The organism is Abiotrophia sp. HMSC24B09, assembly GCF_001815865.1.
Lineage (GTDB): Bacteria > Bacillota > Bacilli > Lactobacillales > Aerococcaceae > Abiotrophia.
On sequence record NZ_KV822195.1, the window covers coordinates 368,996 to 426,666 of the forward strand.

Below are 57,671 nucleotides of genomic sequence, written 5' to 3' on the forward strand. Positions count from 1 at the left end.
CCATTATATCATATATGATATAATGGGAGTGGATGAGCTTATTTTTTGCGTGGTTGGTAGTGATAGTTAGGATCTAGTTGATGATCTAATTTGGCAAATTCTTCAGCCAATTGGGCATCAATTTGAGCTAGCTTGTCCTTGTCGTACTTGACGCCTTCTTGATAAGGAATTGGGGCGCCAAAGGCAATTTTACAGCGACGACGCAAGAAGAATTGCTTGAAGCCGATAGGTGGTTGGATGGCACAAGGCACGATGGCTTGCTTGCTGAGTTTTTGGATGAAGGCTGTCCCGCCCTTAATCTCAGTAGTATGACGAGAGCCTGAAGGGAAGATTCCTAGAATCTTGCCATCTTCATTCATAATCTTAACCGCATGTTTGATAGTGCTGGTTGAGGGTTTGTCGCGATTGACGGGGAAGACGTTGACCTTACGGAAGAGCCAGCCCAGTGGCTTGAACTTGAAGAGACTTTCCTTGGCCATAAAGGCAATCTGATGAGGATAGGTCTCGAAGGCAACAAACAAGGGGTCAGTCAAAGATCGGTGGGTTGCAGCAATAATATAGGGTTGATCTTTAGGAAGATTTTCCAAGCCTTGCACGACTTCACGGCCATTGATTAGGCGGAAAATGAAGCGGATAAAAGTTAATAAGAAATTATATAGCATAAGTGGCTCCTTCACTCAATATATGATACTATCATCATATCAAGTCATGGAGCGAAACTCAAGTGAGGAAGTGAGTGAGATGAAAAAATACCCTCTAGTTTTGGGGCTCTTGGCCCTAATTTCTCTAGGTGCATCTAATCAGCTGGTGCAGGCAGCCCCCCAGGCTGACTATGAAGTACTAGCCCAATATGAGCGAGATGACCGTTGGTTTACACAAGGTTTGGAAGTAAGTCCTGAGGGCCAATTGCTTATGTCGACGGGCCAGTATGGAGATTCCGTTGTAGGTGTCTTGAATTTAGAAACTGGCCAGCTGGAAATTAAGGATCGGCTTGACCGACAAGTCTTTGGTGAGGGGCTGACCCAGACGCCGGATGCGGTCTGGCAGATTAGCTACAAGGAAGGACTAGCCTATAAACGGGACCCTAAGACCCTGGCCATTTTGGAGACCTTCCACTATGAGGGGGAAGGCTGGGGCTTGGCCTATGATGCTAGCCGCGACAGTCTCTGGATGACCAATGGCTCTACTAAGTTACAGGAACGGGATGCTAAAAACTTTGAGCTCAAGCGCGAGGTGACTGTGACGGACCAGGGTAAGCCCATTAAATGGCTCAATGAATTAGAATTCGTCGATGGCAAGCTCTATGGCAATATTTGGCAGAGTCCTTTTATAGTGAAATTGGACCCTGAGACAGGCGTCATTGAGAGCCAGTACGACTTCACCACACTGATTAAGGAACATAAGCTGGAAGCTCAGTTGACACCAGGTGGTAAGCCTGATGTGCTCAATGGGATTGCCCATATTGAAGGGGACCGCTTCTATGTGACCGGCAAGTACTATCCCTATGTTTTTGAAGTGCGCTTAAAATAAGGAGGCCTCCTATGACCAACGTGACAGATTTAAAAACTAGCCTGCGACAAACCACCCTAGCCGCCCTTAAGTCTATGCCTGCTACTAGTCGCCAGCAATTAACGGATGATTTATGGCAACAATTTGTGGCTTTATTGGTGGAAGAAGGCTATCAGCGTATTGGACTTTATTATGGTGTAGGAGAAGAAGTGCCAACGGCCCAGTGGCTAGATTCTTTGGTAGACTTAGGCTATCAAGTTTTCTTGCCGCGCATGATGCCTAAGCGAGGCTTGGATTTCTGTCTATATCATGGGCAAGAGAGCTTGGAAGAAGTTTTCCGTGGCATCTACCAACCCAGTCAGGCGGAGCCAGCAGTGGCTATGGCTAGCTTAGACCTCTTGGTTGTGCCGGGCCTAGCCTTCCGGGAGGATGGCCAGCGTATTGGCTTTGGTGGCGGTTATTATGATCGCCTCTTGGCTCAGATTGAGACGCCAACGTTGAGTCTGGTCTTGCCTTGTCAATATTATGACCAGACGGCTTGGCAGGCGGAGGGTCATGACCAGGCAGTGGGGCGTTTATTGTTAGCGCGCTCATTGAATCAGCTCTAGGCGAAAAGCAAAAAATAAGGTATAATAATTGGGAACGATTTAGAGGACGGAGGGTATTATGGAAATAAAACGAACCTGGCGCCGAATTCAACGCGGTCCCTGGGTGACCTACCTCTTTTTATTGGTGTGTGTCGCCATGTTTATTGGCACCTTTGGGTTAACCCGAACTGGACTGAACTGGTACCAAGCCTTGATTCTACTGGGAGCCAAATATAATGTTAGGATTGTTCTTGGGAATGAATGGTGGCGGCTGATAACGGCTGTTTTCTTGCACGCTGACTTGCAACATATCGCATTGAATAGTGTGTCTTTCTATTTCTTAGGTCAAGAATTAGAGCCTCTGATGGGCAAATGGCGCTTCTTGCTACTAAGTTTAGGGGCGGGGATTGGCGGCAACATCGTCTCCTTTGCCTTTTCTAATAGTGTCTCGATCGGGGCTAGTGGGGCTGTCTTTGGACTCTTTGCTAGTTATCTGGCCTTATCTTATCTCTATCCAGACTCTTACAGTCTGAGTGCAAGAGCCCAGAACTATGCGGCCTTAATCGTGATTAACTTAGTCTTTTCCTTCCTGTCACCAGGCATTGACTTTTTTGGCCACTTGGGTGGCGCCTTCTATGGGGTAGGCTTGACCTATGTCTTGCAGCTGCCACATTCTTTCCGCCGTACTTGGTGGCATCGCCTCTTGGTTCTGCTAGTCATCCTGGCTATCAGCGCCGGCCTGATTTATTTTGGAATTGTTAAATTCAATAATAGCCTTATCTATCGCTAGGAGTGAGATTTATGTCAAAGAAAATTTTAGGTATTGATTTAGGCGGGACTTCCGTCAAGTTTGCGATTATTTCCTCAGAAGGGGAAATTCAGGAAAAATGGACCATTGGAACCAACATCCTAGAGGATGGTAAGCACATCGTGCCTTCTATTATCCAGTCCATTCAAGAACATATGGAACGTTATGGCCTTACCAAAGATGATTTCTTAGGGATTGGCATGGGCTCACCAGGTAAGGTGGATGCGCAAGCGGGGACGGTAATCGGGGCTTTCAACCTTAACTGGCGGACCCTACAACGCCTGAAAGATGCCTTTGAAGCAGCCCTGGATATGCCTTTCTTCCTTGATAATGATGCCAACGTGGCAGCCTTAGGGGAACAATGGAAAGGGGCCGGTAATGGCGAAGCCAATGTGGTTATGTTTACCCTAGGAACAGGTGTTGGGGGCGGTATCGTCTCTGGCGGCCAAATGGTGCGCGGTGCCAACGGAGCAGCTGGGGAAGTCGGCCATATTACGGTCGAAACGACGGACCCAATTCCATGTACCTGCGGTAAGCCAGGTTGCTTGGAGACAGTCGCTTCAGCCACTGGTATTGTCAACCTAGCCCGTAAGTTTGCCGAAGAATACGCCGGTGACTCACCAATTAAGGCAGCCGTTGATAATGGCGACGAGCTCTCTTCTAAATTAATTTTCGACGCAGCCAAGGATGGCGATTTCTTCGCTAACCACATTGTGGATATGTTCGCGCGCTATTTAGGTTTGGCATGTTCTCATGTGGCCAATACCCTTAACCCTTCTAAGATTGTGGTGGGTGGCGGGGTATCCGCAGCCGGGACCTTCCTTTTGGACAAAATTCAAGTATTTTTCAATCAATATGTTTTCCCACCAATTAAAGACACCACTCAGCTTGTCTTGGCAGAGTTAGGGAACGATGCTGGGGTCATCGGGGCAGCCCAATTAGTACGTCTTGCCCTAAATAAGGACTAGGAGTAGAAGCATGCAAATTCTGAATTTTATTACCGTTGTTTTATTAAGTATTATTGTGATTTACACCCTCTATTATGGGATCTTGTGGGGCATGGGCCGTTATGCCGCCAAAGCCATTAAGCAAGAAGACCTGATTGCAGCAGGGCGTAAGGGACAATTAATCGATGTTCGTGAAGCGGCTGAGTTTGAGGCTCGTCATATCTTAGGGGCGCGTAATATCCCAAGTTCTCAATTCAAGATGCGCTTCAAGGAAATCCGTAAGGACCAAGCTATTTACCTAGTAGACGAGGCTTTCGGGACCGCCCAACGTGCGGCTTTCCGTCTCAAACGCAATGGCTATAATGACATTTACATCCTTAAGGGTGGTATGACTGAGTGGACGGGTAAGGTTAAGACTGCCAAAGGAAAGTAGGCGACTAGCATGCGGATTCTTTGTTTTGGTGACAGCAATACCTGGGGCCTCAATCCCCTTAATGCCAGTCGTCATCCCAAGCGCTGGACCCGTGTCTTGGCAGCTTTGCGGCCAGAGGATGAAATTATCGAAGAAGGGCTCAATGGCCGAACGGTCAATAGCCCCGACCATAAGAATCCTGAGCGACACGGCATGACGGCCTTGCCAATGGTCATGCAATCCCATGCTCCGCTGGATCAGGTAGTCATCATGTTGGGGACCAATGAGTTCAAGCGTCATTTTGGCAAATGCGCCAATCAGATTGCCTTAGGTATTGGGGAAATGATTAAATACATTCAGAATCCTGCTAACTGGGCCCATTAGGTTCCACCCCAAATTTTGGTGGTATCGCCTATCGTGGTGGGGCGTGGCCTTATGAATCATCCCGAATTCCTATACCAGGAAATTGATGAGTATGGCATTATGCAATCAGAATACCTAGCCAATATCTTGGAAAGAATTTGTGACCAGTACGGCGTGGCCTTCTTAGATGCTAAAACCGTGGCCCAACCTTCCAATATAGACTTCGTTCACATGGACGAGGCAAATCATCAAGCTTTAGGACAAGCGATTGTAGCCAAATTGGCGACATTATAAAGAAGAGAGAAGCTTCTTCCCTAGATTTAGGGAAGAGGCTTTTTCTATTTCATAGGGTGCAAGTTCATTGACAAAACGAACATACGTTCGTATACTTAAGATGAGGTGAATACAATGGCAATGAATACAAATTATCATGACCGCGGCATGAAGAAGTGGCAGCCGTTTTTCTCCAGCCCTCATTTGAAGGCCAGTGTTCTGGCTAATCGAGAGGAAGTTTTGGCGACTTATCAGGCGCCAGAGGTCATGACCGAGTCCGAAATTGATGCTCAACTCCAGCGGGCTTTCCAAGAAAGACTGAGGGTTAAGGTGACCCTCAATGTCCAGGTAGCAGAGCGCCATGCTTACTATATGGGGCAGGTCATTGGACGGGCGGATCAGTTTGTCCTCATCGACAACTCACCGGTTGAATATGAGACCATCCGCCACGTCCAAGTCTATGAGCCAACCAAGTGGTGGGACCATGCTTGAGCGTGACCCTGACCTCTTCCCCAAACAGGACATTCTCTGCATTGACTGCAAGTCCTTCTTCGCCAGTATTGAATGCGTAGAAAGGGGACTGGACCCGCTGACGGCCAAGCTTTGCGTGGTCTCCAGGCCCCATCTCAAAGGAGGCTTGGTCCTGGCCAGCAGTCCCCGTATGAAGGCAGAATACGGCATCGGCACTGGCAGTCGAGTTTATGATTTACCTAAGCGGGATTCGGATATCGTCTTGGCGCCGGCGCGAATGAATCTTTATGTTCAGCGTAACCATGATATCAACCGAATTTTCCTTCAGTATGTGGCTTGGGAGGATTTGCATGTTTATTCGATTGACGAGGCTTTTCTGGATGTGGGGCGCAGTCACGCGCTCTTTGGCTCTAGCTATCAAATTGCCTGGCAGATTCAGCATGAAATTTACAAGCGCTATGGCCTGCCGACCTGTGTGGGCATAGGGGACAATCTGCTACTGGCCAAGCTTTGTTTGGATAATGTGGCCAAGTACCGGCCGCCTTATCTGGCTTATTGGTCCTACGCTAGGATTCCAGAGACTGTCTGGAAGATTGAAAAGCTGAGTGATTTCTGGGGGATTGGCCGTCGCACCCAGAGGTCATTAGAGGACATGGGGATTTACACCGTAAGGGATTTGGCTCATGCTGATTTGGGCAAACTCAAGGCCCGCTTTGGGGTCAAGGGGGCAGAACTCTATTATCACGCCAATGGTTTAGATGCCAGCGTCATACGTGAGGCTTATAGTCCTCAGAGCCAGGTCTATAGTGCTTCCCAGATTTTGGAAAGGAACTATCTGGACTATAGGCAAATCGCCTTGGTGGTCCGAGAAATGGCTGATAACCTAGCTAGCCGCCTGCGACGAGAGGGGCGGATGACATCTTGTTTAGGCTTGGGTATAGGCTATGGCAAGGACATCGTCCCCAAGCGTTCGGGTGGTCAAATGACCTTTGAATTGACATCTAGTAGCAAGCAACTCATGGCCCACAGCCAGACCTTGCTCAAGCGTCACTATTTCCGCCTACCTGTTAAGAGCCTGCATCTGACCGTCAGCCATCTGCAGGCAGCCGGCCCAACCCAGCTCTCTCTCTTCCAAGATCCAGAGCAGTCTGCCCAAGAAGAAAGGGCAGAACGTGTGGTGGATGCTGTTAGGGAGCGCTATGGCTATGGCAGTTTAGTCCGCGCCAGCAGTCTCTTGCCGGGAGCTACGGCGATCCAAAGATCGGATTTGATTGGGGGCCACTAGTTACCAAAAAGTACCTAATTGTTTTTTCCTGGCAAGCGAGCTAAACTAGGATTATAGCAAGAATGAAATGAGGGATTAACATGACACAACATTATCAAAATATCGTGATTGGCTTTGGTAAAGGGGGCAAAACCCTAGCGAAAACCTTGGCTAGTCGTCAAGAACAAGTGCTCTTAATTGAAGCTTCTCCTAAGATGTACGGGGGGACCTGTATCAACATCGGCTGTATTCCATCTAAGACTTTGATTGAAGCAGCAGGCCAAGGCTTAGACTTCGAAGCAGCGGCTGCTCGTAAAGCTAAGTTAATTGCTGCTTTAAACGACAAAAACTATCACATGATTGCAGATGAAGCAAGTGCCGAAGTTTGGACTGGTTGGGCTCGTTTTACTGGCAACCACAGTCTTGAAGTCACCTTGACTGACGGTCAAACTCGTCAAGTGACAGGGGACCGCATCTTCATTAACACTGGGGCTAAGACCGCCTTACCAGCTATTCCTGGCTTAGAAGGCAATGATTTTGTCTTAACTTCAACAGAAGCCTTGGATTTACAAAAGTTGCCAAAACGTTTAGTTGTGGTAGGGGCAGGGTATATCGGTTTGGAAATGGCTGATATGTTCCGGACCTTCGGTTCTGAAGTGACCGTCTTGGATATTTTTGACCGCTTCATGCCACGTGAAGAACCAGAAATTGCCGCTCAAATTAAGGCAGATATGGAAGCTGCTGGTTTGACCTTCTACTTAGGCATTCAAGATTTGGCCTTTGAGGGTGGGACTGTGACCTATAACTACCAAGGGCAAAGTCAACGCCTAGAAGCTGATGCCATCCTGGTGGCGGCTGGTCGCCGTCCAAATACCGCGCAATTAGGCTTAGAAAATACGGATATTGAATTGGATGCTCAAGGTGCGGTTGTGGTGAATGAACACTTAGAAACAGCAGTTCCTGGCGTTTACGCTTTGGGTGATGTCAAAGGTGGGCCACAATTTACCTATGTATCTCTAGATGATTTCCGCATTGTCAAAGACCAACTCTGGGGCGACAAGTCTCGCAAGGTGTCTGACCGTAATCTCATTCCTTACACCGTCTTCCTCCAAACGCCATTATCACATGTGGGCTTGACGGAAGCGCAAGCGGTGGAAGCAGGTCATGAGGTCTTAGTCTTCGGCTTACCAATGGCGGCTGTGCCTAAAGCCAAAGTCATCGGCAATGACCGCGGTAGCTTCAAGATTATTGTCAACAAGGCAGATCAAACCATTCTGGGTGCCACTCACTATGGGGTTATGTCACCAGAAGTCATTAACTTCTTAGCATTAGCTATCAAGACCAAGGTGCCTTACACTGAAATTCGCGACTTCCTCTTCACCCATCCAACCATTGCGGAAGCCTTGAACGATGTCTTAAAACAACCAAAATAAGTATGAGCGGCGAGGCCTAGGTCTCGCTGCTTTTTGTCTAATCCGACCGCGGCAAAAGTGGTGGTTTTGACAGGCAAAATTTGCTATAATGGGAGAGCACTGAACAGATAAAGGAGTCGATGACATGACCAAACCAGCAGTCTGGTATGAACTCATCAAAGAAGAAAAACATACTGGCGCCCGCCTGGGAATCTTACATACCCCGCATGGATCCTTCCCGACCCCCATGTATATGCCGGTCGGTACCTTGGCAACCATCAAGGGCCTGTCGCCTGAAGAACTCAAGGGGATGGGGGCAGACGTTGTCCTAGCCAACACCTACCACCTCTGGTTACGACCAGGTGAAGACTTGGTAGCGGAAGCCGGTGGCCTACATAAATTTATGAACTGGGACAAGGGGATTCTGACTGACTCGGGCGGTTTCCAAGTCTTCTCCCTCAGCGACATGCGTAAAATCACGGAGGAAGGGGTCCACTTCCGCAACCATATTAATGGAGAGAAACTCTTCCTGTCGCCTGAAAAGGCCATTCACATTGAAAACCAATTAGGTGCCGACATTATCATGAGTTTTGACGAGTGTCCACCATTTGACCAGTCTTATGACTATGTCAAACGCTCAATCGAACGGACGACGCGTTGGGCTGAGCGAGGCTTACGGGCCCACCAACGTCCACAGGATCAAGCCCTCTTTGGTATCTTGCAAGGGGCAGGCTACAAGGATTTACGCCTAGCCCATGCTCAAGATATGATTGCCATGGACTTCCCAGGTTATTCGATTGGAGGCCTGTCAGTTGGGGAATCTAAGGAAGAGATGAATGAAGTCCTGGATTATTTGACGCCTGTCATGCCTAAGCACAAGCCACGTTATCTAATGGGAGTTGGTTCACCTGACTCGCTGATTGATGGCGTCATTCGTGGGGTGGATATGTTTGACTGTGTTTTGGCCACACGGATTGCCCGCAATGGGACCTGTATGACGAGTCAAGGACGTCTGGTCGTTAAGAATGCTCAGTATGCCCGCGACTTCCGTCCAATCGACGAGAAGTGCGATTGCTACACCTGCAAGCACTACAGTCGAGCTTACATTCGCCACTTGATTAAGTGTGACGAAATTTTCGGCCTACGTCTGGCTTCCATTCATAACGTCTACTTCTTGCTCAATCTCATGAAGCAAGTTCGTTACCACATTGAAAATGACTCGCTGCTAGACTTCCGCCAAGCCTTCTTCGAAGAATACGGTTATAGCAAGGCCAATGCGCGTAATTTCTAGAAACTGCTAGCAATTTATAGCAGAGTCTGATAAAGTATAGATTATAGAACACAATAAGGAGTGACAAAATGGATTTACTAGTTAGTGTATTACCCTTTGTCTTAATCATGGGGGTTATGTACTTCTTCATGATTCGCCCACAACAACGCCAAGCTCAAGAAAAGCAACAAATGTTGCAGGCCCTCAAAAAAGGGGATGCCATTGTAACAATCGGTGGCTTACACGGGGTTGTTGAAGAAGTCGACTTGGCTAACCGTCTGGTTGTCTTAGACTGCGAAGGCATTTACTTAACCTACGAATTAAGCGCTGTTGCCACTGTTAAACAAGGCGAACGCGTACGTCCTTCAGTAGCTGACTTAGAACCAAAAGAAGAAGTAAGCAATGAAGAAGCCTAGGTCCTAGGCTCAAGCTGAGACTCTGTCTCAGCTTTTTTTGTGTCGATCATCAGAAAGGTAGGGGAGAAGTGACTAGAATGTTCGTCTTTTTGCTGACTTTATCAACAAGACAAAAAGCCTAGTAGAATAAGGATTTTGCTGCTCTTTTTTGAGCCAAAGCATAACATTCAAATGGAATTTTGATTTTTTAGAGCAAGTGACTAGAGCACAAGGAGCAGATAGGCTATAATATAAGAGATACTAGACCCCTAAGACACCAATCAAGGGGACAAAGGATGTGACCTATGAAAGCCTTTATTCGTTATATGGTCAAGCGCCTAGCCTACATGCTCTTGACGCTTTTTATTATTGTAACTGTCACTTTCTTCTTAATGAAACTCCTGCCAGGGACGCCATTTTCCAATGAAGATCAGTTGACTGCTGCCCAAATTCAAACCCTCAACGCTAAGTATGGCCTGGACCAGCCAATTTGGGTTCAATATGGGCGTTACTTGCTCAATATTCTCAAGGGAGACCTAGGGGTGTCCTTCCAATTTAACAATACGCCAGTTTCACAGCTTATTATTGACCGGGCGGGTCCCTCTATGCAATTGGGCTTGCAGGCCATGTTGCTGGGGACTATACTGGGGACTTTCCTAGGTGTCATTTCGGCAGTCTACCAAAACACCTGGATTGACCGTTTTACTTCGGTCTTTGCCATTGCGGGCCGTTCAGTTCCAAGCTTTGTCTTCGCCGTTGTCTTGCAATTTCTCTTTGCCGTGGTCTTAGCTTGGTTCCCGATTGCCTTCTGGCGTGATGGCTTTGCCTCAACCGTCTTACCAACCATTGCCTTGTCCCTGTCACCGATGGCGGATGCGGCCCGTTTCGTCCGGACGGAAATGATTGAAGTCCTCAATGCGGATTATATTGAACTAGCTCGGGCTAAAGGCTTCAGCCGCTTCTATGTGGTGATGCGCCATGCCTTACGCAATGCTATCATCCCACTCCTATCTATTATTGGGCCTATGACGGCTGGCTTGATGACAGGTTCCCTGGTAGTGGAAAATATCTTCTCCATTCCAGGTATCGGTGAACAATTCACCAAGTCGATTATGGTGAACGACTTCCCAACCATTATGGGGGTTACCATTCTCTATTCCACCTTGTTAGTGGTCATGATTTTAATTTCTGACATAGTCAATGGGTTAATTGATCCACGACTCCGTCTGACCGGAGGTGCCTAAGATGCAACATGAATTAGCTAAGTCTTCCTATAATGAGGCTTTACTAGCTCAAGCAGGGGACCTAACCGCGCAAAAATTGCAACTGGCTAAGCGTGACTGTGGTCGCCAAGATGCCATGAGTGATGTGCCAGCCTTGAGTTTCTGGCAGGATTCCTGGCGCCGTTTGCGACGCAATAAAGCGGCTATGGTTTCCTTGATTATTATTCTGGCCTTTATTATCTTGGCCATTCTGGCGCCTTGGATTGCGCCTTACTCACCAACGGCTCAGAATCCATCCTATGCCAATTTGCCACCTAAGATTCCAGGACTAGAAGGTTTATCCTGGTTTAATGGCTATGGGGCCAACCGGGCGGGCAACTTAGTTGACCGCTATGCTGCTGCCAAAGTACCGGCAGGTACCTACTATTATTTAGGAACTGACGCTCTAGGCCGTGACTTGCTGTCGCGTATCCTCTATGGAACACGCATTTCCCTCTTGATTGCCTTTGTAGCAGCAGCCATTAACCTAGTCTTTGGTGTCATTTATGGCTTGGTTTCTGGGTGGTTTGGGGGTAAAATCGATACCCTCATGCAACGGATTTTAGAAATCCTATCAGGGATTCCTAACCTAGTCATCGTCATCCTCATGCTCTTGGTGCTCCAACCAGGGATTGTGTCTATTATTATCACCATTGCCTTGACCAGCTGGATTTCCATGTCTCGTGTGGTACGGGCTCAAACTATTCGTATCAAGCAGCAAGAATATGTGCTAGCAGCTCGTGTGCTGGGGCAATCAACCCTTAAAATTATGTTCCGTCACATTCTGCCTAATATGCTGGGCCTGATTATTGTCCAAGTCATGTTTGCTTTGCCGGCAGCCATCTTCTTCGAAGCCTTCCTAAGCTTCATTGGGATTGGGATTCCAGCGCCAGCAGCTAGTCTGGGGACCTTAATTAATGATGGTTACAAGACCTTCCGTTTCTTGCCACACTTAATGTGGTATCCAGCGGGTGTCATTTCGATCCTAATGCTAGCCTTTAACCTTCTGGCGGATGGCCTGCGTGACGCCTTCGACCCTAAAATGAAAGAGTAGGTGACTTTATGACAGAACGTGTCTTAAGCATCGAGAATTTACAGGTTCAATTCAAAACCTATGCGGGAACTGTCCAAGCCATTCGAGGTGTGGACTTCCAGCTACACAAAGGTGAAACTTTAGCCATTGTAGGGGAATCAGGTTCTGGTAAAACGGTGACCTCCCGTGCCATTATGCGTCTATTGAGCCAGAGTGCCACCATTAACGAGGGCAAGATTGATTTTATGGGTCAAGACCTCCGCAACTTAAGCGATAAGCAAATGGAAAAAATCCGTGGCTCGCAAATTGCCATGATTTTCCAGGATCCCATGACTTCGCTTAACCCAACCCTAACCATTGGACGTCAATTGGTGGAAGTCATCATCAAACATCGCAAGTTTTCGCGTGCAGAAGCAGTCGCGGAAGCCTGCAACTTACTCAGTCTCTGCGGAATTAAGGATCCTGAGCAACGCCTTAAGGATTACCCAAGTCAATTCTCAGGTGGTCAACGCCAACGGATTGTCATTGCCATCGCCTTGGCAGGGGACCCAGAAATCTTGATTGCCGATGAACCAACGACCGCCTTAGACGTTACAGTTCAAGCACAAATTATTGAGCTCTTGCAAGATATTCAGCGTCAGAAGGGCATGGCCATTATCTTCATTACCCACGATTTAGGCGTGGTAGCCAATATTGCAGACCGCGTGGCGGTGATGTATGCGGGTCGACTAGTCGAAATTGGGCCTGTGGATGAAGTTTACTATAATCCGCAGCATCCTTACACCTGGGGGCTTTTGTCAGCGACACCGACCTTGACCTCGTCAGGTCCACTATATGCCATTCCGGGAACCCCGCCTAACTTGCTCAATCCACCAAAGGGCGATGCCTTTGCCTGCCGTAATGAGTATGCCTTGGATATTGATTTTGAACTGCAGCCTCCAATGTTTGAGGTCAATCCGGGCCACTATGCCGCGACTTGGCTTTTGCATCCAGAGGCTCCTAAAGTGACACCACCGGCTAGCATTCAAGAACGCTATGCCTACTATCAAGCTAAGAAGGAGGCTGAATCGCATGACACAAGCTCTAATTGAAGTGCGCAACCTCAAGCAGTATTATCATCAGGACCATACGGTCGTTAAGGCCGTAGACGATGTTAGCTTCACCGTTCAAGCTGGTGAGACCTTTGGTTTAGTAGGGGAATCGGGTAGTGGTAAATCAACCATTGGCCGTGCCATTGTCAACCTCTATCAGCCAACTGATGGCCAGATTCTTTACCAGGGGAAGGCTTTAAGCGACTTATCAAAGGGAGAGCGACTGGATTATAACAAGGACGTTCAAATGATTTTCCAAGATCCTTATGCTTCCTTAAATCCTCGTATGAAGGTCCAAGATATTGTGGCTGAGGGGATGGAAGTCCATGGTCTGGTAGCCTCCAAATCAGAGCGGGATGCCAAAGTGGCCGAGCTTCTGGCTTCAGTCGGTTTGTCACCTGAACATGCCTTGCGCTATCCGCATGAATTTTCGGGCGGCCAACGCCAACGGATTGGGATTGCGCGTGCCTTGGCGGTTGAACCTAAGTTTATTGTCTGCGATGAACCTATCTCAGCCTTGGATGTCTCCATCCAAGCCCAAATCATTAACCTATTGCAAGGCTTGCAAGAAGAGCGAGGCTTGACCTATCTCTTTATCGCCCATAACTTGGCCATGGTTAAATACTTTAGTGACCGTATTGGCATGATGTATCGAGGTCGCATGGTGGAATTAGCAACTGCTGAAGCGCTCTATGAGCAACCGCTACATCCTTATACGCAGAGCTTGCTATCAGCCATTCCACTGCCAGATCCAGATCAGGACCGTCAGCGTCAACGGATTGTCTATCAGCCAAGTCAAGCTGAACTAGAGGCGCCTCATGATTGGGTGCAAGCGCAAGAACAGCATTGGGTCATGAAAGCCAAAGCCTAATAAACTAAGCATAAACCTTCTTCCTGTATCAGGGAGGAGGTCTTTTTTGTGCTTCAATTAGATTGTGAAGAGCAACCCCAAAAGCGCGTGATTTTAATAAGTCCATGTGAAGTAAAATTCACTAACTGAAATATTAGACTGAAAGACACCAGAAATAACAAGCTGTTTTGTCATTATATGGCGATTTTGAAACAGATATTTAAGTGTAGTATTACAATTCAACCCTTAATGTATCCACTTTCCGGTGAAAAGTAACCGTTTTTCTTGGATAAAAGCCCCTTATATTGTATCATTCACAAAAACGGACGATAGGGGCTAAAGTGACTATTATCAAGCCTTAGCGCTTGCATTTGCTAGCCAAGAGTGGTAAATTTATAAGGTACAGTCTACCAGTAATACAGAAATTAAGTCTGTCTTGCTCGGTAGTAGTTAAATAAAGAGAGGAAAGTGTACAAGTATGGCAAAAAAAGTTAAGATTGAAGACTTATTGCGTCCAGATAACTTTAACTTCGACATGGTCCAAGTCTTGAGCCCAGAAGGTAAAGTTGTCAACAAAGATTTATTACCAGATTTATCTGATGAAGAATTGGTTCAATTGATGGAAGATATGGTATGGTCCCGTATCTTACACGAACGTTCAACTGCTTTGAACCGTCAAGGACGTTTAGGCTTCTACGCTCCAACTTTTGGTCAAGAAGCATCACAATTAGGCTCTGTTGCAGCCCTCAAACCTGAAGACTACATCTTACCTGGTTACCGTGATGTGCCTCAGCTCATCAAACACGGTTTACCACTCCACAAGGCTTTCTTATGGTCCCGTGGTCACGTAGAAGGGAACAACTACCCAGCTGACTTCAATGCTTATCCACCACAAATCATCATCGGGGCACAATACGTGCAAGCCATGGGGGTTGCTTTAGGTCTTAAGAAGAACGGTAAAGACGCAGTTGCTGCGACTTGGACTGGTGACGGTGGTTCTTCACAAGGGGACTTCTACGAAGGGATTAACTTCGCCGGCGCTTACAAAGCACCAGCAATCTTCTTCATCCAAAACAACGGTTGGGCGATTTCTACGCCACGTTCACTCCAATCTGCTGCGCCTACTTTGGCTCAAAAAGCAGTTGCTGCTGGGATCCCAGGGATTCAAGTAGACGGGATGGACATCTTAGCAGTTTATGCTGTAACCAAGGCTGCGCGTGACTACGCTGTAGCAGGCAATGGTCCAGTCCTCATCGAAACAATGTGCTACCGCTTCGGTCCACATACCTTATCAGGTGATGACCCAACCCGTTACCAACCAGACGGTGTTCAAGAAGAATGGCGTGCAAAAGATCCACTTATTCGTTTCCGTACTTACTTAGAATCAAAAGGCCTCTGGTCCCAAGAAAAAGAAGAAGCGGTGATCGAACGTACTAAGGAAGAAGTCAAGGAAGCCATCAAGTTAGCTGACCAAGCACCTAAACAAAAGATTTCTGACTTCTTGAAGAACATGTACGAAACACCAGACTTCATCACAGCAGAACAAATCAAGAAATTCGAAGCAAAGGAGAATAACTAATAATGGCTCAAAAAACGATGATTGAGGCTATCACAGAAGCGTTAGCCATTGAATTACGCAATGACGACCGTACCCTTATTTTTGGGGAAGACGTCGGCTTGAACGGGGGGGTATTCCGTGCCACTCAAGGTTTACAAGCAGAATTTGGTGAAGACCGCGTCTTCAACACTCCTTTAGCAGAATCTGGTATCGGTGGTATGGCCATCGGTTTGGCTTTGGAAGGTTTCCGTCCAATCCCTGAAATCCAATTCTTAGGCTTCGTCTTCGAAGTAATGGACTCTGTTGTTGCTCAAGCAGCACGTACTCGTTACCGTCTTGGCGGTAGCCGTAACATGCCAATCACTTTCCGCGCACCATTCGGTGGTGGGGTTCACACGCCAGAATTGCACGCTGATAACTTGGAAGGTCTATTAGCTCAATCTCCAGGTATCAAGGTAGTTATTCCTTCTGGTCCATACGATGCCAAAGGCTTGCTCTTGTCATCTATCCGTGACAACGATCCAGTTATCTTCTTAGAGCACATGAAACTCTACCGTTCTTTCCGTGAGGAAGTGCCAGAAGCTGAATACACCATTCCTTTAGGCAAAGCTAATGTCGTGAAGGAAGGGAACCACGTTTCCATCATCACTTACGGGGCAATGGTTCGTGAAGCGGTTAAAGCGGCTGAAAAACTTGAAAAAGACGGGATCTCTGTTGAAATCCTTGACTTACGTACTGTGCAACCACTTGACATCGAAGCGATTGTCGCAACCACTGAGAAAACTGGTCGCGTAGTTGTGGTTCAAGAAGCACAACGTCAAGCAGGGGTTGGCGCTCGCGTAATGGCTGAAATCACTGAACGTGCGGTTCTTTCCTTAGAAGCACCAGTTGGTTTCGTTGCAGCACCTGACACCATCTTCCCATTCGGTCAAGCCGAACATGACTGGTTGCCAAACGCAACAGACATCGAAGAAAAAGTACGCGAAGTATACAACTTCTAATATTCAGTTGAGGAAAGGAAGTAAATAACATGGCTTTTAAATTCAGATTGCCTGATATCGGTGAAGGGATTGCCGAAGGCGAAATCGTAAAATGGGACGTCAAAGAAGGCGACACCATTCAAGAAGACGATACATTAGTGGAAATCCAAAACGACAAATCGGTTGAGGAAATTCCATCTCCAGTTACTGGTAAAATTTTAAAAATCTTGGTTCCAGAAGGAACTGTTGCGCGCGTAGGGGACGTTTTAGTTGAAATCGACGCTCCTGGCCACGAAGACGATGGCGATGCAGCACCAGCTTCCGCAGCTGCACCAGAAGCGGCTCCAGCTGCGGAAGCTGCACCTGCAGCACCAGCAGGCCCAGGTGCCCCAACAGGCGCTCCTGCAGGTGAAGGTAAGCGTGTCTTAGCAATGCCATCAGTTCGTAAATTAGCTCGTGACAAGGGTGTTGACATTCGTTTAGTAACGCCTTCTGGTAAGGGTGGTCGCGTTGTGGCGGCTGACGTCTTGGCCTTCAACGGCGAAGCAGCACCAGTTGCGGCGGCAGAAGTAGCAGCACCAGCTGAAGTAGCAAGCCCAGCGGCAGCACCAGCAGCACCAGCACAACCATATGTATCTGGTAAGGGTGAAGCTGAAACTCGTGAACCATTATCTCCAATGCGTAAAGCAATTTCTAAGGCAATGGTTAACTCTAAACACACTGCTCCTCACGTAACCCTCTTCGATGAAGTAGAAGTATCTGCTTTATGGGATCACCGTAAGAAGTTCAAAGACATTGCCGCTAACCGTGGTACTAAGTTAACCTTCTTGCCATACGTGGTAAAAGCTTTAGTAGCAACTGTTAAGAAGTTCCCAGTCCTCAATGCTTCTATTGACGACGCTAGCCAAGAAATTGTCTACAAGAACTACTACAACATCGGTATTGCAACTGACACTGAACGTGGCCTCTTCGTACCAAACGTCAAGGACGCTAACACTAAGTCAGTATTTGACATTGCAGATGAAATCAACGGCAAGGCAGCTTTAGCTCACGAAGGTAAGTTAACTGCTCAAGACATGAGCCAAGGGACTATTACAATCTCTAACATTGGTTCTGCACGTGGTCAATGGTTCACACCAATCATTAACTACCCAGAAGTTGCTATCTTAGGGATGGGGACAATCAACGTTCAACCAGTGGTTAACGCTGAAGGCGAAATCGCTGTTGGCCGTATGTTGAAATTGTCCTTGAGTTTCGACCACCGTATCGTCGATGGTGCCACTGCACAAAATGCAATGAACGAATTGAAACGTTTATTGGCTGACCCAGAATTATTATTGATGGAAGGTTAAGGTGAAATAGATTATGGTAGTAGGAGATTTCGCAATTGAACTCGACACAGTCGTGATTGGTTCTGGCCCTGGTGGGTATGTAGCAGCTATTCGTGCTGCTCAACTCGGCCAAAAAGTTGCCATCATTGAAAAAGACTACATCGGGGGGACCTGCTTGAACGTAGGCTGTATCCCTTCTAAGGCTTTGATCAACGCTGGCCACACCTACCACAATGCTAAACACGGTGACCACTTTGGGGTTATTGCCAAAGATATCACTGTGGACTTCAAACGTACCCAAGAATGGAAAGACAAAGAAGTTGTTGCTAAGTTAACCGGCGGGATTCGCATGTTGCTTAAGAAGAACAAGGTAGAGATTATCGAAGGGGAAGCTTTCTTCGTAGATGACCATACTTTACGTGTTGTCAAAGAAGATTCAGCTCAAACTTACAGCTTCAACAATGCCATCGTGGCAACTGGTAGCCGCCCAATCGAAATCAAAGGCTTCAAGTACAGCGACCGCGTGATTGACTCTACTGGTGCTTTGGCCCTAGACCACATTCCATCTTCTATGGTGGTAATCGGTGGGGGTTACATCGGTTCAGAATTAGCAGGTGCTTTCGCTAACTTCGGGACTAAGATTACAATCTTGGAAGGTTCTAACCAAATCATCCCAACTTTTGAAAAAGACATGGTTAAATTAGTGGAAAATGAATTCGCTAAGAAGGGTGTAGACATCATCACCAACGCTATGGCTTTGAACTCAGAAGTAAAAGACAAGTCTGTTGTAGTTACTTATGAAGTAGGGGGCAAACAACACACCGTTGAAGCTGAATACTGCTTAGTAACAGTTGGTCGCCGTCCTAACACCGATAACTGCGGCTTGGAAGTTGCTGGGGTTATCGTGGGCGAACGTGGTTTGATCAACGTTGACAAACAAGGTCGCACTAACAAACCAAACATCTTCGCCATCGGTGACGCTGTTCCAGGTGCAGCCTTAGCCCACAAAGCAAGCTACGAAGCTAAGGTTGCTGCTGAAGCAATCGCTGGGCAAGCATCTGAAGTTGACTACGTGGCAATGCCAGCAGTCTGCTTCACTGACCCAGAATTATCTTCTGTAGGCTACACTGTAGACCAAGCTAAAGAAGCTGGTTTGAATGCTAAAGCTGTTAAATTCCCATTAGCTGGGAACGGTCGTGCCTTGTCCTTGAATGCAACTGAAGGGTTTGTACGTTTAGTTGTTGATAAGGAAGACAACACCATCTTAGGGGCACAAGTCGCAGGGGTTAACGCTTCTGACATCATTGCTGAATTGACCTTGGCAGTTGAAGGCGGCTTGAACGCTGAAGACATCGCCTTGACAATCCACTCACACCCATCCTTAGCTGAAACAGTTATGGATGCTGCTGAGTTGGCTTTAGGTCACCCAATTCACGTCTAATTAAGTTCCCAATATATCATATATGATATATTGGTCAGAGCCGGGGGAATCCTCGGCTCTTTTCTTAAATGGTTGTGAAAGGGCTTATCTGCTTGGAATAGCGCCTTTTTTATGCAAAAAAGTAGCGGATTCATAGCCTAAAAGCTTGTAATTGATTTGTAATAGATGTATAATGAGTGTAACGAGATTCGAGAATCCACTCAAGGGGGAAACGATGATGAGATCATTCAAAAAAATAATCGCGACCTTACTATTATTTGCGACTATTCTAGTGCCGTCTTTTGCGGCTCACGCAGAGAGCTTGAACGCTATCTTAAAATACAGTATCTACGATTTATATAGTGGACAGTTTATTCAAGAAGTTAACTTCTTGACCCATTCATCTAAAGATGCTTCCATCATTCAAACGGTGGAGTGGTTTAATGAACGGGGCATTATGATGGACCCAAAACGCTTCAACCTCAAGGTATCCAGTTATTTAACAGAATACTCAACTTCTAAAGGTAACCTGTCAGCCTATACAGCAGATATTATGGTTTACACAACAGAAGCTGAAGTTCTGAAGAACTTGGGGATTAAGGCTGAGACAGAACCGGGTGTTCGCAATGTCATTGAATTGCCTCTTTATGAGCCAGAACGCCAAATGCGTGAAGCCTGGGAAAATGCGAACAATTCTGTACCAACAGCTATTACTCCAAATGCTCCAGCTCTTGAAACAAGTAGTGAGAGTAGTGCAGCACCTAGTGCTAACACCACGACTCCTAGCCAAAATAGTGCCTCTAGCACTAGTCAAGCCGGCACTAATGAAATTAACAAGCCTGTAGCGGTTGATAAAGCAAGTAGCAACGAAACAAGTGCTAAGCCAAATGAAAATAGCCGCGGCAATACGACAAGCCAAAATCCTACCTCAAGTGTTGCATCGACAGCAAAACCTGATGAAAGCAACAAACCAGCTAACAATCAGAATGCGACTGATAATAAAGTAGCAGCTAATCAACAAAATAATAATGCTAATCAAGCTGCTAACAAGCCGGCTGCCAATAATCAACAGGTAACAGTTAATAAAACAGCAAACAATAACAGCCAGTCTGAATCCCGCTCAGAAGCTTCTCAAGCACCTGTTGTTCAGAAGAAAGCCTTACCTAAGACAGGGGAAGAATCCAACTTTGGTTGGTTACTAGCTCTAGTCTTGGTAATTGCTGGTGTAGCTCTTCTGTTCGGTTACAAGAAAACACGAAAGCAATAGAAAGAAAGCTCCCTTTTTAGGGGGCTTTTTCACTTATTTAATTGACACTGGCTGGCTTTAAGGGTATACTAGTAGCAATTTAGGGGCAAAATCCGAATTTTTAAGGAAATCCCGTGAGGTTTCCAAGGTGCTCAGGCCAGCTTAGACTTGGCCATGTCGACGATTTTGTCTAGATGGAGAAGTGACTATGAAACGACGTGTTTTATTTGATGCTAGCCAAATCAATCGCATGCTGACCCGCATGGCTCATGAAATCAATGAGCGGACCGATATTCATCAAGTGGTCTTGGTTGGTATTAAGACTCGAGGGGCTAATCTGGCGGATCGCCTACAGGTAAAGTTAGCCGCCATCACCCAGGTTCAAGTGGGTGTAGAACACATCGATATTCAATTCTATCGGGATGATTTGGTTAAGAATCATGCTGATCCACAAATAAAACATCTTTCTTTTACTCACAATTTAACTGACAAGACTGTGGTCATTGTTGATGATGTCCTCTATACAGGCCGTACTGTGCGTGCCGCTATGGATGCCATCCTCGACGTTAGCCGTCCCCAGGTCATTCGTTTGGCCATTATGGTGGACCGCGGCCACCGCGAGCTTCCCATTCGGGCAGACTTTATTGGTAAGAACATTCCCACTGCGCAAGAGGAGAATGTCCATGTCTGTTTGCAAGAAGTGGATGGGACTGAAGAAATTCTACTCACTTAAGATTTGACTTTTTAAGCTAGTCCAGAGAGGCTATCAAGAGGAAAACTTAAGGGTCTTGTTAGGCGATAATAAGACGCTCATAAGTCAACCACCTGATAGCTCGGACTATTAGGTGGTTTTTTCTTATAGTTTGATAGCATGATAAGGAGGAGACGTATGCGAAACTTAGTAAAGATGTCAGATTTAAGCAATGAGGAGGTCTATGGCCTGATTGAGAGAGCCTTAGAGCTCAAGGCAGGAGCCAGTCCCATTCATCGGCCGGATTTAATTGCCGCCAATCTTTTCTTCGAAAACTCAACGCGGACCAAGCACAGTTTTGAGGTGGCTCAAATGAAGTTAGGCTTGCAGGTCCTGAATTTTGATGCGTCTACATCCTCTCTTAACAAGGGTGAGACCCTCTATGATACCTGTAAGACGCTTGAAGCGATTGGCTGCAACATCTTGGTCATTCGCCATAGCCAAGAAGCTTACTATCAGGAACTAGAAGGCTTGGCCATTCCGGTCATCAGTGGCGGCGATGGCAGTGGGGAACATCCTAGCCAGTGCTTGCTGGATTTGATGACCCTCTATGAAGAATTTGGTCCTATAGAAGGGCTGGAGCTAGTGATAGCAGGTGATATCAAGAATTCGCGGGTGGCCCGAAGCAACTATCACATGCTGACCCGATTGGGGGCCAAGGTTCAATTTGTGGGACCTCAAGTCTTTGCAGACCCGACCTTGGGGCAAATGGTCGACTTCGACCAGGTCATTGGCCATGTTGATGCCTGCATGCTATTACGCGTCCAATTTGAACGCCATCAGGAGCAAGTGGCCTTAAGCCAGGCCGACTATCATGCCCGTTATGGCCTAACGCCAGCTCGCTACCGAGCCCTCAAGCCACAGGCCATTGTCATGCATCCAGCACCAGTCAACCGGGACATGGAGATTGCCTCTGAGTTGGTGGAAGCTCCTCAATCTCGCATTTTCACCCAGATGACCAATGGCCGTTATATGCGCCAAGCCATTCTGGAGAAAACAATTGCCGATAACGCCCTCTAACAAGATAGAAAGGAAGTCACATCATGCTATTACTCAAAAATGGTCGTCGTCTGGTCAAGGGGCATTTAGAGCCTGTCGAAATTCTGATTGATGGGGATAAGATTTTAGCCATGGACAAGGAGCTCAATGCCAGTGCGGATCAAACATTTGACCTTAAAAGTAAACTCCTAGCACCGGGCTTTATTGATGTCCATGTCCACTGGCGGGAACCAGGATTTGAATACAAGGAAAATATCTACCATGCTTCCAGAGCGGCTGCACGCGGTGGCTTCACTACGGCTATGCCCATGCCCAACCTCAATCCAGTTCCCGATTCCTATGACCACCTTAAGCCCCAGCTAGACATTATTGCACGCGAATCGGTTATTCGGGCTATTCCTTACGGTGCCATTACCAAAGGGGAGCTAGGGGAGGACTATGCTCAGTTTGACGAGTTAGCTCAACATGTTTTTGCCTTCAGTGATGATGGGCGTGGGGTCCAAAATGCTAATATGATGTATGAATCCATGTGTGTTGCCGCCCGCCTCAACAAAGCCATTGTGGCCCATTGCGAGGACAATTCCCTAATTCGGGGTGGCTGTATGCACTGTGGCTGTCGCAGTCGGGAACTAGGTCTGCCAGGTATTCCATCTGTATGCGAATCGGTTCAGATTGCCCGCGACATTCTCCTAGCTGAAGCGGCAGGCTGTCACTATCATGTCTGCCATGTGTCGACCAAGGAATCCGTTCGCCTGGTTCGTGAGGCAAAGGCCAACGGTATTAAGGTGACTTGTGAAGTCTGCCCCCATCATTTACTGAGTGACGAGGGTAATATTCCCCACAACCATGGCTTCTGGAAAATGAATCCACCCCTGCGAGCAGCGGAGGATCGCCGAGCATTAATTGCTGGACTCTTAGATGGTACCATCGATATTATCGCCACTGACCATGCGCCTCATGCTCTGTCAGAAAAAGACCTGCCAATGCAGGAGGCGGCCTTTGGTATTGTAGGGTCTGAGACAGCCTTTAGCCAGCTCTATACCCACTTTGTCAAGCCAGGCATTATGTCCCTAGATTTTCTCTTGGACAAGATGTCGACTAATGTGGCTAAAATTTTTGACCTACCTTATGGAACCCTAGCCGTCGGGCAGCCTGCTGATCTAGTCGTTATCGATTTAGACAAGGTAGCAAGTATCCAACCTGAGAATTTCTTGTCCAAAGGGCGTAACACGCCATACGCCGGTCAAGAAGTCTATGGCTGGCCTATCCTGACTATTAGCCAAGGCCGCATCGCCTATCAAGATGCCACATTTTTTGCCTAAGAGCTTAGTAAGACAAGGAGCGAGCATATGTATAGATATGATAAACAGCTGATTCTAGAAGATGGAACCATCTACAAGGGCTATGGCTTTGGTGCTGACCGGGCTATGTTAGGGGAAGTCGTCTTCAATACCGCCATGACCGGCTACCAAGAAACACTATCAGACCCTTCCTATAACGGTCAAATTGTCATCTTTACCTATCCCTTAATTGGTAATTATGGCATTAACCGAGATGACTTTGAGACCATTAATCCCTCTATCAAGGGCCTAGTAGTCCGAGAAGTTTGTCAAAAGCCTTCCAACTTCCGTAGCCAAATGTCCTTAGATCAAGCGCTCAAAGAACTAGATATCCCAGGAATTTGGGGCATTGATACCCGCAGTCTGACACGAAAGATTCGTCAATATGGGACGATTAAGGGGATTATTACTGACTTATCCGAAGATTCAGCACAAGTGCTAGAAAAACTTAGAGAGACTGAACTGGCTAGGGACCAAATTGCCCAAGTGTCGACTTCTAAGGCCTTCCTGTCGTCAGGAACGGGCTATCGAGTAGTTCTGGTTGATTTAGGCATGAAGTCAGGTATTCTGCGTGAGCTTAATGAGCGTAACTGCGACATTGTCGTGGTGCCTCATAATATTAGCGCTCAGGAAGTTTTACGGCTTCAACCTGATGGCGTCATGCTCTCTAATGGACCTGGCGACCCTGAGGATGTGCCAGAGACTATTGCCATGATTGGCCAAATCATGGACAAGCTACCAATTTTTGGTATTTGCATGGGTCATCAACTGATTAGTTTGGCAGCAGGAGCCAAGACCTATAAGCTCAAATTTGGCCATCGTGGGGCCAACCATCCAGTCAAAAATCTATTGACAGGCAAGGTAGACTTGACTTCGCAAAACCATGGTTACAGTGTAGATATTGACTCATTGGCAGATACAGACCTAGAATTAACTCATTTATCAGTCAATGACTCCACCTGCGAAGGCGTTCGACATAAATTCTACCCAGTTTTCTCAGTTCAATATCATCCCGAAGCATCGCCAGGGCCACATGATCCTAATTATCTCTTTGATCAGTTTATTGAAAATATGAAAGCCTTCCAAGCTCAGTCTCGTCACCACAAGTAAAGGAGTCGAATTATGCCAAAACGTCAAGATATTCAAACAATTCTGGTTATTGGGTCGGGTCCCATTACAATTGGGCAGGCTGCAGAATTCGATTATGCCGGGACTCAGGCTTGCCTATCCTTGAAGGAAGAGGGCTACCAAGTTATCCTAGTTAACTCCAATCCGGCCACCATTATGACCGACCGTCAGATTGCCGACAAGGTTTATATGGAGCCACTCACATTAGAATTTGTCAGCAAAATCATCCGTAAGGAACGACCAGATGCCTTGCTGCCAACCCTCGGCGGCCAAGTTGGGCTTAACCTAGCCGTTCAATTGCATCGCCAGGGAGTCTTGGACCAATACGGTGTCGAATTACTAGGCACCAAACTAGCCTCTATCGAACAAGCGGAAGACCGCCAGCTCTTCCGTCAGCTCATGCAGGAATTGGGAGAGCCGGTGCCTGAATCAGAAATTGTTACCAACTTAGATCAAGCTCGAGATTTTGTAGCGCAAATTGGCTATCCAGTCATTGTCCGTCCAGCCTTTACCATGGGGGGGACAGGTGGTGGTATTTGTTATAACGACCAGGATTTAGATGAAATAGTTTCTTCAGGTCTCCATTATTCGCCCGTAACCCAATGTTTGCTAGAAAAATCCATCGCAGGTTACAAGGAAATCGAGTATGAAGTCATGCGTGATGCCAATGATACTGCCATTGTCGTCTGCAACATGGAAAACATTGACCCCGTAGGGATTCATACCGGGGATTCAGTCGTGGTGGCCCCATCGCAAACTCTGACTGACCGCGAGTATCACATGTTGCGCGATGTGTCCCTTAAGATTATTCGCGCCCTCAAGATAGAAGGGGGCTGTAATGTCCAATTAGCCTTGGACCCAGATTCCTTTAACTACTATATCATTGAAGTGAACCCGCGCGTGTCCCGCTCTTCGGCCTTAGCGTCTAAGGCGACTGGTTACCCAATTGCTAAGATTGCCGCTAAAATTGCGGTCGGCTTAAGACTTGATGAAATCCTAAATCCTGTCACCCAGAATTCTTATGCCTGCTTCGAACCCAGCCTAGACTATGTGGTCAGCAAGATTCCACGTTTCCCTTTTGATAAATTCGAACGTGCCGACCGTAAGTTAGGCACTCAAATGAAGGCAACGGGTGAGGTTATGGCCATGGGGCGGACCTATGAGGAATCTTTACTGAAGGCCATCCGCTCACTTGAATACGGCGTCCACCATTTGGGCCTGCCTAATGGTGATAGCTTTAGTTTGGAAGAAATCATGGAAAAGGTCCAAGCTGCTAGCGATGAACGTCTCTTCTTTATTGGCGAAGCCCTGAGACGAGGCGTCAGCATTGATCAGATTCATGACATGACCAAAATAGACCGCTTTTTCCTTGATAAGATGCAACATATTATTGATTTGGAACATGAGCTAAAGGCCCATCCGCATGACCTCAATCTCTTAGCTTATGCCAAACGATATGGTTTCTCTGACAAAATCATTGCCCACCGTTGGCAGACTACTGAGGCAGCAGTTTATCAGTTACGTCAAGAAGCTGGCATCACACCTGTCTTCAAGATGGTGGATACCTGTGCGGCAGAATTCGAGTCTTCAACCCCTTATTTCTATTCCAGCTATGAGGCAGAGAATGAATCTATCGTGACGGACAAACCTAAAATCGTGGTGCTGGGTTCTGGTCCGATTCGTATCGGGCAAGGGGTGGAATTTGATTACGCGACTGTCCATGCTGTTCTAGCTATTAAGGCAGCAGGTTACGAAGCCATTATTATCAACAACAACCCAGAAACCGTCTCAACCGACTTCACCATTTCTGACAAACTCTACTTTGAACCGCTAACTGAAGAAGATGTCATGGCTATCTTGAATCACGAGCAGCCTTTGGGTGTGGTCGTGCAATTTGGCGGTCAGACGGCCATTAACCTAGCCGATAAACTACAAAGACATGGGGTCAAAATCCTTGGAACTAGTCTGGAAGAAATTGACAAGGCTGAAAACCGCGATAAGTTTGAGCAACTCTTGCATGAATTAGGTATTCCACAACCTTTAGGTAAGACAGCCTCAGATACGGAAACAGCCGTTGCTAATGCGGCGTCCATTGGCTATCCAGTCTTAGTACGACCTTCCTATGTCTTGGGCGGTCGCGCCATGGAAATCGTCTATGAAGAAGCTGATTTACGACGCTATATGGAAACAGCCGTGCGGGTGTCACCAGAACATCCTGTCCTAACAGACCGTTATCTCATCGGTCAAGAAATCGAAGTCGATGCCATTTGTGATGGTCAAACCGTGGTTATTCCAGGCATTATGGAACATATTGAGCGTGCAGGGGTCCATTCAGGTGACTCCATCGCCGTTTACCCACCTCAGACCTTAAGTCAGGCTCAGCAGGAGCAGCTAGTCGACTATACCATTCGTCTGGCTAAGGGCCTTAAGATCGTGGGCTTACTTAATATCCAGTATGTACTTAGCAAGGGCGAACTCTACGTCTTGGAAGTGAACCCGCGCAGTTCACGCACTGTCCCATTCCTCAGCAAGATTACAGGCGTCCCCATGGCACAATTAGCCATGCAAGCTATTTTAGGCCAATCCTTAAGTGACCTAGGCTACCAGACTGGTTTGCTGCCTGAACCTTCTGCTGTTTACACCAAAGTACCAGTCTTTAGTTTCCAAAAACTCAAGGATGTAGACACCGCCTTAGGGCCTGAAATGAAGTCAACCGGAGAAGTCATGGGTAGCGACTTAACTCTGGAAAAATCTCTCTACAAAGGGCTAGTAGCCGCCGGTATTCAGGTCAAGGATCAAGGGACCATACTCTTCACAGTGGCTAACGAAGACAAGGCCGAAGCCTTGGAGTTGGCACGTCGCTTTAGTGATTTGGGCTTCAATCTCTTGGCCACCCCAGGCACCGCTGATTACCTAAGTCAGGCAGGACTTAAAGTAGCTTCTGTTGGCAAAATCGGTAGTCAGGATCACAATGTCCTGGATGCCATCTATCAAGGTCAAGTGGACCTAGTCATTAACACTACTTCTAAGGATAAAGATGTCACCAAGGATGGCTTCAAGATTCGCCGGGTAGCCAGTGAACAAGAAATCGTCTGCTTCACCTCTTTAGATACGAGTATGGCCCTCTTGAAGGTTCTAGAATCCACCTCTTTCCATATCACGCCTTTAGCTTAGTCGAACTTGATCCATAAGGAGGAACTATGAATCAAAGATATTCTGGCGATGTCATCGTCGCACTAGACTTCAAAAATTTAGAAGAAACCCTGGCATTTTTAACGCCCTTTAGTGGCCACGACCAGCTCTATGTTAAGGTTGGAATGGAACTCTATCTACAAAATGGGCCACAAGTCTTATCTGCTCTCAAGGAAAGAGGGCACCGCATCTTCCTTGACCTCAAGCTACATGACATTCCCAATACAGTTTATGGAGCAAGCAAGGGTTTGGCCCAGTTCAAAGTGGACATGCTCAATTTTCATGCCGCGGGGGGCAAGGAAATGCTGGAGGCTGCCAAGCAAGGCTTAATTGATGGAGGCAGCCCTGAAACTTTAGCCATCGCTGTAACCCAGTTAACCTCTACCTCTCAAGAACAAATGCAGGCCGAACAATTGATTCCAGTAGACCTAGTGACCAGTGTCCGTCATTACGCGCAGTTGACCAAGGAAGCGGGGTTGGATGGAGTCGTTGCCTCGGTTCATGAGGCAGCCGTTATTCGTGAGGATTGTGGCCAGGACTTTGCCATTGTCACGCCGGGCATACGCTTGATTGGTGGGCCAAGTCAGGATCAAAAGCGCATCGCCACACCGGAAGTCGCCCGTCAACTAGGCTCAAGCCATATTGTAGTCGGACGCCCAATTACCCTGGCTAATGACCCGGTCGCCGTATATGATAGCATTTGTCAGAGCTTTTTGAAGTAAGAATAGGAGGATTTTCATGTCCAGTGCAAAAGAAATTGCCCAGGAATTATTAGCCATTAAAGCTGTCGCCTTACAGCCCCACCAGTACTTTACATGGACATCAGGTATTCAATCGCCAATCTACTGTGACAATCGCCTGACCATGTCCTATCCGTCAGTCCGTCGTAAGATTGCCCAGTCTTTAAGTCTGGTGATTAAGGAACATTATCCTCAGGTCCAAGTAGTAGCGGGGACAGCAACTGCTGGTATTCCCCACGCGGCTTGGGTCAGCGATTTGCTGGATTTGCCTATGGTTTATGTACGGGACTCTGCTAAAAAGCACGGTAAGACCAACCAGATTGAAGGGCACCTGGAGCCGGGAGCCAAGGTGGTCATAGTGGAAGATTTGATTTCGACTGGCTTATCCTCGCTTAAGGTGGCTCAAGCCCTAAAAGATGCAGGCTGTCAAGTGCTAGGTGTTGTTGCCATCTTCTCTTATGAGTTGACCAAGGCTCAGCAGGCCTTTGCTGAAGCTGGAGTAAGCTACCATACCCTAACCAATTATGACGCCTTAATCGAGGCGGCCCTGGAAGCTCAATATATCGAACAAGAAGACGTGGCTTCGCTCCTTGAATGGCGCCACACATTAGGAAATTAAACTTACATAAAAAAGTAGGGTTGCAAAGCAACTCTGCTTTTTGCTTTGCCGAGGGGAAACTATATAAAATTCGTATATTAAGCCTTTAATATTCTAGTGACTAGACAAATTGAAGATAAATTATAGTCTGTAAGCGTTGACGATGAAGTTTACCTTTTATTTTTTGGCCAAAATAGGGTATGATAATAGTTAGAGTGTTTTGAATGGAGGAACGTGTATGACACAGTTTGAATACCCCCTGAACCCGGATTGGACGACAGAGGAAATTATCACGGTCGTCGACTTTCTATCAGGGGTAGAGGCGGTCTACCAAAGTGGGGTCAAACTCAATTCTCTGTGGCCACGTTATCAAGCATTCAAGCAAATAGTGACCAGTATTGGCGAAGAAAAGCGACTAGATCGAGCTTTCCAGTCAGCTAGTGGTTATTCTATCTACCAGGTCGTTCGGCAAATGAAGTCTCTCAAGGATTCCTCAGCGAACAACCCCGTAGTGCGTATCAACATAGGAGGTTCAAATGGAAGATTTTAAGACAGTTCATGCCCATGTCTTGGTCTGGCTAGAAGAAGCCGCTGAGAATTTACGGCAATCACTCAAACGATCCCTTCAAGTGGATCAGAAAACAGGCGCCAGCGACTTAGTTACGGAGATGGATAAGGCGACAGAGGCATACTTTGTCGATAAGATTACCAGCCACTTCCCAGACCATCGCATTATTGGTGAGGAAGGCATGAGTCAAGGGACGGAAGATTTGGCCGGCATTGTTTGGGTCATTGACCCAATCGATGGGACCCTTAACTTCGTTAAGCAGAAAAATAACTTTGGCATTTTGATTGGGATATTCCAAGATGGTAAGCCATTAGCTGGCTACATTTACGATGTCATGAAACATGACCTTTATGCGGGGATTGTAGGCCAAGGTGCTACCCTCAACGGCCAGCCACTGGTGCCACTTAAGATTGACCGCCTGCAAGATTCTCTAGCAGTAGGGAACGTGGCCATGTTTACCCAAAACCGTTGCAATAGCCAACGCCTCTTAGAAAATGTCTTAGGCGTTCGGGCGCACGGTTCTGCTGCTCTTGAAGTTATCGAAGTCATTCGTGGTGAAGCGGCAGTTTACCTAAGTTTCAAATTAAGTCCTTGGGACTTTGCTGCTGGTTGGGCCATTTGTGAGGCCATGGGCTTCAAGGCAACTAAGCCAGACGGATCGGCCTTATCCATTTTATCAGCCAGTCCTATTATTTTCGCGCATGACACTGTCCATGAAGAAGTCATCCGCGTTTTAGCAGAAGAAAAAGATCAGTTAGGAGAAATTAATGAATACGCGTAAGGATATCCGAAATATTGCTATTATTGCCCACGTCGACCACGGTAAAACCACACTGGTTGACGAGTTGCTTAAACAGTCCAACACCCTCGATGAGCGTGCTAAATTAGATGAGCGTGCCATGGACTCTAACGACATTGAAAAAGAACGTGGGATTACCATCTTAGCCAAAAACACTGCCGTTGATTATAAGGGGACTCGTATCAACATCTTGGACACCCCAGGTCACGCGGACTTCGGTGGCGAAGTAGAACGTATCATGAAAATGGTTGATGGGGTTATTCTGGTGGTGGATGCCTATGAAGGGACCATGCCACAAACTCGCTTTGTCTTGAAGAAAGCCTTAGAACAACACTTAGTACCGATTGTCGTAGTCAACAAGATTGATAAGCCTTCTGCTCGTCCAGAAGAAGTAGTAGATGAAGTCTTAGAGCTCTTCATCGAATTAGGGGCCGACGATGATCAATTGGAATTCCCAGTGGTCTATGCTTCAGCCCTTAACGGGACGTCTAGTCTATCTGACAATCCAGCAGACCAAGAGCCATCCATGGATGCTATCTTTGACTCAGTTATTGAACATGTACCTGCTCCAGTTGATAACTCCAACCAACCATTACAATTCCAAGTTTCCCTGTTGGACTATAATGAATACGTGGGGCGTATTGGGATTGGCCGTATCTTCCGTGGGAAGATGAAAGTCGGCGACAACGTGACCCTTATGAAGGTTGACGGCACTAGCAAGAACTTCCGTATTACTAAGATGTTTGGTTTCTTCGGCTTGGACCGCGTGGAAATTAACGAAGCTAAGGCAGGGGACTTAATTGCCTTATCAGGTATGGAAGATATCTTCGTTGGAGAAACCGTAGCAGATGCTGCAAATCCTGAAGCTCTACCTATTCTTCACATTGATGAGCCTACCTTACAAATGACCTTCTTAACCAACAACTCGCCATTTGCTGGTAAAGAAGGCAAGTACGTGACTTCCCGTAACCTCCAAGATCGTCTTATGCAAGAATTGCAAACAGACGTATCCTTGCGCGTGGATCCAACCGACTCACCAGATGCCTTTATCGTTTCTGGTCGTGGGGAATTACACTTGGCTATCTTAATTGAGAACATGCGTCGTCAAGGTTATGAGTTCCAAGTTTCACGTCCTAAGGTGATTCTTAAGGAAATCGATGGCAAGACCTGTGAACCTTTCGAACGCGTACAAATTGACACACCAGAAGAATACATGGGGGCGATTATTGAAGCCTTAGGTCAACGTAAGGCTGAAATGGCGGACATGGTGACCACAGGTAATGGCCAAATCCGTATGGTCTTCTCTGTGCCAGCTCGTGGCTTGATTGGGTTCTCAACTGAGTTCTTATCTATGACCCGTGGTTATGGGATTATGAACCATAGCTTCGATGACTATCAACCAGTTATTGATTCCAATATTGGGAACCGTCGTAACGGTGCCTTGGTTGCCCTTGAGGCAGGACAAGCCACCACTTATGGGATTATGAACTTAGAAGATCGTGGGACTATCTTTGTTAACCCAGGGACTGAAGTCTACGGTGGGATGATTATTGGGGAACATAACCGTGAGAACGACTTAACTGTTAATATCACCAAGGCTAAACAATTAACTAACATTCGTTCAGCAACCAAGGACCAAACCGCAGTGATTAAACGCCCACGTATTCTAACTCTAGAAGAATCCTTAGAGTTCATGGATGATGATGAATACTGTGAAGTAACACCTGAGAGCGTTCGTTTACGTAAGCAAATCCTTGACAAGGGTGCGCGTGAACGCGAAACCAAGAAAGCTAAGAAGGCCTAAGAGCTAAGTGCTTCAAGGGCAGCCTCCTAATCTGAGGAAGCTGCCCTGTGCCAATAGAAAAACTAGACTGAGAAGGGGGAGCATCATGTATAATTGGTACCAAGAAGGCTTTGTAGTCTTGCCGCAGGTCTTACTCAGCCATTATCAAGACTTAGGCTTGAGTCCAGAAACCTTTCTCCTAGTGACCACGATATTAGGTCAGAAGGATGGGGATTTGAGTCCTATGGCTGTTGTAGAACTGTGCTCGCAACATTACGGTTGGCAGTCTCATCAAGCCATGTCTCAACTATCTCTCTTAGCAGATCAGGGTTATCTCGTCTTTGAAATGGATACTTCGGGCCAAGACCGTTTGAGTCTAGCGCCACTTTTTGAACGACTAGACTCCTTTAATCCAGCAGCTAGTCAAAAACAGACGACTTCTAGTAATGAGACAGACCCAACAAGTAATCAGAAAGAGACCATGACGGCTAGTCAACTCATTCCTCTGGTGGAAGGGGAGTTTGGCCGTTCCCTGTCAGCACTCGAATATGAGACCTTGAATGGCTGGCTCAAGCAAGATGGCTATGCGCCTGATTTAATTCGTCTAGCAGTTAAGGAAGCCGTTTTGCGTCAAGCCCTCAGCCTTAAGTATATTGATCGCATTCTGATTAATTGGGAGCGCCATGGCTTGACCACTGCTACTCAGGTTCAAGCCTATCTAGAAAGCCGCGATAAGGACCAGCCCAACAATCAAGAGGCGGTTTATGATCAGATTGATATTCCACTACTCTAAAGCATTGTAGAAGGAGAGAGAAGTATGGTTGAATCTTTGAATAGCCGGGCAGACTTTGTGACAACTGCCAACTGGATGTCTGGTGGTGTTATGGGCCGCCATGGCCGTATTCTAGTTGGTAACAAGGCATTCGAATTCTATAACGACCGTAATCCTGCTGATTTCGTTCAGATTCCTTGGGGCGAAATTCGTCAGGTTCGTGCCATCATGCTGATGAAACGGGGCTTCATTCGTGGCTTTTTCATTGATACTAAGTCTGCTGGCACCTATCACTTTGTCGTCTCTAAGGCCGGCCAGACCCTTAAGGCCATGCGAAACTATCTGGCGGAAGAACAACTGGTCAGAAATAAGCCAATCTTCTCCCTGGCCAAGCTTTGGAAAGAATGGCGCCATAAAAAAGCAAAGAAACAATAGGACCTCTAGCCCTCAGCTAAATGCTGAGGGTTTTGTTCATTATTTGAACTTTTTAAGCTGAAACCCTAGACATAAGAGAATAAGTGGTTTATACTAGACTAAAGTTCAAAAAATGAACACAGAAAGAAGGGCTAAGATGAATGACTTAATGACCTTGCTGTATTACTTGAACCGAGAAGAAGCGGGCAGTCAACGTGATATGGCACAAGCGACTAACCTATCCCTAGGCAAAATTAATCTGATTCTCAAGCGACTTGATGAACAAGGATACATTGAGATTGAGCGTCAGGGGACGCGTAACCACTATCAAGTGACGGACAAGGGCTTGGCTTTGCTAGAGACCGGCTTGAAAGATGCAAATGCCCGTAAGATTCAGTTGGCTCAGGCCAAGGAGAAAATTCATCAGGCAGTCATTCTTGCTGCAGGCCAACCTCGTCATCTGGACCAACCCGTGCCACTCCTATCATTAGGGGACCATACCTTATTGGATCGGACCCTTCAAGTCTTACGAGATCAAGGAGTAGAGCGTTTTGTCTTGGTTGCTGGCTTCCAAGCTGACCTCTTGGCTCAACATGTTGCTGACATGCCTGATGTGACTCTAGTAGTCAATGAGGCTTATGCCCACACAGGGACAATGGCTTCTCTGGCCACGGCAGCTCCTCATATTGATGGCGACTTCTTCCTGATTGAGGGGGATTTACTCTTTGAAGTCCGTGGGATTAAGGGGCTGAATAAGGTCGCTAATGACTCCGCGATGTTGATTACCAGTGTGCGTGAGCAACATGATGAGGCCATGGTGGAATTGCGTGATGGCTATGTTTATAAGATGGGGAAGGATATTCACCAATTCAACCGTATTGACGGTGAAATGATTGGTCTATCAAAATTGTCCTATCCTTTCTACCTTAAGATGTTGGCCATTTATGCTGACAACCTTAATCCTTATGTTAACTATGAATATATTATGTTGGATGTTGCGCAAGACTACCGCTTGGGGTACCTTAAACTGGATGACTTCTTCTGGGGTGAAATTGACGATGCTAGTCAGGTTCATCATGTTCTTAAGCGTGTTTACCCACGTTTGGTTCGCAAGGAAGAACGAGCAGCTAAGCAAGAAGTGGAGCAGTTCTTGGCCGACCAGATGGATGCTAGCCCTGAGGAAATTGCGACCTTAGAAAGTGCCGGTGGTATGACTAACAAGAACTACAAGGTCACCCTCAAAGGCCAACCTTACATCATTCGGATTGCCGGCAACGGGACGGAGAAGTTTATTAATCGCCCAGCTGAGAAATCCAATAGCCTATTAGCTCATATTCTGGGCTTAGATGCTGAGACCCTTTACTTTGACGAAGTGACAGGGACCAAGGTGTCAGCTTTCATTCCAGAGGCTGAGACCCTAAATGCTAATACGGCGACTTATCTTAACAATATGCGAATGACAACGGGACTCCTCAGACACTTGCATCAATCAGGATTAGACTTTGATAACCGTTTTGATGTCTTCGAGGAGATTGCTAAGTATGAGAGTTTTGTGGATGAAGTAGGGGCAGACTATTTTGACGGCTATCAGGCGACACGTCAGGAAGTTTTCCAACTACAGGAAGATTTGGCTGACTTACCAGTTCAAATAGTGCCATGTCACATTGACACAGTTCCAGAGAACTTTGTCAAAGGTGGAGACGGCAAATCCTATCTCATTGACTGGGAATACTCAGGTATGAACGACTTGGCTTGGGATTTAGCGGCCCATAGTCTAGAATGTGGCTTCAGCCAAGAGCAGGAAGACCGCTTCTTAAGTCTCTACTGTCAAGATCAAGAGGTGCCAGTAAGCTTGAAGACTAAACTCTTAATCTATCAAATTTGCCAAGACTTCCTCTGGTCAGTTTGGACCATCTTCAAGGAAAGCCGGGGCGATGATTTCGGAGACTATGGGATTGAACGTTACCGTCGTGCGCAAGCTAACCTAGCACGCTACCATGCTCTAAAAAAGGAAGGATGAACTTAGATGAAAAATAAGGAAACAAGTGGCATTATTGCCGGTCTATTGTCAGGCCTTTTGTGGGGGGCAGATACCCATTATAATGGCGTTATTCTGATGATGTTACCCTTCACGCTAGTGGATCCAAGACTGGCTGGAGCCGCTCTCTTATTGGCCCTCTTCCATGATGGTTTTTCTGCCTTAATGATGACGGGGGAGTTGGTTCGTCAAGGGCAACTCAAGCAAACTTTCAAACAATTGACCAGCAAGAGTTCCTTTGTGGTCATGTTAGCAGCTGTTTTAGGTGGTCCTATGGGTATGCGGGCCTATCTCTATGCGGTAGATGCGATTGGGGCAGGCTTAACAGCAAGTATTTCCTCTATGTATCCAGTGGTTGCTGCTTTTTTAGGTATGTTAATTCTTAAGGAAAAGATAACTAAGCCAGTTTGGATTGGCTTGGGCTTGGCCGTGTTAGCGGTCTTAGGCGTGAGTCTGTCTGGTGATATGATGCAATCTAATGCCCAACTGATTGGCTTCTTAGTGGCCTTTCTCAGCGTAGTCGGCTGGTCTTTGGAGAGTGTGATTTGTTCCATTGGGATGAAGGAAGATTTGAATCCTAAGCAAGCTCTTTGGATTCGTCAATGCGTCTCTACTTTAGTTTATTTGGGCTTTATTACCTTCGAATCTGACTTGGTCTTTAGCGTGACGGCTGTTATTAGTCAGCCAGTTCTTTGGTTAATCTTGGGTGTTGCTGTCTTAGGCACATTGTCTTATTTGAATTTTTATCGCGCAATTGATACAATTGGTCCTGTAAAGGCTACTGCACTCAATATATCATACGCTATTTGGGCCATTGTCTTCTCCATCTTGCTAGGAGGAGCTGAATTTAACCCAATTCTCTTGCTATCGGCGGCTTTGATGATTGTAAGCAGTGTCTTAGTTTCACAACACGAAGGAGCCTAAGCTATGAAAGCAATAATTCTCGCCGCTGGTATGGGAACTCGCTTGCGGCCAATCACCCTTACAACCCCTAAGTCCTTAATTGAAGTCGCTGGTACAAGCTTAATTGAGCGCCAGATTGAATTCTTGCGGGCTAAAGGGATTGAAGACATTATTGTTGTGACAGGGTACTTGGCTGAAAAATTCGATTTTCTGAAGGACCAGTATGGCGTGACCTTGATTCACAATGCCCAATATGAAAGCTACAATAACTTCTACACCATGTACTTGGTCCGTCACTACTTGAGTGATGCCTATGTTATTGATGCTGATAACTTCCTAGTTGATAATTTCTTGTTATCGGCACCAGAAAGCTCCCTTTACTTTGGGGTAGCGAAAGAAGGCTTCAAGGATGAATGGGTCTTGCATTACCAGCAAGATGACCTTCGCGTAACGGCCATTACGGTAGAAAGTGGTCAAGGGCGGATTCTGTCTGGCGTCTCTTACTGGAGTGCCAAAGACGGCCAACATCTACAGCAACTGATTGAGCGCTACTACCAAGAAGCAGATTATGCCAATCTCTACTGGGATGATGTGGTCAAGGATAACCTAGCTGATTTAGATGTTCATGTTTATCCAATTGAAGGCCATCGGACCTTTGAAATTGATAGCCTAGAGGATTTAGAAGCGCTACGTTCGCAAATGGAAGCAAAAAAATAGCGAGAAGCCAGACAAGTGTCTGGCTTTTTTGTTTTGGATGTGTGATCATTTCTTAATAAAATGCTTAAGCTAACGACTTTTCCATGCGTGTCGATATAAGATGTGCTATAATAATTAGGATAGAAAGACACTTTACGATAGTGAGAAGGAGAGAGAGGCATGATTTATGCAGGTATTCTAGCAGGGGGCATTGGATCCAGAATGGGGATTCAAGATATGCCTAAGCAATTCCTCATGTTAGGCAATAAGCCCATTATTATTCATACCATCGAAAAATTCTTAGTAGTACCAGACATTGACCAAGTCTATGTAGCCGTACATCCTAACTGGTTAGTCTACTTCAATGATTTAGTAAATAAGCACTTGCCAGGCCATGAGTCTAAGATTAAAGGCGTTGATGGGGGTGGGGATCGGAATGATAGTATCCTTAATATCATCGCAGATATTAAGGCGGCCGGTCCTGTCTCTGACCAAGCTATTTTAATTACTCATGATGCGGTACGTCCTTTTGTCTCTTACCGTATGATTCAAGACAACATCAAGGTCATGGCTGACTATGATGCGACCGATACAGTGGTCATGGCTAACGATACCATTGTGGAATCCCAAGACGGTAAGTCCATTAGTTCTATTCCTAATCGGGCTCACATGTTCCAAGGTCAGACACCTCAAACCTTCCGTATCAATCAGTTTGATAGCCTCTTCGCTAGCCTCAGTCAAGACGAGCGTGAGATTTTAACCGATGCCTGCAAGGTCTTTGTCCTCAAAGGGAAAAGTGTTGGCCTAGTAAAAGGGGAATACTCTAACTTGAAGATTACGACCGTGACCGATTTGAAAATTGCAGAAGCTATGTTGGGAGAGATCTAAAGTGATTAATCGCGTCTATCAATTACTTCGCCCATACTTCTTCTCAGTTAAGTATGAAGATGTGTCGACAGACTTGGCTAAGCCAGTCGTGGTGCGTCCTAATTATATGGCCCTCTGCCATGCAGATCAACGCTATTACCAAGGTAAGCGTGCAGCCAAAGTACTTAAGCAAAAACTACCAATGGCCTTGATTCATGAGTGTTGCGGCATCGTCGTACGTGACGAAACCGGCACCTATCAAGTAGGGGACAAGGTCGTCATGATTCCCAATCAGCCACCGCAAGGTTTTGACCATTCGGGTGAGTTCTATGAGAACTATGTGGAAGGAACTCACTTCCTATCCAGTGGTTACGATGGTTTCATGCAGGAATTTGTGCATTTACCATTAGACCGCGTTGTGGGCTATCATAGCATTCCAGATGTGGTAGCGGCGATGACCGAGTTTGTCTCGGTGGCGGCGCACGGGGCCCGTCGTTTTGACTCTATGGCCTTATCCAAGCGTGACCGAATCGTGGTCTGGGGATCAGGTTCGCTAGCCTTTGTCCAAGCTACCGTCTTAAGAGCTAAGTTTCCAGATGCTACGATTATTGTAGTAGGTAAAAACCACGATAAATTAAGACTTTTCAGCTTTGTAGATGAAGTCTATGAATTGCAAGATATTCCGGAAGATTTCAGCTTCGACCATGCTTTTGAGTGTGTGGGTGGCGATGCCAGTCAGGAAGCCATTCGTGACATTATTAAGTATATTAAACCTCAAGGAACGCTGATTTTAATGGGGGTTTCCGAGACGGAAGTGCCAGTCAATACCCGTGATGTCTTAGAAAAAGGGCTGACCTTAGTAGGTTCTTCTCGCTCAGGGCGTGAGGACTTCCAATTAGCTGTGGCCTTGATGGAAAACCCACAAGTCTCCTCAAGACTGCGGATGATTATCCACCAAGTAGGGGATTTAGAGGATGTCAAGGATATCTATCAATTCTTCGAAGAAGACCGTAAGACACCATTTAAAACGGTGGCTAAGTGGAATATCTAATGTTCAATTAAAAGAAGGAGGGGTTAGATGGAACCCATTCAAGCCAAAAGCCTAGAAATGGCCCAATACTTTGTTGCCTTCTGCCAGAAGCATAATCTTTTATGCTACTTGTGTGGTGGTGGAGCGATTGGGGCTTTGCGTCATCAGGGCTTTATTCCATGGGATGATGATTTAGACTTTTTTATGCCAAGGGAAGACTATGAACGTTTGGCAGAACTCTGGCCCAAAGAGGCAGATTCGCGTTATTTTCTGTCGCGGTCTCATGAGGGCTATGTCGACCGTAACCTCTTCATCACGATTCGTGACCGCCAGACAACTTGCCTCAAGCCTTATCAAGCTGACTTAGACTTGCCACATGGTCTGGCCTTAGATGTACTGCCTTTGGACTATGCACCGGCCTCAGCCTGGAAACGTAAGACCCAGAAGGTCTGGGCCTTAATCTATTCGCTCTTTTGCGCTCAAACCGTGCCTGAAAAGCATGGGGGCCTTTTGGCCTGGGGCAGTCGAGTGCTGCTAGGTCTAGTCCCAAGTTCTAAACTCCGTTATAAGATCTGGTCACTCGCTCATAAAAAGATGACTAAGATCACTCGCCAAGAGGCGGCTTACCGTATTGAGTTGTGTTCCGGTCCTTACTATATGAGCAAACTCTATCCAATCGAGGCCTTTGATCAAGCTGTCTTCAAGCCTTTTGAAGGGACGGAAATGCCCATTCCAGCAGGTTATGATGCCTATTTGAGTGAGGCATTTGGCGACTATATGACGCCACCGCCTAGTCAGAATCAAAAGCCACATCACGATGCTTTATTGCTGGATTTGGAGCGACCTTATACTGATTATGACCTCAAGACCGGTCAGCTGAAGTAGGGGGAACTCTCTAACTTAGCTATAGATTAACAGTTTTTAGCCAAATCAAGGCTGGCCAGAGGGTCAGCCTTTTTATGAGAAAGGATGATGTGAGTGTTACGCGATTTTTTTGCCTATTATAAGCCTTATAAGAAGCTCTTCATGATTGACTTTGGCTGCGCCGTAATTTCGGCTATGTTAGAGTTAACTTTTCCATTTGTTGTCAATCGGGTCATTGACACCATCTTACCAACAGGCCATTATCAGACGGTTATTTGGGTCTGCCTCTTGTTACTTGCCTTTTATCTCTTCAACATGGTGATGAAGTACATTGTAGTCTATCTGGGGCATAAGTTGGGTATTACCATTGAGACCGATATGCGACGTCAGCTTTTCCAATACTTCCAAAGTCAGTCCTTTGAGTATTTTGATAATAAGCAGACGGGGGAGCTCATGTCGCGACTAACCAGTGACTTGTTCGAAATCGGGGAGCTAGCCCATCATGGGCCTGAAGATTTATTCATTACCCTGATGAGTTTGGTGGGGGCTTTTTGGCTTATGCTGCAGGTCCATGAGCAATTAGCCATTGGGACAGTGATTCTGGTGCCAATCTTGGGAGTTGCGCTGGCTATCTTTAATAAGAAGATGGGACGTATTAATAGCCAAGTCTATCGTCAATTGGGAGAATTTAATGCCGGCTTATCCAACAGCCTCAGTGGCATCCGAGTTGTCAAGGCATTCGCCAATGAAGCCCATGAAGAAGAACGTTTTGAAGGACTTATTCAAGACTATCGCGAGAATAAACTTAAATTCTATCGAACCATGGCGGCTTCTAGTGCCTTTAACTATGTCTTAATGCGTATTATCACCTTAATTGCCTTGGTATCCGGGGCTTATTTCACCCTCAAAGGGGAGCTAACGACAGGCCAATTGGTAGGTTTTGTTCTTTTAGCTAATACCTTTGTTAAGCCGATTGAAAGTATTAATATCATGATTGAAACCTATCCCAAGGGTTTTGCCGGCTTCAAACGTTTCAGACAAGAGCTAGCTAAACCGGTGGCGGTTCAGGACCTGCCTGATGCCCAGCCAGCCCCACACTTCCAAGGACAAATTGATTATCGTAATGTAGAACTTGCCTATGAAGAGGGGCGTCCCGTTATTTCTCAATTAAACCTGTCCATTGCGCCCGGGGAGAGCGTGGCTTTAGTCGGTCCAAGTGGAGCAGGTAAGTCCAGTATGGTCAATCTCCTGCCGCGTTTTTATGATGTCACGTCGGGTCAAGTCTTGATAGATGGCAAGGACATTCGGGAATACACCTTGTCATCGCTCAGACAGCAGATAGGGATTGTTCAACAGGATGTTTTCTTGTTCGATGGGACTATTCGGGAGAATGTCCTCTATGGTCGTTTAGATGCTAGTGAGGCTGAGGTGGAAGAGGCCATTCGTGCGGCTAAACTAGATCAAGTCATCGAGCAATTACCTGATGGCTTGGATACTGCCATTGGGGAACGAGGTGTTCGCTTATCTGGTGGGCAAAAACAACGTTTGTCGATTGCGAGAATCTTCCTCAAGAATCCTTCCATACTAATCTTAGATGAGGCAACTAGCGCCTTAGATACGAAAACCGAGCAGTATATCCAACAGTCCTTTGATCAATTAGCCAAAGGTCGGACCAGTCTCGTGATTGCCCATCGCTTAGCTACCATTCAGCATGTAGATCGTATTGTGGTGGTGACTGAGGAGGGCGTGGTAGAATCCGGTAGCCACCAAGAACTATTGGCTTTAGATGGTCATTATGCGGCCCTTTATCGGGCCCAGTTCGCCTAAATAATAGGGCTTAGACTTAGTCAGCCAAATTTGCTATAATAAACAGAGTTACAATGAGGGAATGATGACATGAAGACCTTAGCAGTCACAGGATTAGAGAAAACCTATGGGACCAAAACCTTGTTGGCAGGCATCGACTTTGCCATTCGGACAGGGGATAGAATTGGCTTGATTGGACCTAACGGGACCGGTAAAAGTTCCTTCTTGAAGGTGCTAGCTGACCAAACCGACTATGACCAAGGGACGATTGACAAGCCAAAGGGTTATCACATAGCTTATTTGGCGCAGAATCCAGATTTAGATCCCAACCAGACTATTTTAGATACGGTCTTTGCGGGAGATACGCCAGAATTGAAACTCTTGCATGACTATGAGGTGGCCAATCTAGCCTTGTTGTCAGATCCTGACAATAGCCAGCTACAGGAAGCCTTTCAAACCATTACAGAAGCCATGAACCAAGCAGATGCTTGGCAGATTGAAGTCAAAGCTAAGACCGTCCTGACTCAATTAGGCCTTGTCAATCTCAATAAACGAGTGGGAGATTGTTCGGGCGGGGAGCAGAAAAGAATTGGGATTGCCCAGGTCCTCATTGCTGAACCCGATTTGCTTATCTTAGATGAGCCGACTAACCATCTGGATATCAATTCTGTGCAGTGGTTAGAAAAATACCTTGCTTCCTACAAAGGCGCACTACTCTTAGTCACCCATGATCGTTATTTCTTGGAACGAACCGTTAATAAGATTGTCGAGTTAAGACACGGGCGTTTCCGCGAATATAGTGGCAACTACCAAGCTTATTTAGAGAAAAAGGCAACTGAACTCGCGCTTGAAGAAAGAATGCAAGACAAGCAAGACAAGCTCTATCAAGCCGAACTGGCTTGGATGCGAAAGGGCGCCAAGGCTAGAACGACTAAACAGCAAGCCCGAATCGAGCGATTCGACCAATTAAAGGGAGAAATTGCTTCTCGCCAAGATAGCCAAGAGACCTCTGGCTTTGAATTTGATCAACAACGAATTGGCAATCAGGTTATAGAGTTGGAACAGGCGCGTATTGAAGTGGGGCAGCAAGTTGTCGTTCAAGACTATACTAAGCACTTCACCAAAGGCGAACGTATTGGGCTGATTGGTGCTAATGGGGTCGGCAAGACCACTTTCCTTAATACTTTGGCAGGCTATCATAACTTAGCGGCCGGGACTTTGAAGCTAGGCCAGACGGTTCGGCTAGCCTACTATCGCCAATTAGATCAAGATTTGCCGGGAGATATGCGGATTTTAGCCTATCTGACACAAATCGCCGATAACTTTGTCAGTCCTGATGGACGCACCAAAAGTGCAGCTCAGATGTTAGAGCAATTCAATTTCCCTCGGGTTAGTCATGGCTCTAGCATTTCCAGCCTGTCAGGGGGAGAAAAACGTCGGTTATATTTACTATCGCTCTTGATTCAGGAACCCAACGTCCTCTTCTTAGACGAGCCGACTAACGACCTAGATATTGATACCCTAACTGTCCTAGATGATTACTTAGCTCAATTTGAAGGGCTTGTCGTCGTGGTGTCTCACGACCGTTATTTCTTAGATAAGACAGTAGACCAGTACCTGATTTTAGAGGGGCAAGGGGCATATACCACCTATTGGGGCAGTTATTCTGACTACCTTGCCAAGGAGCAGACAGCCCCTGAAAAAGAAAAGGTAGCGCCCGCTCCAAGCATTAAACCAAAACGTGAACAGAAAAAGTTAAGCTATGAAGAGAAGAAGGAATGGGCAGGTATTGAAGCGGCAATTGAAACCGCTGAGAACCGTCTCAATCAGATTCAGGAAGACATGGAGGCCAACAGTCAAGATGCTGGCCAATTAATGAGTCTTCAAGAAGAATTGGAAGCGACCGAAGCCCATCTCTATCATCTTTATGAGCGATATGACTATTTAAGTGAATTGGCGCCATAAGACGCCGTAAGAGAAAAGGCAAGCAAAGGAGAAGCATATGCAACAATATCAAGAATTAGTCAAAAAAATCCTAGCAGAGGGTCATGTTAAAACTGACCGTACTGGGGTTGGGACCAAAAGTATTTTTGGTTATCAGATGCGTTTTGATTTGAGCCAAGGCTTTCCCATGGTGACGACTAAACGTGTACCCTTTGGCTTGATTAAGAGCGAATTACTCTGGTTTTTACGTGGTGATACCAATGTCCGCTACTTACTAGAACACAATAATCACATTTGGGACGAGTGGGCCTTCAAACGCTATGTGGAGTCTCCTGACTATCATGGCCCTGATATGACTGATTTTGGTTTGCGTGCAGTCGCTGATCCAGACTTTAATGAAATCTACCAGCAGGAATTAGCAGCCTTTAATGAGCGAGTTTTGACTGATGATGACTTTGCTGAACGCTACGGCAATTTAGGCAATGTCTACGGTGCTCAATGGCGCTCTTGGCCTCTCCGAAATGGTGAGACTTTGGACCAAATTAGCCAGCTCATTGACATGATTAAGCATTCTCCTGATTCTAGACGCCTAATTGTGTCAGCCTGGAACCCTGAGGATGTGCCTAGTATGGCTTTGCCACCTTGTCACACACTCTTCCAGTTTTATGTGCATGATGGCAAGTTATCCTGCCAGCTCTACCAACGTAGTGCTGATGTTTTCTTAGGTGTGCCTTTTAACATTGCTTCCTATGCGCTCTTAACCCATTTGATTGCCAAAGAATGTGGTCTAGAGGTGGGGGACTTTGTGCATACCTTGGGGGATGCTCATCTCTATCTCAATCATTTGGAGGCGGCGGAGACCCTCTTGAGCCGAGAGCCTAAACTACTGCCACAATTGGAAATTGACGATTTCGAGCAATTTGATCAAGTCTCTACTGACCAAATTCGACTACAAGGCTATGAGCCTTGGCCAACCATTAAGGCGCCGATTGCCGTCTAAAACATCCTTACATAGAAAGGAAGAAAAACACCATGCTGACTCTTGTATATGCCCAAGACCAAGCGGGCGGGATTGGTTATCAAAATCAACTGCCTTGGCACTTGCCCAATGACCTCAAGTTTTTTAAGCAAGTGACACTCGGTCATGCTATTTTGATGGGGCGCAGGACCTTTGAATCCATGGGCTGCCGTCTCTTACCAGGGCGAACTAGTTATGTCTTGACTCGCCAAGAAGACTATAAGTCCGAAATTGAAGGCCTACACCGTGTTCATGACTTAGAAGAAATCAAAAGCTTGGCGCAAGATCAAGAAGTCATGGTCATCGGGGGCGCAGAAATTTTTGCTGCCATATTGCCTTTAGCAGACCGAGTTATTCGTACGCAGATTAAGGCAACTTTTCCGGCAGATACCTTCGTCGCTGACCTAGATCAAGACCAGTGGCAATGTGTAGAAATTCAAGAAGGACTCGTTGATGATAAAAATCAATATGCTCACCAATTTGAATGGTGGGTCCGTCGCTCCAAGGAGGGAAAATCATGCTAGGTTATCTTAATACACCAGTTTTTGCCAGCCATCATATTCCGGTTGGTTGTGGACATACCTTATATGTGGAAGAAGCAGGCAACCCTCAAGGTTGTCCAGTAGTCTTCTTGCACGGTGGTCCTGGTGGGCAGGTTGGGGAGTCGTCCCGGCGTTTCTTCGATCCTGAATTTTACCGGATTGTGCTAGTTGATCAACGTGGTTGTGGCAAAAGTCAGCCCTTCCTATCCCTTGAGGCGAATACAGTCTTGGATAGTGTGGCTGACTTGGAGATTATTCGACAGACACTCGACATTGAGGACTGGCATGTATTTGGAGGTAGCTATGGCTCGACCTTGGCTTTGACCTATGCCATTCATCATGCAGAGCGGGTTAAGAGCTTGATACTGCGCGGAATTTTCTTGGGGCGCCAAGAAGATTCTGATTGGCTCTTCCAGTTTGGCGCTAGCGAGTTCTACCCTGAAGCCTTTGCCTTGTTTAGAGATTTTATCCCCCAAGAGGAACAAGGTGATTTAGTAGCAGCCTACTATCGCCGGATGATTGGGGGTGATCAGGACCTAGCAGAAGAAGCCATGAAACGTTGGAGTGCCTGGGAAGGTTCCGTTATTACACTCCGACCAAATTTCCCTGCTCCAGATGCAGAGCTAGCGCCAGTTGACCGCTCTCTCGGCCTGCTAGAAGCCCATTATTTTGCTAACAAAATGTTCTGGGGTGAAGATAACTACATCCTTAATCGTGCTCATCTACTCAAGGAGATTCCTATGTCAATTTTCCATGGCCGTTATGATGTCGATTGCCGTCCGAGTGGGGCCTATGCCTTAGCACAGGCTTGTCCTCATGCTAAGTTCCAAATTGTCGAAGAAGCAGGCCATTCGCCTCAGGATGCGCCACTCTTTGAGGCCTTACTAGGGGCAATGGAAGCTATTAAACAAGTCCAAATGTCATAGAGAGCTAAACGACCTTATAACAGGTCGTTTTTTTGTATTAGTAGATCGTTCGTTCGGCATTATAATAAGTAATTCCTTAGTAGAACTAATTCTCTTTTATTTAGAAAGGGTATTCTTTCTTACTACAATAGGGTATGATAGTCTTATCAAGAAATCTATCGACAAAGGCGGGAAAGTAAATGAAGAAGAATTGGAAGAAGTTAGCAGTCCTCACTCTACTAGGAGCTCAAGTAGCCACTGTTTCATTAACTAGCTATTCTGTATTAGCTGAGGAGTCAAGCTCTGCTTAATCAGTAGATTTAAGTGCTGAGACTGAGGCTTACAAGAAGTTTGTTAGTGCAGAAATTGACCAGCTTCTAAAAGATACTGAAAACTTTGCTAAGCTAATTCAAGAGGGTAAGTTGGATGAAGCTAAGAAAGTTTATCCATTGATTCGTAAGGCCTATGAGCGGTCAGAACCTATCGCTGAGCTTTTTGCAGAATCTGATGTTAAAATTGACTACCGTCTAGCAGACTATGTAGAGGATAATCAAACTGAAGAAGGTTGGTCTGGATTCCACAAAATTGAACAAATCCTGTGGGAAGAGGGCAAGACTGAGCCTGCAGTGTCCTATGCAAAGCAGCTAGTAGATGATATTAAGGAGCTTAAGGCCAAAGTCGCGACAGTTGAGGTAACACCTGAAAACATGCTGACAGGCGCCGTGGACTTACTAAATGAGGTGGCTACTAGCAAGATCACCGGCGAAGAAGAAATCTATTCTCATACAGATCTCTATGATTTTGAAGCTAATATTGCGGGAGCCGAAAAGATTTTTAACATCTTTAAAGACAAAATTTCTGCTAAGGATTCTGAATTGGCCAAGAACCTAACTGAAAAATTCAAGGCAGTCAATAATCTCTTGGCTAGCCACAAAGTGGATGCTGACCACTACAAACTCTATACAGAATTAAACGAGAAAGAAACCAAGGCCCTAGCTGAGGCAGTCACTAAGTTAGGGGAACCCCTATCGCAAATGGCCGTTATCTTGGAGGCTGATGAGAGTGGTCGCTAAAGCAGACGAAAAATGGTATGACAAACCTATTTCCCGTCGCGATTTTATTAAGAAGGCGGGCATGATGGGGGCAGGAGCCATGATGGCTCCGAGCATCATGAAATTACTTTTTGGTGGGGCATCACCCAAGGATGCTATAGCCCAAGAAGACGCCAACCAAGCCATTCCATTTTATGGTACGCGTCAGTCAGGCATCACCACCCCCATCCAACGTCAGGTCTATTTTGCCGTTTTGGATTTGGCGACGGAAGATTTGGAGACAATACGTAGTATTTTCAAGTCTTGGACAACTTATATTGCTCGCATGATGCAGGGTAAGCTGGTTGAGGCTTATAAATCGAATACCATGCTACCGCCTACCGATACCGGTGAGGCGGTCGGCATGGGGACTGAACGCCTTACCATTACAGTAGGGGTCAGCCCTAGTTTCTTAGAAAAACTAAATTTAACTGGCAAAAAATTGCCTGAGCTTGAGGATCTACCTAAGTTCGCACGTGACCAATTGCAGGAAGCTTTTACAGGCGGAGATATTTGTATCCAGGCTTGTGCTGAAGATGCCCAGGTGGCCTTTCATGCGGTTCGCAACTTGCTTCGCAAGGGGCGCGAACATTTAACCCTTAAATGGAGCCAGACAGGCTACGCCGCGATTACTAGCCAGGGTTCTATCCCTCGTAATCTCTTTGGCTTTAAGGACGGAACCGCTAATGTAACCAGTCAAGATGATTTTGACCGTGTGATTTGGTGTGACCAAGACAATTGGATGAAAAATGGGACCTATCTGATTGTGCGGCGTGTGCAGATGCATCTTGAAACTTGGGATCGGACCAGCCTTAAGGAACAAGAGAATACTTTTGGACGTCATCGCGACAGTGGGGCGCCTCTTGGGGCAGTTGATGAATTTGATCCGGTAGATCTGGAACTCAAAGATGACAAGGGCAACCTTGTGATTCCAGAAGATTGTCATGTGCGTCTAGCCAAAGAAGTTGGGGAAGAAATATACCGCAGGGCATTTTCTTATGCTAACGGTATTGATCCACGTACGGGGCAATTTGATGCGGGTTTGCTCTTTATTTCCTTCCAAAAGGATCCCCAACAATTTATTAAAGTTCAGAAGAATCTAGGGACCAAAGACAAATTAAATGAATACATTACCCATGTAGGGAGTGGCCTCTTTGCTATCCTCCCGGGAGTAGAAGAGGGTGGCTATCTTGGTCAAAGCTTATTTGAATAGATTCGTTAGCTGCCTAGCCTTGATGGCGATTTTGTTTTTTAGTCCTTTAGTTAGTGCTAAGACGGATTTGCAGCCCTATTTTATTCAAGTGACAGAAGCGACTCAGGCGCTAGAAGAGGGTGACTCCAGTCTGGCTCAGCAAAAACTAGAGGCTTTAGACAGCTCTTTTGCCAAGGAAAGTCAGGCGACTAGCCCGGCGGGTCAAGCAACTAAGTCAGCCATTGAGGCAGCTAAAGCAGATTTGACTCATGAAAATCTTGTGACCATTTCGCGTGCACTCTTGGCTTTCGACAAGGAACAGAATCCAGTGGATGAGTCTGCTGCTAAGACTAAGCTTGAGAAAAGAATGACGCCTCTGTTCAATCAATTAGAGAGTGCCATTGCCAAGCAAGATATTGAAGCAGTTAAACTGGCTTATAAGCAAGTCAATAGTGGTTGGACCGCAAATGAAAGCATTGTTCGGTCAACTTCTAGCGCCCATTACAATCGAATTGAAACAGCCTTGGCCTTGCTACGGGCTGCGATAGAGTTGGAGCCGGTCGATTACCAAGTTATTGAGGTGAATAGTGGTAGCTTGAAGCAAGCCATTCAAGACTTTCTGACAGGCACTGAGGCTAGTGCAGTTTCAACCACAAATGGGGCTAGCTTGAAAGATGGTTTGCAACTTTTAGATAGAGCCAAAGACGCCTTTACTAAAGGACAGACCAACCAAGCCAAGCAACTCATGCAATCCTTCATTGAACTCTGGCCTAGCATTGAAGGCGAGGTCTCGACTCGAAATTATAGACTCTACACCCGAGTTGAGCAAGAAACGCCCGTCATTATGGTTAAGGGACAGGATCCGACTTACCAAGCCAAGCTACAATCTCTAATAGATGAACTTAAGCAGATCAATAAGTCTAGCCAGTATTCCTACTGGGATGTTACGCTGATTGTCTTGCGTGAAGGGTTAGAGGCCATGTTGATTGTACTTGCTTTAGTTGCAAGTCTGAAGTCACTTAAGGCCAAACGACCCCTAGCTTATGTATATGCTGGGACAGGCACTGGACTCTTAGCAAGTATTGCCTTGGCTTTGGCTTTAACGGCGCTCCTACCCACTATTTTTTCTGGTGTGGCGCGAGAGCTCATTGAAGCAGTCACTGGCTTCTTTGCGGTGGTGACCTTAACCCTAGTAGGGATTTGGCTACATCGGAGCTCAAGCCTAGCTTCATGGCAAGCCTATATTGATCGCCAACTGGCAGCTTATCAAAGAACTGGACGCCTTTGGACCCTATTTGGGGTCAGTTTCTTAGCTGTTTTCCGCGAAGGGGCAGAGACGATTCTCTTCCTAGTGGGTATACTGTCTAAGATTTCCTTCTGGGAGATGCTGCTAGGGATTAGCCTAGCTACGCTGATTTTAGCGCTTGTCTGGTTGGTACTCAAGTACCTAGCCAATCGCTTATCACTTCCTTGGCTCTTTAAGATACTCACTATTGGGATTTATGTCTTGGCCTTCAAGATTTTGGGAGTCAGCATCCATACGCTTATTGTCACCCAGTATTTGCCTGCCAATCCAATTGTATGGGGCAACTTACAGGCCATCGAATGGCTAGGATTTTACCCAACTTGGTGGACGGTGGCTAGCCAGGCTCTATACCTTTTGGGCTTGGTGCTCATCTTCTTCCTAGTGTCGAAAGGGGAGAAGGCAGATGGCTGATAGCAAGCATCTCAGTCTAGTAGGCCATTTGGCAGAATTTAGGTCTCGCTTGATTGCTTCCCTCATCTGGTTTGTTCTCTGGTTTTGCCTGGGGATTTTCTTGGTAGATCCTTTCTATCATTTAGTGACGCAATTTTTGGACCAACCACTCTTGGCCTTGGGACCTAATGAAATTCTCTGGCTCTATGTAAAAGTAGCTAGTTTAGTAGCCTTAAGCGCTAATCTGCCTTTTGTTAGCTATCAGATTTGGGCCTATGTCAAGCCGGCTCTCAAACAAGAGGAGTTGCGTGCCATTTATTGGTACTTGCCAGCTGTCTTTCTTTGCTTTATTATGGGATTAGCTTTTGGCTTTTACTTGGTGGCTCCTGCCTTGTTACAGGTGCTCTTGAATTGGAGTCAAGAGCTCTTCGAAACGCGGCTTACAGTGGGAAACTATTTGGATTTCATCTTTGGCGTGACCTTGCCATTAGGTTTTCTATTTGAGATGCCAGTCTTAGTCGCTTTTTTGACCCATATAGGCTTGCTATCACCTAAGTGGTTGAGCGCTTATCGTCGCTATGCTTACTTTGTGCTCTTGGTATTGGCTGTTGTCTTAACGCCAGCTGATTTTGTCAGCGACCTGGCCATGTTAGTACCTCTGGTGGGACTCTATGAGATTAGTATTTTAATTAGCCATTGGATTTTGTATCGTAAGAGAAGAGGAGGAAAGCAAGATGGGATTACTTCGTGATATTGGGGCGCCAGGTTTAATTTTAATTGTCTTAGGTGCGCTCTTGATTTTTGGTCCTAAGCGATTACCAGAACTTGGAGAGTCGATTGGTAAAATGTTTGTGTCGTTCAAACGTACCGTCCATGAACTGACGGATGACGATAAAAAGCAAGAAAAAGATCAATAGTTTGTGATAAGAAAAGAGGAGCCAAGCTCCTCTTTTGTTTTGATACAGATAGTAAAACTGTTTTATTTTATGTGTGGAACAGCCTAGTTTGTCGATATTTGTTGAGCAGAACAGTTGAAAGTAACTGTTCTAGATGCTAGAATGAAATCAAATCTTAAAACCTAGGAGGTTTATTATGGTGAATGTGAAATGGAAGAAACTTGTGGCTGCTGCTAGCCTGATTACTTTAGGGGGAGCTTTATTGGCGCCAGTGCACCAAGTAAGCGCAGCGGATGAGTCTTGGGATCGCATCCAAAAATCAGGTAAAATTGTTGTAGCAACTTCAGGGGCTTACTACCCATCAACTTTCCACTCAGAAGTAGAGGGTAAAGATGTCTTAACAGGTTATGATATTGAAATCTTGCGTAAGGTTGCTGAAAAATTGAACCTTGAACTCGAATTTAAGGAAATGAACACAGATGGCATGTTAACAGCCATTAAGTCAGGTCAAGCGGATATTGTAGCCAACGACTACGACATCACACCTAAACGTGAAAAAGAATTCCTTTTCTCAACACCAATTAAATATAGCTTCGGTTCTATTGTAGTTCGTGAGTCCGACGATTCTGGCATTAAATCCTTAGATGATTTCAAAGGCAAGAAGGCAGCTGGGGAAGCGACCACCAAGTACATGGCCATTGCTGAAGCAAAAGGTGCGGAAGCTGTAACCTATGACAACGGGACCTTGGAACAATACATTGCGGACATTCACAATGGTCGGACTGACTTTATTCCAAATGATTACTATGTCCAAACCATTGCCATTAAGAATGCCAACAAGCTCTTCCCAGACTTCAAGACTAAGGTAGGGAATGTCTTCTATAACCCAAGTAAGGCAGCCTTCGTACTTAACAAGGAATCTGTAACCTTACAAGAAAAAATCAACCAAGTATTAGAAGAAATGCGTAAAGACGGTTCCTTGGCAGAACTTTCTAAGAAGTTCTATGAAGGGGAAGATGTTTCAACTGAGAAGGAAGAAATCGGGGGCAAGAAGCTTAAAGATCTTCCTGTAGTGGAAGTGGATCGTTAAGATGACCCATTGGCTCTTGACTATCAAGTGGCACTATATCTTTAATCCAGAATTGGCGCTCAAAGGACTGCCAACAGTACTACAAGGTCTGGGCAATACGTTGACTTTGTCTTTAGCTAGCTTTCTTTTAGCCACGCTTGGAGGACTTTGCCTAGCACTCTTGCGTTTAGCACCTTTGCGTGGCTTACGCGCTATTGCAATTGCCTATATTTCCTTTTTCCGTGGTGTGCCACTTCTAGTTACTTTGTTCTTTATCTATTATGGCTTACCACTAATGGGGATTGTCATGTCGGCCTTCACGGCTGCCATTTTGGGTCTGTCCATTACGGCTTCTGCCTACACGGCTGAAATTATTCGTGCCGGTATTGAAGGCGTGGAAAAAGGTCAATGGGAAGCAGCCTTTGCTGTCGGCCTGAGCTATCGACAGTCACTTCGCTATGTGGTGATACCTCAGGCTACACGTCTAGCCATTCCACCACTATCCAATGTCATGCTAGATTTGGTTAAATCCTCTTCGATTGCCGCCATTATTAGTGTGCCGGAGATATTCCAGAAGGCTAAAGTGGTGGGAGCCTCAGAACATGACTTCATGACCATGTATATCTTGGTAGCAGTCATCTATTGGTTAATTTGTACGGCATATTCCTTGCTTCAAGCCAAGTTAGAACGTCGATTTGCCCTAGATATTTAATGAAATGTAGAGAAAGAGTCCCTTAGTTTTAAGGGGCTCTTTTCTATAGATGATGAGGGGGTTGCTTGAATTGAAAAGTCTGATTGAAAGTGCTAGACTTAAAGTAAAGAGGAAAGAGGTAAAGGCAGCTATGGGCAATAAGCAGCAAAAAAAGGCAGTAAGGTTTGGTTGGCCTGTAGACCGCAAAATTCCTCGTAATTCCAGAGAATGGGCGATGTTTTGGTTATCAATTGCCTTGACACTGATCATAAGTTGGGCTTTCTATCTCAGTCGTTGGCCCGTTCCAGTCAGGAAGGTACATTTCATTTTCCATGATGATGTAAACCGCCTAATGGACTTAAAGATGCTTGAGTCAGAATCTTTCAGTTATCTATTGACTCTTATAGCGGTCCTAATTGTTATTTTCATTTTTTATATGGTGACATCCCATCTAATCTATTTAGCCTTTGATATATGGCAGACAATTAAGGGAAAAACTAGAAAGGAGGGCAAGGCATGGTAAAACGACCCAACCACAGAAAAAATAAGAATAAAAAGAAGCGAACCCGAATTCCTAGTCGCGAGCGACACTATCTGAGCTTTAAGGAAAAGTCTATCCTCCAAATCATCGCCTTATCGATTGTCATAGGTTTTATTGCCATCGCATACATGATGGATATTCGGTTGATGGCCTCTGCTAGCTTCCCTGGACTTAGCCTTAGAAGAACCTTGTCTTGGGAAAGCATCCAAGTACTTACTAACTTTTCAGATTTTAAGACTTGGCTCTTTGGTATTCAGGTTTTAATTGTGATCTTACTTATCTTTGCTTTTTTCGTGACAGTTTGCAACTTCTGGGTTCAATGGACCTGGCATGAGTTACGCACCCTCTTTTTCTCCCAAGACCAAGGTCAGGAAGAGGTGGAAGCATAACCTTGATTGTCACAACGGCTATTGACAAAGAGCCAGGCTTAGTAAAGCGCGCCCAGGAGTTGGCCCAACTATACGGTGGAATCTATCAAGACCGTGGTAAGCGTACCATGAAGCAAATCTATTGCCAGGCAGAGGGTGCCTTAGTCCTTAACAAGAATGAGTTAATCTACTATGATGCGGAGGGTCAGAAACTCTTCTTCCATCCCAATACAGCCTGGCTCAGGGTACTTAACGGCCGCGACCCTTTGTTGGAAGCCCTAGCTTGTCCAACTGGTGCTAGTGTCCTGGATTCCACCATGGGGATGGCCAGTGATAGTCTAGTGATGCAGTATTTTGGCTACCAGGTCACTGCCTTAGAGTTTAATCCCTTGGTGCATTTGATTGTTAGCGATGGCTTGTCTCGTTTTGTTATGGAAGATAGTCGTTTTACTCAGGCTATGAGAGGCTTGGTGACTTACTGTCAGGATTATCAAACCTATCTTGCTCAAGCAAAAGATAAGAGTATAGACTGTGTCTACTTTGATCCAATGTTTAAGGTGGGCATTGAAGAATCCAAGAACTTAGATGGTATTCGCCTCTTAGCTAATCGGCAACCCTTGACTGAAGAAACCTTGGAACAGGCCAAGCGGGTAGCAAGACACCGCGTCGTTGTCAAAGCCCACTATCAAGACCCTATTTTTGAAGACTTAGGTCTGACACGTATCAAACGACCTAATACCAAATTCCATTATGGCTACTACCAATGTTAGGAGGAGATTTTATGAAACAATTAGTTTTAATTCGTCATGGCGAAAGTGAGTGGAACCGGCTTAACCTCTTTACAGGTTGGACCGATGTAGAACTGACCGACAAAGGTTTGGCTGAAGCACATGAAGCAGGGCGCCAGCTCAAGGCAGCAGGCTTTGACTTTGATTTAGCCTATACAAGCTATCTTAAACGGGCCATTCACACTTTGGATGCTGTTCTGAATGAGCTAGACCGGTCTTGGCTGCCAGTCCATAAGGCTTGGCAGTTAAATGAGCGCCATTATGGCGCCCTACAAGGCTTGAATAAGGTTGAGACGGCAGAAAAATATGGCGAAGAGCAGGTTAAAATCTGGCGCCGTTCCTTTGATGTATTACCACCAAGCCTAGAAGCTAGTGATAATCGTAATCCACGTTTGCAAGACCAATACCGACGTGTGCCTACAGAGGAAAGTCTGCCGTTGGCGGAAAGTCTTGCAACTACCATCGAGCGGGTTGTCCCTTACTTTGAAACAGTGATTCGGCCACAAATGGCAGAAGGACAGCGCATCATTATTGCCGCACACGGTAACTCACTTCGTGCGCTCGTTAAGTATTTTGATAAACTAAGCGCAGATCAGATTATGGAAGTGAATATTCCGACAGGTGTACCACTTGTTTATGAATTTGATGATAACTTCCAAGCCATTAAACATTATTACCTAGGTGACCAAGAGGCCTTGGCAGCTAAAATGTCTGCCGTAGCTAACCAAGGTAAGCTCGCCCATTAAGCAGGTGAAGGATTGGACTTAAGTGCCAATCCTTTTTTGGCTTGCAATCTGGCTGAAAAAGGGTAAACTTGTATTGTGAGAAGAGGGGGATTCATTGTGAAACTTTATGTCCAGTTCATGATTATTGTCTTATTAGCCTTTATAGGGGAGGGGATTTCGACTTATTTTCAATTACCAATCCCCGGCTCTATTATAGGCTTAATCCTCCTATTTTTAGCCCTTGAATTTAAGCTCCTGCGTTTGCGTCATGTCAATGCAGTGGGTAACTTTCTCTTGGCTAATATGACCATTCTCTTTCTACCGGCTGCTGTCGGGATTATGGACCGTTATGAGGTCATTGCGCCTTTTCTAGGACCAATTGTGCTCATCATAGTAGGTGCTATTGTACTTAATATTGTGGTCATTGCCTTAGTGGTTAATTATGTTAAGAACCGCTATGAAGGCAACTACGAGGATCGTTTTGTGGACGACTTTACTGAGGAGGTAAACTAGGTGACTGCTAATTTTTGGGAAAATCCCTTATTTGGTCTTGGACTATCAATTCTAGCTTACTATCTTGGTATGCGACTCAATCGACGTTGGCCTCACCCATTGACGACGCCACTTCTGATTGCAACTATCTTAATTATTGTAGTACTCAAGCTAACCGGCATTCCTTATCACGCTTATTACGTGGGAGGCAGTTATCTTAACACTCTGATTGTGCCTTCGACAGTAGCTTTGGGTATTCCGCTTTATAAAACCTTCCACTTGATGAAACACCATATACGCAGTATTCTCTTAGGGACTTCAATTGCGGTGTTAATTAATACGACATTTACTGCACTCCTTGCTAAGCTTTTTGGTATGGATTTCTTCCTGGCAATTTCGCTTTTCCCTAAATCAGTTACAACCGCTATGGCGGTGGGGATTATCGACAAGATGCAAGGCATAACAACAGTGACCTTAGTGGTTGTAGTGGCTACTGGGATTTTGACAAGCGTTCTGGGGCCTGTTGTCTTAAAAGTTTTGAAGATTGAAGATCATGTAGCAGTTGGGCTAGCCTTAGGCGGAACGGGACACGCAGTGGGGACCGGGACAGCTTTCAAATATGGTCAAGTCGCAGGCGCCATGGCCGGTCTGGCAATTGGTGTGACGGGTTTGCTCTATGTCTTTATTAGCCCATTGATTGCGGCACTTATCTTGTCAAACTAATAGAGTGATTTAAATTCTAGTGCTACAAGTACTAGGATTTAATTGTTATGAGAGAGGATTATGATTGACAAGCTAGATTTTCTATTATAGAATATGAATGAATACAAAATATATTCACTCATGTATATAAAAGGAGGCAGGATAGCAGTGGATAAAAAACAAGCCCTAAAGTTAGCCGCTTATGAAGTTTTTTCTAAAAAGGGCTACAAAGCGACAGGAATTTCAGAAATTGCCAAGCAGGCCAGTATGGCAGTCGGCTCTTTTTATAACTATTATGACAGTAAAGAAGCCATTTTTTTGGATATCTACATCGATGAGAACAATCGCGCTCGTCAAGCTATGATTGAAGAAATTGATTGGCAAATGGACATGGTTGAACTAGTTAGCCAAATTTTTGGCCGATCACGTTCCTTGGTTTCTTCCAATAAAATCCTTAAGGAGTGGTATAATCCTGCAATCGCAGATGAATTACATGGATATTATTCCTCCCAAGAAGGCAAAGTCTCAAATCCTTTCCACAATTTTTTAGTCGAAACTTTTACCAGTCGAATGTTAGCAGAAGGTTACTCGCAAGATAAAATTCAGGATATTTTACGTGTCTACAACTTATTCTATTACATGGATATGCAAATTACAGAACAAGATGTGCCAGATTTAAGTAGAACGCTTGAAATATTGGCAACTAATTTCGTTAAAGGAGTCTTGAAATAAAGAGTAGCTCTTTATTTCGCCGCAAAATGAATGAATATAATATATATTCATTCTGGCGTTAGGAGGATAAAGTCATGAAAAAACAAGAAATGAAAAGAGGTAAAACGATGTTAATCACTATCCTAGCAGTCATTGTAAGTTTAAGCATTATCGCTTGGGGCATTATCGCTTATCTTGGGCGTGGTCAAACGCTATCTGTCCTTTCTATTGATAAACTAGAAGGGGATTTAAGCCTCATCCACTTGGCTAAACCTGACAACATGCAATGGAAAGCAGGTGCTCACGCTAAGATCTCTTTACCAAATAGTATAGATAATCATCAAACCTCTAGCGAGGTTGTAACGGGGGCAAGCAAAAGCCAAGCTAAAGATGGGGAAAGTAGCCGTTGGCTAACGATTGCTTCAAGTTCAAATGAAGATGAAATTTTAATTTTGACTCATAATAATGGCAGTCCATACAAAAAAAATCTAACTAATTTGCCGGCGGGAAGCAAAGTAGAGTTAAGTTGG

At 45.9% G+C, this 57,671-nt stretch carries 59 protein-coding genes and 1 pseudogene (1 of these 60 cut by a window edge); 59 read left to right on the plus strand and 1 reads right to left on the minus strand.

The genetic code is table 11. The features are described 5' to 3' along the window. Positions 1–38: 38 nt before the first annotated feature. On the minus strand, positions 39–662 hold the full coding sequence (locus HMPREF3093_RS02875) for a lysophospholipid acyltransferase family protein (protein ID WP_035363794.1): 624 nt from the start codon (positions 660–662) through the stop codon (positions 39–41). Positions 663–741: 79 nt separating this feature from the next. Here HMPREF3093_RS02875 and HMPREF3093_RS02880 point away from each other — a divergent pair, with 79 nt between their 5' ends. The 59 genes and pseudogenes from HMPREF3093_RS02880 to HMPREF3093_RS03165 form a co-directional block, all read left to right on the plus strand. Next, complete coding sequence (locus HMPREF3093_RS02880) at positions 742–1,530, plus strand: glutaminyl-peptide cyclotransferase (protein ID WP_070755512.1); 789 nt, start codon at positions 742–744, stop codon at positions 1,528–1,530. An 11-nt stretch (positions 1,531–1,541) separates the two neighbouring features. Then, positions 1,542–2,117, plus strand: coding sequence for a 5-formyltetrahydrofolate cyclo-ligase (locus HMPREF3093_RS02885; protein ID WP_070755513.1), 576 nt, complete (start codon positions 1,542–1,544; stop codon positions 2,115–2,117). A 58-nt stretch (positions 2,118–2,175) separates the two neighbouring features. Further along, entirely contained in the window at positions 2,176–2,886 is a 711-nt protein-coding gene (locus HMPREF3093_RS02890; protein ID WP_070755514.1) for a rhomboid family intramembrane serine protease, read from the plus strand. Positions 2,887–2,897: 11 nt separating this feature from the next. After that, a complete protein-coding gene (locus HMPREF3093_RS02895; RefSeq protein WP_070755515.1) occupies positions 2,898–3,872 on the plus strand; it encodes an ROK family glucokinase in 975 nt (324 codons plus the stop codon). 10 nt (positions 3,873–3,882) lie between these two features. Then, positions 3,883–4,284 carry a rhodanese-like domain-containing protein gene (locus HMPREF3093_RS02900; RefSeq protein WP_070755516.1) on the plus strand — a complete coding sequence of 134 codons (402 nt, stop codon included), beginning with the start codon at positions 3,883–3,885 and terminating at the stop codon, positions 4,282–4,284. A gap of 9 nt (positions 4,285–4,293) precedes the next feature. Next, entirely contained in the window at positions 4,294–4,647 is a 354-nt protein-coding gene (locus tag HMPREF3093_RS09450) for a GDSL-type esterase/lipase family protein (RefSeq protein ID WP_083316248.1), read from the plus strand. Between the two features lie 51 nt (positions 4,648–4,698). Continuing rightward, positions 4,699–4,920, plus strand: a complete 222-nt coding sequence (locus tag HMPREF3093_RS09455) for an SGNH/GDSL hydrolase family protein (RefSeq protein ID WP_083316249.1) — start codon at positions 4,699–4,701, stop codon at positions 4,918–4,920. Positions 4,921–5,034: 114 nt separating this feature from the next. Further along, positions 5,035–5,391: a hypothetical protein gene (locus HMPREF3093_RS02910; RefSeq protein WP_023390714.1), complete on the plus strand. Its 357-nt coding sequence runs from the start codon at positions 5,035–5,037 to the stop codon at positions 5,389–5,391. Continuing rightward, positions 5,360–6,655 carry a Y-family DNA polymerase gene (locus HMPREF3093_RS02915; protein ID WP_257244486.1) on the plus strand — a complete coding sequence of 432 codons (1,296 nt, stop codon included), beginning with the start codon at positions 5,360–5,362 and terminating at the stop codon, positions 6,653–6,655. Before HMPREF3093_RS02910 ends, HMPREF3093_RS02915 begins: the two co-directional genes overlap by 32 nt. Positions 6,656–6,735: 80 nt before the next feature. Then, positions 6,736–8,067 carry an FAD-dependent oxidoreductase gene (locus HMPREF3093_RS02920; protein WP_070755518.1) on the plus strand — a complete coding sequence of 444 codons (1,332 nt, stop codon included), beginning with the start codon at positions 6,736–6,738 and terminating at the stop codon, positions 8,065–8,067. A 124-nt stretch (positions 8,068–8,191) separates the two neighbouring features. After that, positions 8,192–9,337: a tRNA guanosine(34) transglycosylase Tgt gene (gene tgt, locus HMPREF3093_RS02925; RefSeq protein WP_070755519.1), complete on the plus strand. Its 1,146-nt coding sequence runs from the start codon at positions 8,192–8,194 to the stop codon at positions 9,335–9,337. A gap of 68 nt (positions 9,338–9,405) precedes the next feature. Beyond that, a complete protein-coding gene (yajC, locus tag HMPREF3093_RS02930) occupies positions 9,406–9,732 on the plus strand; it encodes a preprotein translocase subunit YajC (protein ID WP_023390710.1) in 327 nt (108 codons plus the stop codon). A 284-nt stretch (positions 9,733–10,016) separates the two neighbouring features. Beyond that, positions 10,017–10,955, plus strand: coding sequence for an oligopeptide ABC transporter permease (gene opp3b, locus HMPREF3093_RS02935; RefSeq protein WP_070755520.1), 939 nt, complete (start codon positions 10,017–10,019; stop codon positions 10,953–10,955). A 1-nt stretch (position 10,956) separates the two neighbouring features. Continuing rightward, positions 10,957–12,027 (plus strand): oligopeptide ABC transporter permease, encoded by a 1,071-nt coding sequence (opp3C, locus tag HMPREF3093_RS02940; protein WP_083316250.1) that lies wholly within the window; start codon positions 10,957–10,959, stop codon positions 12,025–12,027. Positions 12,028–12,035: 8 nt separating this feature from the next. Beyond that, positions 12,036–13,097, plus strand: coding sequence for an ABC transporter ATP-binding protein (locus HMPREF3093_RS02945; protein ID WP_070755521.1), 1,062 nt, complete (start codon positions 12,036–12,038; stop codon positions 13,095–13,097). Then, on the plus strand, positions 13,078–13,968 hold the full coding sequence (locus HMPREF3093_RS02950) for an ABC transporter ATP-binding protein (RefSeq protein ID WP_070755522.1): 891 nt from the start codon (positions 13,078–13,080) through the stop codon (positions 13,966–13,968). Before HMPREF3093_RS02945 ends, HMPREF3093_RS02950 begins: the two co-directional genes overlap by 20 nt. Positions 13,969–14,425: 457 nt before the next feature. Then, complete coding sequence (gene pdhA, locus HMPREF3093_RS02955) at positions 14,426–15,526, plus strand: pyruvate dehydrogenase (acetyl-transferring) E1 component subunit alpha (RefSeq protein WP_023390705.1); 1,101 nt, start codon at positions 14,426–14,428, stop codon at positions 15,524–15,526. Positions 15,527–15,528: 2 nt separating this feature from the next. Further along, a complete protein-coding gene (locus tag HMPREF3093_RS02960; RefSeq protein WP_023390704.1) occupies positions 15,529–16,506 on the plus strand; it encodes an alpha-ketoacid dehydrogenase subunit beta in 978 nt (325 codons plus the stop codon). Positions 16,507–16,535: 29 nt separating this feature from the next. Then, the gene (locus HMPREF3093_RS02965; protein WP_070755523.1) at positions 16,536–17,837 is read left to right on the plus strand and encodes a dihydrolipoamide acetyltransferase family protein; all 1,302 of its coding nucleotides are present in this window, start codon (positions 16,536–16,538) and stop codon (positions 17,835–17,837) included. 13 nt (positions 17,838–17,850) lie between these two features. After that, entirely contained in the window at positions 17,851–19,257 is a 1,407-nt protein-coding gene (lpdA, locus tag HMPREF3093_RS02970) for a dihydrolipoyl dehydrogenase (protein WP_070755524.1), read from the plus strand. Between the two features lie 217 nt (positions 19,258–19,474). Then, positions 19,475–20,503, plus strand: a complete 1,029-nt coding sequence (locus HMPREF3093_RS02975) for an LPXTG cell wall anchor domain-containing protein (protein WP_070755525.1) — start codon at positions 19,475–19,477, stop codon at positions 20,501–20,503. Between the two features lie 187 nt (positions 20,504–20,690). Further along, positions 20,691–21,215 carry a bifunctional pyr operon transcriptional regulator/uracil phosphoribosyltransferase PyrR gene (pyrR, locus tag HMPREF3093_RS02980; RefSeq protein WP_070755526.1) on the plus strand — a complete coding sequence of 175 codons (525 nt, stop codon included), beginning with the start codon at positions 20,691–20,693 and terminating at the stop codon, positions 21,213–21,215. A gap of 156 nt (positions 21,216–21,371) precedes the next feature. Beyond that, positions 21,372–22,253, plus strand: a complete 882-nt coding sequence (locus HMPREF3093_RS02985) for an aspartate carbamoyltransferase catalytic subunit (RefSeq protein ID WP_070755527.1) — start codon at positions 21,372–21,374, stop codon at positions 22,251–22,253. A gap of 20 nt (positions 22,254–22,273) precedes the next feature. Continuing rightward, the gene (locus HMPREF3093_RS02990; RefSeq protein WP_218970158.1) at positions 22,274–23,554 is read left to right on the plus strand and encodes a dihydroorotase; all 1,281 of its coding nucleotides are present in this window, start codon (positions 22,274–22,276) and stop codon (positions 23,552–23,554) included. A 27-nt stretch (positions 23,555–23,581) separates the two neighbouring features. Then, on the plus strand, positions 23,582–24,682 hold the full coding sequence (gene carA, locus HMPREF3093_RS02995) for a glutamine-hydrolyzing carbamoyl-phosphate synthase small subunit (protein ID WP_070755529.1): 1,101 nt from the start codon (positions 23,582–23,584) through the stop codon (positions 24,680–24,682). Positions 24,683–24,694: 12 nt separating this feature from the next. Continuing rightward, positions 24,695–27,874 (plus strand): carbamoyl-phosphate synthase large subunit, encoded by a 3,180-nt coding sequence (carB, locus tag HMPREF3093_RS03000; protein WP_070755530.1) that lies wholly within the window; start codon positions 24,695–24,697, stop codon positions 27,872–27,874. A 26-nt stretch (positions 27,875–27,900) separates the two neighbouring features. Continuing rightward, on the plus strand, positions 27,901–28,614 hold the full coding sequence (gene pyrF, locus HMPREF3093_RS03005) for an orotidine-5'-phosphate decarboxylase (protein WP_070755531.1): 714 nt from the start codon (positions 27,901–27,903) through the stop codon (positions 28,612–28,614). A gap of 16 nt (positions 28,615–28,630) precedes the next feature. Further along, the gene (gene pyrE, locus HMPREF3093_RS03010; protein WP_070755532.1) at positions 28,631–29,251 is read left to right on the plus strand and encodes an orotate phosphoribosyltransferase; all 621 of its coding nucleotides are present in this window, start codon (positions 28,631–28,633) and stop codon (positions 29,249–29,251) included. Positions 29,252–29,468: 217 nt separating this feature from the next. After that, the gene (locus tag HMPREF3093_RS03015; protein ID WP_070755533.1) at positions 29,469–29,780 is read left to right on the plus strand and encodes a UPF0223 family protein; all 312 of its coding nucleotides are present in this window, start codon (positions 29,469–29,471) and stop codon (positions 29,778–29,780) included. Further along, positions 29,767–30,579, plus strand: a complete 813-nt coding sequence (locus tag HMPREF3093_RS03020; protein ID WP_070755534.1) for an inositol monophosphatase family protein — start codon at positions 29,767–29,769, stop codon at positions 30,577–30,579. The genes HMPREF3093_RS03015 and HMPREF3093_RS03020 overlap by 14 nt, the downstream gene beginning before the upstream one ends. Then, complete coding sequence (gene typA / locus HMPREF3093_RS03025) at positions 30,566–32,401, plus strand: translational GTPase TypA (protein WP_070755535.1); 1,836 nt, start codon at positions 30,566–30,568, stop codon at positions 32,399–32,401. Before HMPREF3093_RS03020 ends, typA begins: the two co-directional genes overlap by 14 nt. Positions 32,402–32,486: 85 nt before the next feature. After that, entirely contained in the window at positions 32,487–33,173 is a 687-nt protein-coding gene (locus HMPREF3093_RS03030; protein ID WP_070755536.1) for a DnaD domain-containing protein, read from the plus strand. Between the two features lie 24 nt (positions 33,174–33,197). After that, a complete protein-coding gene (locus tag HMPREF3093_RS03035) occupies positions 33,198–33,587 on the plus strand; it encodes a DUF956 family protein (RefSeq protein ID WP_070755537.1) in 390 nt (129 codons plus the stop codon). 136 nt (positions 33,588–33,723) lie between these two features. Continuing rightward, entirely contained in the window at positions 33,724–35,586 is a 1,863-nt protein-coding gene (locus tag HMPREF3093_RS03040; RefSeq protein WP_070755538.1) for an NTP transferase domain-containing protein, read from the plus strand. Between the two features lie 6 nt (positions 35,587–35,592). Next, on the plus strand, positions 35,593–36,528 hold the full coding sequence (locus HMPREF3093_RS03045) for a DMT family transporter (RefSeq protein ID WP_070755539.1): 936 nt from the start codon (positions 35,593–35,595) through the stop codon (positions 36,526–36,528). Between the two features lie 3 nt (positions 36,529–36,531). Then, entirely contained in the window at positions 36,532–37,224 is a 693-nt protein-coding gene (locus HMPREF3093_RS03050; RefSeq protein ID WP_070755540.1) for a sugar phosphate nucleotidyltransferase, read from the plus strand. Between the two features lie 159 nt (positions 37,225–37,383). Beyond that, a complete protein-coding gene (locus HMPREF3093_RS03055; RefSeq protein ID WP_070755541.1) occupies positions 37,384–38,091 on the plus strand; it encodes an IspD/TarI family cytidylyltransferase in 708 nt (235 codons plus the stop codon). A gap of 1 nt (position 38,092) precedes the next feature. Further along, positions 38,093–39,121 (plus strand): zinc-binding dehydrogenase, encoded by a 1,029-nt coding sequence (locus HMPREF3093_RS03060; RefSeq protein WP_070755542.1) that lies wholly within the window; start codon positions 38,093–38,095, stop codon positions 39,119–39,121. A gap of 27 nt (positions 39,122–39,148) precedes the next feature. Next, entirely contained in the window at positions 39,149–39,985 is an 837-nt protein-coding gene (locus HMPREF3093_RS03065; RefSeq protein ID WP_070755543.1) for a LicD family protein, read from the plus strand. A 93-nt stretch (positions 39,986–40,078) separates the two neighbouring features. Continuing rightward, the gene (locus HMPREF3093_RS03070) at positions 40,079–41,791 is read left to right on the plus strand and encodes an ABC transporter ATP-binding protein (RefSeq protein WP_070755544.1); all 1,713 of its coding nucleotides are present in this window, start codon (positions 40,079–40,081) and stop codon (positions 41,789–41,791) included. 69 nt (positions 41,792–41,860) lie between these two features. Then, a complete protein-coding gene (locus HMPREF3093_RS03075; protein WP_070755545.1) occupies positions 41,861–43,735 on the plus strand; it encodes an ABC-F family ATP-binding cassette domain-containing protein in 1,875 nt (624 codons plus the stop codon). Between the two features lie 37 nt (positions 43,736–43,772). Then, complete coding sequence (locus HMPREF3093_RS03080; RefSeq protein ID WP_070755546.1) at positions 43,773–44,714, plus strand: thymidylate synthase; 942 nt, start codon at positions 43,773–43,775, stop codon at positions 44,712–44,714. A 32-nt stretch (positions 44,715–44,746) separates the two neighbouring features. Continuing rightward, the gene (locus tag HMPREF3093_RS03085; RefSeq protein ID WP_070755547.1) at positions 44,747–45,256 is read left to right on the plus strand and encodes a dihydrofolate reductase; all 510 of its coding nucleotides are present in this window, start codon (positions 44,747–44,749) and stop codon (positions 45,254–45,256) included. Further along, the gene (gene pip / locus HMPREF3093_RS03090; protein ID WP_070755548.1) at positions 45,250–46,200 is read left to right on the plus strand and encodes a prolyl aminopeptidase; all 951 of its coding nucleotides are present in this window, start codon (positions 45,250–45,252) and stop codon (positions 46,198–46,200) included. Before HMPREF3093_RS03085 ends, pip begins: the two co-directional genes overlap by 7 nt. A 311-nt stretch (positions 46,201–46,511) precedes the next feature. Next, positions 46,512–47,252: pseudogene (locus tag HMPREF3093_RS03095) on the plus strand (EfeM/EfeO family lipoprotein); the annotation flags it as partial. Next, positions 47,242–48,483, plus strand: coding sequence for an iron uptake transporter deferrochelatase/peroxidase subunit (efeB, locus tag HMPREF3093_RS03100; protein WP_257244488.1), 1,242 nt, complete (start codon positions 47,242–47,244; stop codon positions 48,481–48,483). The pseudogene HMPREF3093_RS03095 and the gene efeB, both read left to right, overlap by 11 nt. A gap of 22 nt (positions 48,484–48,505) precedes the next feature. Then, the gene (locus tag HMPREF3093_RS03105) at positions 48,506–50,179 is read left to right on the plus strand and encodes an FTR1 family iron permease (protein WP_180363251.1); all 1,674 of its coding nucleotides are present in this window, start codon (positions 48,506–48,508) and stop codon (positions 50,177–50,179) included. Then, complete coding sequence (tatC, locus tag HMPREF3093_RS03110; RefSeq protein ID WP_070755551.1) at positions 50,172–50,909, plus strand: twin-arginine translocase subunit TatC; 738 nt, start codon at positions 50,172–50,174, stop codon at positions 50,907–50,909. The genes HMPREF3093_RS03105 and tatC overlap by 8 nt, the downstream gene beginning before the upstream one ends. After that, entirely contained in the window at positions 50,893–51,075 is a 183-nt protein-coding gene (locus tag HMPREF3093_RS03115) for a twin-arginine translocase TatA/TatE family subunit (protein WP_023390673.1), read from the plus strand. The genes tatC and HMPREF3093_RS03115 overlap by 17 nt, the downstream gene beginning before the upstream one ends. A gap of 175 nt (positions 51,076–51,250) precedes the next feature. After that, on the plus strand, positions 51,251–52,144 hold the full coding sequence (locus HMPREF3093_RS03120; protein WP_070755552.1) for a transporter substrate-binding domain-containing protein: 894 nt from the start codon (positions 51,251–51,253) through the stop codon (positions 52,142–52,144). 1 nt (position 52,145) lies between these two features. Continuing rightward, the gene (locus tag HMPREF3093_RS03125) at positions 52,146–52,835 is read left to right on the plus strand and encodes an amino acid ABC transporter permease (protein WP_070755553.1); all 690 of its coding nucleotides are present in this window, start codon (positions 52,146–52,148) and stop codon (positions 52,833–52,835) included. Positions 52,836–52,905: 70 nt separating this feature from the next. Further along, positions 52,906–53,337 carry a hypothetical protein gene (locus tag HMPREF3093_RS03130; RefSeq protein WP_143227639.1) on the plus strand — a complete coding sequence of 144 codons (432 nt, stop codon included), beginning with the start codon at positions 52,906–52,908 and terminating at the stop codon, positions 53,335–53,337. Continuing rightward, positions 53,331–53,744 (plus strand): hypothetical protein, encoded by a 414-nt coding sequence (locus tag HMPREF3093_RS03135; RefSeq protein WP_070755555.1) that lies wholly within the window; start codon positions 53,331–53,333, stop codon positions 53,742–53,744. Before HMPREF3093_RS03130 ends, HMPREF3093_RS03135 begins: the two co-directional genes overlap by 7 nt. 2 nt (positions 53,745–53,746) lie before the next feature. Further along, complete coding sequence (locus tag HMPREF3093_RS03140; RefSeq protein WP_083316253.1) at positions 53,747–54,493, plus strand: class I SAM-dependent methyltransferase; 747 nt, start codon at positions 53,747–53,749, stop codon at positions 54,491–54,493. Between the two features lie 11 nt (positions 54,494–54,504). After that, positions 54,505–55,257, plus strand: a complete 753-nt coding sequence (gene gpmA, locus HMPREF3093_RS03145) for a 2,3-diphosphoglycerate-dependent phosphoglycerate mutase (RefSeq protein WP_070755557.1) — start codon at positions 54,505–54,507, stop codon at positions 55,255–55,257. 96 nt (positions 55,258–55,353) lie between these two features. Beyond that, positions 55,354–55,749, plus strand: a complete 396-nt coding sequence (locus tag HMPREF3093_RS03150) for a CidA/LrgA family protein (RefSeq protein WP_070755558.1) — start codon at positions 55,354–55,356, stop codon at positions 55,747–55,749. Continuing rightward, complete coding sequence (locus HMPREF3093_RS03155) at positions 55,750–56,451, plus strand: LrgB family protein (RefSeq protein ID WP_070755559.1); 702 nt, start codon at positions 55,750–55,752, stop codon at positions 56,449–56,451. Positions 56,452–56,598: 147 nt separating this feature from the next. Beyond that, positions 56,599–57,162: a TetR/AcrR family transcriptional regulator gene (locus tag HMPREF3093_RS03160; RefSeq protein WP_180363252.1), complete on the plus strand. Its 564-nt coding sequence runs from the start codon at positions 56,599–56,601 to the stop codon at positions 57,160–57,162. 89 nt (positions 57,163–57,251) lie between these two features. Next, positions 57,252–57,671, plus strand: partial view of a ferredoxin reductase gene (locus tag HMPREF3093_RS03165; RefSeq protein ID WP_070755675.1) — the 5' portion only. The gene runs 387 nt beyond the window's last position; only the first 420 of its 807 coding nucleotides appear in the window; its start codon is at positions 57,252–57,254; the stop codon falls past the right edge of the window.

Bases quoted from the DNA above. Each gene is read 5' to 3' on its own strand.
- pyrE (WP_070755532.1), top strand. From the start codon at position 28,631: ATGTCCAGTGCAAAAGAAATTGCCCAGGAATTATTAGCCATTAAAGCT.
- HMPREF3093_RS02945 (WP_070755521.1), top strand. From the start codon at position 12,036: ATGACAGAACGTGTCTTAAGCATCGAGAATTTACAGGTTCAATTCAAA.
- HMPREF3093_RS03015 (WP_070755533.1), top strand. From the start codon at position 29,469: ATGACACAGTTTGAATACCCCCTGAACCCGGATTGGACGACAGAGGAA.
- HMPREF3093_RS03020 (WP_070755534.1), top strand. From the start codon at position 29,767: ATGGAAGATTTTAAGACAGTTCATGCCCATGTCTTGGTCTGGCTAGAA.
- pyrR (WP_070755526.1), top strand. From the start codon at position 20,691: ATGAAACGACGTGTTTTATTTGATGCTAGCCAAATCAATCGCATGCTG.
- HMPREF3093_RS03035 (WP_070755537.1), top strand. From the start codon at position 33,198: ATGGTTGAATCTTTGAATAGCCGGGCAGACTTTGTGACAACTGCCAAC.
- HMPREF3093_RS03115 (WP_023390673.1), top strand. From the start codon at position 50,893: ATGGGATTACTTCGTGATATTGGGGCGCCAGGTTTAATTTTAATTGTC.
- tatC (WP_070755551.1), top strand. From the start codon at position 50,172: ATGGCTGATAGCAAGCATCTCAGTCTAGTAGGCCATTTGGCAGAATTT.
- HMPREF3093_RS03085 (WP_070755547.1), top strand. From the start codon at position 44,747: ATGCTGACTCTTGTATATGCCCAAGACCAAGCGGGCGGGATTGGTTAT.
- HMPREF3093_RS03055 (WP_070755541.1), top strand. From the start codon at position 37,384: ATGATTTATGCAGGTATTCTAGCAGGGGGCATTGGATCCAGAATGGGG.
- lpdA (WP_070755524.1), top strand. From the start codon at position 17,851: ATGGTAGTAGGAGATTTCGCAATTGAACTCGACACAGTCGTGATTGGT.
- HMPREF3093_RS02985 (WP_070755527.1), top strand. From the start codon at position 21,372: ATGCGAAACTTAGTAAAGATGTCAGATTTAAGCAATGAGGAGGTCTAT.
- HMPREF3093_RS03040 (WP_070755538.1), top strand. From the start codon at position 33,724: ATGAATGACTTAATGACCTTGCTGTATTACTTGAACCGAGAAGAAGCG.
- pdhA (WP_023390705.1), top strand. From the start codon at position 14,426: ATGGCAAAAAAAGTTAAGATTGAAGACTTATTGCGTCCAGATAACTTT.
- HMPREF3093_RS02910 (WP_023390714.1), top strand. From the start codon at position 5,035: ATGGCAATGAATACAAATTATCATGACCGCGGCATGAAGAAGTGGCAG.
- HMPREF3093_RS02920 (WP_070755518.1), top strand. From the start codon at position 6,736: ATGACACAACATTATCAAAATATCGTGATTGGCTTTGGTAAAGGGGGC.
- HMPREF3093_RS02915 (WP_257244486.1), top strand. From the start codon at position 5,360: ATGAGCCAACCAAGTGGTGGGACCATGCTTGAGCGTGACCCTGACCTC.
- HMPREF3093_RS02890 (WP_070755514.1), top strand. From the start codon at position 2,176: ATGGAAATAAAACGAACCTGGCGCCGAATTCAACGCGGTCCCTGGGTG.
- typA (WP_070755535.1), top strand. From the start codon at position 30,566: ATGAATACGCGTAAGGATATCCGAAATATTGCTATTATTGCCCACGTC.
- gpmA (WP_070755557.1), top strand. From the start codon at position 54,505: ATGAAACAATTAGTTTTAATTCGTCATGGCGAAAGTGAGTGGAACCGG.
- HMPREF3093_RS09455 (WP_083316249.1), top strand. From the start codon at position 4,699: ATGAATCATCCCGAATTCCTATACCAGGAAATTGATGAGTATGGCATT.
- yajC (WP_023390710.1), top strand. From the start codon at position 9,406: ATGGATTTACTAGTTAGTGTATTACCCTTTGTCTTAATCATGGGGGTT.
- HMPREF3093_RS03030 (WP_070755536.1), top strand. From the start codon at position 32,487: ATGTATAATTGGTACCAAGAAGGCTTTGTAGTCTTGCCGCAGGTCTTA.
- HMPREF3093_RS03075 (WP_070755545.1), top strand. From the start codon at position 41,861: ATGAAGACCTTAGCAGTCACAGGATTAGAGAAAACCTATGGGACCAAA.
- HMPREF3093_RS02895 (WP_070755515.1), top strand. From the start codon at position 2,898: ATGTCAAAGAAAATTTTAGGTATTGATTTAGGCGGGACTTCCGTCAAG.
- HMPREF3093_RS02965 (WP_070755523.1), top strand. From the start codon at position 16,536: ATGGCTTTTAAATTCAGATTGCCTGATATCGGTGAAGGGATTGCCGAA.
- HMPREF3093_RS02950 (WP_070755522.1), top strand. From the start codon at position 13,078: ATGACACAAGCTCTAATTGAAGTGCGCAACCTCAAGCAGTATTATCAT.
- HMPREF3093_RS03050 (WP_070755540.1), top strand. From the start codon at position 36,532: ATGAAAGCAATAATTCTCGCCGCTGGTATGGGAACTCGCTTGCGGCCA.
- HMPREF3093_RS02880 (WP_070755512.1), top strand. From the start codon at position 742: ATGAAAAAATACCCTCTAGTTTTGGGGCTCTTGGCCCTAATTTCTCTA.
- opp3C (WP_083316250.1), top strand. From the start codon at position 10,957: ATGCAACATGAATTAGCTAAGTCTTCCTATAATGAGGCTTTACTAGCT.
- pyrF (WP_070755531.1), top strand. From the start codon at position 27,901: ATGAATCAAAGATATTCTGGCGATGTCATCGTCGCACTAGACTTCAAA.
- HMPREF3093_RS03080 (WP_070755546.1), top strand. From the start codon at position 43,773: ATGCAACAATATCAAGAATTAGTCAAAAAAATCCTAGCAGAGGGTCAT.
- pip (WP_070755548.1), top strand. From the start codon at position 45,250: ATGCTAGGTTATCTTAATACACCAGTTTTTGCCAGCCATCATATTCCG.
- HMPREF3093_RS02875 (WP_035363794.1), bottom strand. From the start codon at position 662: ATGCTATATAATTTCTTATTAACTTTTATCCGCTTCATTTTCCGCCTA.
- HMPREF3093_RS02975 (WP_070755525.1), top strand. From the start codon at position 19,475: ATGAGATCATTCAAAAAAATAATCGCGACCTTACTATTATTTGCGACT.
- carB (WP_070755530.1), top strand. From the start codon at position 24,695: ATGCCAAAACGTCAAGATATTCAAACAATTCTGGTTATTGGGTCGGGT.
- HMPREF3093_RS03045 (WP_070755539.1), top strand. From the start codon at position 35,593: ATGAAAAATAAGGAAACAAGTGGCATTATTGCCGGTCTATTGTCAGGC.
- HMPREF3093_RS03105 (WP_180363251.1), top strand. From the start codon at position 48,506: ATGGCGATTTTGTTTTTTAGTCCTTTAGTTAGTGCTAAGACGGATTTG.
- HMPREF3093_RS03120 (WP_070755552.1), top strand. From the start codon at position 51,251: ATGGTGAATGTGAAATGGAAGAAACTTGTGGCTGCTGCTAGCCTGATT.
- HMPREF3093_RS09450 (WP_083316248.1), top strand. From the start codon at position 4,294: ATGCGGATTCTTTGTTTTGGTGACAGCAATACCTGGGGCCTCAATCCC.
- HMPREF3093_RS02960 (WP_023390704.1), top strand. From the start codon at position 15,529: ATGGCTCAAAAAACGATGATTGAGGCTATCACAGAAGCGTTAGCCATT.
- opp3b (WP_070755520.1), top strand. From the start codon at position 10,017: ATGAAAGCCTTTATTCGTTATATGGTCAAGCGCCTAGCCTACATGCTC.
- HMPREF3093_RS03135 (WP_070755555.1), top strand. From the start codon at position 53,331: ATGGTAAAACGACCCAACCACAGAAAAAATAAGAATAAAAAGAAGCGA.
- HMPREF3093_RS02900 (WP_070755516.1), top strand. From the start codon at position 3,883: ATGCAAATTCTGAATTTTATTACCGTTGTTTTATTAAGTATTATTGTG.
- HMPREF3093_RS03065 (WP_070755543.1), top strand. From the start codon at position 39,149: ATGGAACCCATTCAAGCCAAAAGCCTAGAAATGGCCCAATACTTTGTT.
- HMPREF3093_RS03125 (WP_070755553.1), top strand. From the start codon at position 52,146: ATGACCCATTGGCTCTTGACTATCAAGTGGCACTATATCTTTAATCCA.
- carA (WP_070755529.1), top strand. From the start codon at position 23,582: ATGTATAGATATGATAAACAGCTGATTCTAGAAGATGGAACCATCTAC.
- HMPREF3093_RS02885 (WP_070755513.1), top strand. From the start codon at position 1,542: ATGACCAACGTGACAGATTTAAAAACTAGCCTGCGACAAACCACCCTA.
- tgt (WP_070755519.1), top strand. From the start codon at position 8,192: ATGACCAAACCAGCAGTCTGGTATGAACTCATCAAAGAAGAAAAACAT.